This window comes from Chryseolinea serpens, from assembly GCF_900129725.1.
GTDB lineage: Bacteria > Bacteroidota > Bacteroidia > Cytophagales > Cyclobacteriaceae > Chryseolinea > Chryseolinea serpens.
The window spans coordinates 1211101-1268771 of record NZ_FQWQ01000001.1 but is presented as its reverse complement, the minus strand read 5'-3'; the positions used below and the strand labels follow the sequence as shown (position 1 = coordinate 1268771).

The following is a 57671-nucleotide window of genomic DNA, read 5'->3' as shown; positions in this document are numbered from 1 at the left end:
AACAAAGTCCTGCCGTGTTGTGCGCACTGATGAATTCGGCCGAGTCTTGCTTTTCCGGTTTTTTTATGGTCTTGAAATTTTCGATCGCTACTTTGGATTGGTCGATCGACCGGGGATAATCGTTCTCGATATAGTAAATGATGGATAGAAAATAGTTGCTGCGGAACAATCGCTTTTGGTCGCCCACGGCATGAAATAAAATAGCGGCCTCTTGTATTTTTTCCTGTGCTTCCGGGAGCAAGTTGATGGCTTTATAGAAATAACTGATGTGCAGGGCCATCCATCCACGGGTTGATTTGGAACAGGATTGCGCGAGGGCATAGGCCGCATTGAAGTTCCCGAAAGCTTCCTTTATACTGCCTTTCTCGAAGTAAAGCTGGCCCAGGGCAGATGTCGTTCTGACGACGATATCCGGTGTCCCCATTTGTTTGGCCGCCAGCAAGACGGCCTGGCCGTGCAGGATACTTTCCTCGAAGGGCAGGGCCAGGGCATGCCGGTAAAGGGAATCTAAATAGGTTTCGAGACTGTCATTCTTCAGCACGGCAAACTTTCTCTTCAAGACGTCTTCTCCCACATCTTGTGCTGCGGCCGGCGTTACCCAGGAAAAAAAAGAAAGAAAGAGCAGGATTAGGACGAGTGTTCGAAGCGGGGTCATGTACCAGAGGGATGGTGAGCGTTGTCTAACTTAGCATCTTCGCCTATCAAATCCAATTTTTTTGTGATGTAAAGACACCGCTGAAACTGCCGTTACGCAAGACGAACGGAAGATGTTTTTTTAGAAGAGTGTAATTTTTTTTCGCCAGGTAAACCAAAAACCAAAGTCAATCCATGGCAAGTCAGACTCAGGGGATGCAACCGGCGGAGGAGAACATTCAAACGAACCCGGGATGGTTTGACGACAGGGGTAGAGCTTTTCGAGGAAAGATGCTCGGTGCTAGTGAGTAAAAGGAAAGAGGCTGCGGTCACTAGCATGTAGTGAGAGCAGCCTCTTAGCATCGGGACCTTTCATCCGCTGAGTATTACCTCTTGCTTATGTTCTCCAGGTTGCGTTTGACGCCGTGATACGACGCCTTTTTTACTTCCTGGGAGTAAAAGCCCGACGACCATGAGAGGCCAACCATCGTGCCAATATGAAAAACACACGAAGGACTTCATATGGACTTAGGATGATTGTGTGCAACAGTGTGGAAGTGTTTCGTTTATTCTACCCTCAGGGGAAAAAACTCCACGCTTGTTAATGAACGCCATTGCTAATAGCGCTTCTACCGGATTGGCACGGAGGTGGGGCGCTCCACCTTGACCGTTTTTCCCGGGGACCTATCCCCATTGGTGGCACGATAGGAGATGTCTGGCACGGGTTAACTATGGCCAGAGATTGTGGACAATGTATACGTTTGTTGACATTCATCCTCACGGCGTTTTGGCAAAAGTTTTTTTAAGGCGTCCAGGCGCAGGTTATTCTCAGGCATGAATTTCGCCAGGGGTTCCCGAAAACCTGTTTCACATATGAAAAAGACAATGCCTCTTCCGCAACGGGAAACTATCTCCGACCATAATTCCAAACTTGAAAGACTTTTTGAAGACGAATTGAAGGACATTTACTGGGCCGAGAAGGCGCTTGTCAGGGCATTGCCAAAACTGTTGCGCAATGTCACCTCCGATGAGTTGTACAAGGTGCTGGAAGACAACCTCACCGAAACGGAAGACCATGTCGTGCGTCTGGAAAGTGTTTTCCGGATGCTGGGGAAAGAGCCCAAAACCAAAAAATGCGAGGCGATGGCCGGTCTTATCCGCGAAGCCGACGAGATCATGAGCCATACCGAAGTTGGACCGGTGCGCGATGCCGGCATCATCTCGGCCGTCCAGAAAGTAGAGCATTATGAAATGGCCTCGTATGGCACCCTGCGCACCTTCGCCAGCACCCTCGGATTAGATCGGGCCGTGCGTTTATTGCAGGAAAACCTCGACGAGGAACGCGCCGCCGACAACAGACTGTCGGAGCTGGCCATGTCGGCCATCAATTTCGAAGCCGCCGAACGATGATCTTTGCTTTTGTTTTATGGCCCCGCGTGGAGCATCCGTTAAATTTTTTCGGAACGCCACGGGGCATTGCATTTCGCCGGATCGTTTGCTAAAAAACAACAACCAGAAATAGTTATGAAAACGAAGGAAAAATCGACCTCCGAAAACAAAGCCGCTGGGAACAAGAACATGGCCTTGGCAAAACCGGTATCGCGCGTGGCCCCGAAAGCCCGCAAGACCGCCGCGCCGCCGCCATCACCCACACCCAAGAAGTCGTTGAAAAAGAAATGGGATCCGGCCGCTCAATATTTCTGAGTGGCGTGTCTATGGTTGTCTTTAGTCCTTTAAATAGTAGCTGTCTTTAATCTTAAACAGTGGTTGTCTTTTAATCTTTTAAATAGTGGTTGTCTTTAATCTTTTAAATAACCGTCGTCTTTGATCTTTTAAATAAATCCGTCAATCTCCCAAAAAACATTATGGCTCTTCCTCGCAAAGAAACCCGCAATAAAAATATTAATAAGAAAATCGAAAATCTTAAGCCCGATACCGAAGACGGTAAAGACGAATTTCTGACCACCAACCAAGGCGTTCGCATCAACGACAATCAAAATTCACTGAAGTCAGGCGATCGGGGTCCGTCCCTGCTGGAAGATTTTATTTTGCGCGAGAAGATCACGCATTTCGATCACGAACGCATACCGGAGCGCGTAGTGCATGCCCGTGGATCGGCCGCGCACGGCGTGTTCAAAGTGTATAAGCCGTTGGCACAGTTCACAAAAGCAAAATTTTTGAACGATACAAAAACGGAAACCCCTGTATTTGTCCGCTTCTCCACCGTGGCAGGATCGCGCGGTTCTTCTGACCTGGCGCGCGATGTGCGTGGCTTTGCCGTAAAGTTGTATACAGAGGAAGGTAACTTCGATATTGTCGGAAACAATATGCCCGTTTTCTTTATCCAGGATGCCATGAAATTTCCCGATCTCATCCATGCCGTAAAACCCGAGCCGCACAACGAAATTCCCCAAGCGGCTTCGGCGCACGACACCTTCTGGGATTTTATTTCACTCATGCCCGAAGCCATGCACATGGTCATGTGGGTCATGAGCGATCGCGCCATTCCCCGCAGTCTCCGCATGATGGAAGGCTTTGGTGTACACACGTTCCGTTTGGTGAACGACGAGGGAAAATCCTGTTTCGTCAAATTCCATTGGAAGCCGCTGCTGGGCGTACACTCGGTGGCCTGGGATGAGGCCCTCAATATATCGGGTCGCGATCCCGATTTCCACCGCCGCGATCTCTATGAAGCCATTGAAAGCGGCAACTTTCCCGAGTGGGAGCTGGGGGTGCAGATTGTTCCTGAAAAAGATGAACATGCCTTTGAGTTCGACCTGCTCGATCCGACAAAATTAATACCGGAAGAAATTGTGCCCGTGCAGCGCGTGGGAAAACTCACCCTCAACCGGAACCCCGATAACTTCTTTTCTGAAACAGAACAAGTGGCTTTCCATGTGGGCAACATTGTGCCCGGCATCGACTTCACGAACGACCCGCTTATGCAGGGTAGGCTGTTTTCCTATACCGACACGCAATTGATCCGCCTCGGCGGACCAAACTTTCACGAAATACCCATCAACCGTCCCGTGGCACCGGTGCACAATAACCAGCGCGACGGTTTCATGCGACAAACCATCAATAAAGGTCAAGTCAGCTATGAGCCTAACTCTCTTGGCGGCGGCTGTCCTTTCCAAGCCAAAATGGACCAGGGGGGATTCAGCTCCTTTGCCCAACGCATCGATGCAAAAAAAGTGCGCGAACGTAGCAGCAGCTTCATGGACCATTTTAGTCAGGCTAAACTTTTTTTCAACAGCCAGTCGGAGCCCGAAAAAAATCACATCATCGATGCCTTGCGTTTTGAGTTGGGAAAAGTAGAGACCCTCGCCATACGCCAGCGCATGCTGGGATTGCTATCCCAGGTCGACCGGGATCTTGCCCAGCAGGTCGCCACGGGTCTGGGAATGCCTGTGCCGAAGGCTCCCGAGAAACCGATGAACCACAGCGTGCCCGCCGACGGGTCGCCCAACCGTTACAAGTCGGTGGTGAAGGAGAGTGGATTGCCCGTCTCCCAAGCATTGAGCATGGCCGGCACCATCAAGAATTCCATTGCCACGCGAAAGGTCGCCTTCCTCGTAGCCGACGGCGTTGATGCTGCCACGGTGACGTCGATGAAAAAGGCGCTGGAATCTGGAGGTGCTGTAGTGGAACTGATCGCACCGCGATTAGGGGAAGTGAACGCCAGCAACAAGACAGCTTTCAACATTAAAAAATCGTTCCTCACCGGCGCCTCTGTTTTTTATGATGCCGTTTATGTTCCTGGCGGAGCGGTGAGCATCAAGACATTGGCCGGCGAGCCCGATGCCGTTCATTTTTTGAACGAAGCCTACAAACATTGCAAAGCCATAGCCGCCAGCGAAGACGCAAGGCCGTTGCTAAAGGCGACTTATTTTGGCGCGGCGTTGCCGGATGGCAAATCGAAAGACAGCGCCTCGTCCGCAGGCCTGTTCATACAGGCCGATACAGCACGGTTGGCGAAGCCATTCATAGACGCCATCGCGCAACATCGTTTTTGGGAACGGGAAAAAATACGGAAGGTACCCGCCTAGAATTTTAGCCGCCGGGCCGCAAAGGCGCAAGGGGAAGTGTATGCGAGGCAAAAGCACCGCTGCAGTTAACTTTGCGTCTTTGCAACTTTGTGGTTAATCCTCCAAACGCTACCTTGTCTCCCCAGTTGTCCCAAGAAAATCCATGAAGAGTCTCCGGCTGGTTGCGCTGTTATTTTGCGTTGCGCAAAGCGTTTCCGCGCAAAGCAACGACAGCCTCATTGCTGTTCTGAAAAAAGAGATTGCCCAAAAAGAAGTTTACGTCCAGCACAAGCTCAACGCCATTGCGAACCTTCGCCAGTCATTGGCGCATGTGAGTAGGCTGACGCTGCCCGAACAGTTCGAGCTCTATAATGGGCTCTATCACCAATACAAAGTATTCATCAACGATTCCGCTTTTAAATATGCTACCCGTCTCATCGAAACCGCCGGCAAGCTCAAGGACAAGTCGCGGCTTGGCTACGCCCGGGTGAAGCTGAGCTTCATCCTCAACTCGTCGGGCATGTTCAAGGAGACCTTCGACTCCCTCAACGTGGTGGAGCCTCGCTACCTGGACGACTCCACCAAGGCCAATTATTATTGGCTGGTGGGCAAAGCCTATTCCGACCTGAACATATACAATAAGGGCAACCTGTACGACGCCTACTACATCAACCTTTCGCAACACTATTTCGATTCGGCCCTGCAATGGTGTCCAGCCAAATCCTACCAGCATTACTATGTCACGGCCGTGAAAAACGGGCAGATCCACAACTACCAGAAGGTGATCGACACCATCGAAGAACTTTTCCGCACGCAAACCCTGACAAACCCGCAGCGGGCGGTAAACTACTATGACCTGGCGGCCGCCTACCGCGGTGTGAACCAGGAGGAAAAGAATCTCCGCTGCCTGCTGATGTCGGCCCTATGCGACGTTCGCGCCGCCACCAAAGAAACGGCCGCCACCTATACGGTGGCGCGGCTGCTCTATGACCGGGGGGATGTGGCCGATGCCTATGTGTTCATTCAACAGGCCTTGGATGACGCCGAATTCTACGGTGCGCGCCAACGCATGGTGGAAATAGGGTCCATTCTGCCGATGGTGGCCTCGGCCGCGTTGACCCAATCCGAATCGCAGCGCAGGCTCTGGTTGGGCTATGGCGTGGGGTTGTCGGTCTTGTTTGCGATGTTGGGATTGTTTGCCTACGTCAGCCTCCGCCAGCTCCGGAAACTGAAGGCCGCCGAGCTCCAGATCAAGGAAGCCAACAATACCCTGCAGGAGACCAACCGCCAACTCACTGAAGCCAATAGGATCAAGGAGGAATACATCGGCTATTCCTTCTCGGTCAACTCCGAGTACCTTGAAAAGATGGAATCGCTCAAACGGTCGGTCGACCAAAAGCTGACCCATAAAAAGTACGACGACATCAAATTCATCGTCAACAACATCAACGCCCGGCGCGACCGGGAGGAGCTCTACCACAGCTTTGACAAGGTGTTCCTGAAGCTGTTCCCCGATTTTGTAAAGACCTTCAATTCATATTTCCACAAAGAAGATCAGTTTGTCACCAAGGAGGGCCAACTGCTCAACACCGAGTTGCGAATCTTTGCGCTCATCCGCATGGGCATCACCGACACCGACGACATTGCCCGGATCATGGACTATTCGGTCAACACCATCTACGCCTACAAGACCAAAGTCCGGAACAAATCCATCCTTCCCAACGATGAATTCGACCGGAAAATCATGGAGATCCAGGCGACCGCCTAGAAAACGGCCATAAAGCATTCATATTTTTTTGTGACGGACAATCATTCAATTTATTGACAGTCATTTCTTTACTTCCGTCAGGGGGCAAGATTTTTCTATATTCTTTCCATACAAGTTGATAATGGGAAAAGGGGAGACGTCATTTGATCATACAACGCAACCACTAACCCAACCCCTAACCGTATGCCGAAAGTATTACCCAGACAAAAAGGCCGGAGGATTGAATTCATCGGCGACTTTACAAACGACTCGATTGTGATTGGAAACTACGGCGACGCATCCCTGGTAGCCCGGGGCAACTTCAACCTCTCGGGTCTTATTTATTGCGGCAGGAACACCGTTGAAATGGAAATTGCCGGCGACGGCATGATCGTTTTTAAAGGCGTTTGCAAAAAACTCATGATCAAACGCGTGGAGGGGAACTGCGTCATCGACCTCAGCGACCTCACTACCCAAAGTGTGTGGTGCGAATCTGCCCGCGGCAAATCGATCGTCACCCTGGGGCGCACCCGCACCATCGAACTGCTGAGTTTGGATGAGGATGCGCTGGTGCGGTACGAAGGCAAACCCCTGTTGCTCAACTACTCGTTGCGGGGCAATTCAAAGATTGAAAACTGGAAGACAGACACGGAATAAAAAATGCCGGACGCAACGTTGTCCCACAGCGTTTGCGCCAACACGGCATTCGTTGTAGCACATTTTTAAGCCAACCCCGCATATACCTTCAAGCCAAAACCCGCCGGGTAAAAGAAACCGGCGGGTTGGCATGAGGTTGGTTCGGAAAGAGCGACTACCGTTCCCAGAAATGCGGCGGCTCGATGCCCAGTGAACGGAGATAGACATAGCCCTGCGCGCGGTGATGGATCTCATTGTCAACAAAATAGAATGTGATCCAATGTACGGGGCCTTCCCAGGCGCCAAAAGCTTTGTCGATTTCCAGGAGTCTTTCGGACGTTACCTGGGGCCAGAACCGGTTCAGATCTTCGGTCACGGCATCCCAAAGGGCCAGCAGCTCTGCACGTGTCGTGGCCTTGTATCTTTCACTCTGCGCTTCATAGTTGTCCCATTTGCCCGAAACGATGCCTTTGATGCCGCCGCCGGTCAACTGGATCATCTCCAACGCCAGTTCCGAAAATGGGCGCATACCCCCCACAGAATAGGTAAACAGCTTGTCCTCCGGGAAAGCCAGGATGGTGCGCCGCGTAAGGGCGCGGTGGCCTTGCCAATGTTCGAGAAAAGCCGGGATGCTAATAACCGCCGATTGAGTCTGAAGGGTTGTTGTTTCCATAAGAGTTTTGTTTTGTTTCTGAAGTAAAGTAACGGAGACGGGGTGACAGCCCTATGTCAGCATGGAAACAAGATTACTGAAAAAAAGAGAAAAATTTTGTTCGATATGAAGAGTAACTCTGGCTTTTTAGAATAGCCCTACTGAAAGGCTCTTGTTTATGTAACCCAGCACTTTAGTCCGGGGTAGAGACACCTATGACGGGCTTTAGCCCTGACTTTCCCTCTGTATGTATCGCTATCTGCCCAATCATCGGCGTGGTCAGGGCTAAAGCCCGTAACTAGATGTTGCTGTGTTCCCCGGACTGAAGTCCGGGGTTATTCATATTTCTCTTGAAAGATAGGTCTTTAGACCAGGGACAACCACATCTCACTCATCCGGGCCTTAGTCCTGTCCGCAGCGCCAATTCATTTATAATTAAAGGCCAGGGCCAAGTAGTCCCTCTTGCCCGTCACAATAGCCGCGTTAAAAAAATAACGCTGGCAAATCCGAACCTTATATCGTAATATTACGATATATAGCCTATGGGATTAACGAAGACCGAAGAATTTACAAAGGCGCAGAATGAGATGGCGGTGTTGGCCAAGGCCTTGGGGCACCCGGCGCGTATTGCTATTCTTCAATTCCTGATCAAAACAAAGTCGTGTGTCTGTGGCGATATTGTGGAGGAACTTCCGCTGTCGCAATCCACCGTATCGCAACATCTCAAAGAACTGAAGAATGCAGGGCTGATCAAAGGCGACATCGAGGGGCCAAGCGTTTGCTATTGTATAGATGAAAAGACCTGGAGCAAGGCCAAGGCCCAACTCGATAAATTATTTGACAGCTATAAAGAGCCCGGTTGCTGCTGACTATTTTTTTGTCTGTATCAATCGTAATATTACGATAAACAGGATAAAACCTTAAACACCCATGCCATGAAAACATCCGAACAACAAAAGGAAATCGTAAAAGAAAAGTACGGCCAGATTGCCGAACAAAGCAAAGCGCAAAATGAATCAAGCTGTTGTGGGGCAACCTGCGGATGCTCTACCGTGGACTACGCGGTAATGGCCGACGACTATGCGGCACTGCAAGGCTATGTGGCCGAAGCGGATCTTGGATTAGGTTGCGGCTTGCCGACGGAGTTTGCCGGGATCAAGGCGGGGGATACTGTCGTTGACCTGGGATCGGGTGCGGGCAACGATGCGTTTGTAGCGCGAGCCATAGCGGGCGAGACGGGAAAAATCATCGGCATTGATTTTACAGAAAAAATGATCGGGAAGGCACGGGTCAATGCCGGAAAGCTTGGGTTCACCAACGTCGAGTTCCGGCAGGGCGATATCGAGAACATGCCGCTGGCCGCCGAGGTGGCCGACGTTGTCGTGAGCAATTGTGTCCTCAACCTCGTGCCCGATAAACAGAAAGCCTTTGCCGAAACCTTCCGTATCCTGAAAAAAGGAGGACACTTTAGCGTGTCCGATATCGTATTGACCGGCGAGCTTCCCCAGGGCCTGCAGCAAAGTGCCGAGATGTATGCCGGGTGTGTGTCGGGCGCCATTCAAAAGCACGAGTACATGAGCATCATCGAGAAGGCGGGCTTCACCAACATCACCATTCAAAAAGAAAAACGCATTGTCTTGCCCGCAGAGATCTTGAAAGATTATCTCACAGCTGAAGAGGCAACTGTATTTAATGCGTCAGACCAAGGCATCTTCAGCATCACCGTCTACGCCGAAAAACCCGCGAGCTGCTGCGCTCCCGGATGCTGCGCCTGATCCGTGAATACGTGAACGACGGGTGCCATTATTTTGCCAGATAGTAATGGATGGCGTCCTCCCAATCGTGCAAGTCATGCGCATACATTTTCTTGAGCATGGCCTCGTTGATTTCATTCCCCAAGGCATTGTGCCCGATGTACGCATAGGTGATGCTGGCAGCGGTTTGACTTTCATGGTGCGGGCTGCAAGTAACCGTGATGATCCAATGCCGATTTTCGGTATAGACGAGATATTGAATGATATACTGTTGGTTGTCATACCGCGTAACGATCCAGGTAAATTTTTTCTCGCCATGACCGTGGCCTGGGGTCACAAAGGTTGTTCCCTCGTGAATGGTCTCGGTGTCGGGATAGAGCAAAACCGGTTGCCAGCCTTCCGCCCATTTCTTTTCTTCGAAAGCGCCAAACAAAGGAAAGATTTGGTCGGGTTGGCCATCGATGATGATAGTGGCGTTTTTTGTGATCTGCTCGGAAACGAATCCCGGCTCTCTTAAGGGTTGATCGCAGGAACCCAACAGGGTGGCTGCGCTAAAAAGGGTGATCATTTTTTTCATGCCCCAAACTAGCGAGGGGATGAAAGAACCACGTATCGAAAATTGGTTTTTCTATTTCAGCAATGCCGAGGGCGCACATCCATAGGCTCTTTTGAAAAGATGGCTGAACGATGCGGGACTTTGAAATCCAACCGCATAACAGACCTCCGAAACGGAAGTGCTCCCAGTTTTCAATTGCTGGTAGGCCTGGTCCAGTCTTAGTTTTGTCAGATACTGATGGGGCGTGGTATGCCTCATTTCCTTAAAGAGTTTTAGAAAATGAAACCGGTTCAGACAGGCCGCGGCAGCCATCTGGTCGAGCGAAACGGTTTCCGAGAGATGCTCGCGCATGAATTCTTCGGCCACAATAATCCGCCGGTAAATTTCTTCGCGGGTAGAATGCTTTGCGGCTTTTAGATTTTCCAATTGGTTCCGGGTGTCACGGAGCAATGGAAAAAAGGCCAGTAAAATTTCGGCCAGTATTTCATCGTCTTGCGACGACTGTAGGAGGGAATAAAGTGAATGGCTGATGTTATCATTCATCAAAAAAGGCACCATCGGTAGGGATGGCGCAGCCGATGCTTCTTCCGGCGCAACATCCAGCAACGCATCCGCGGAACGGGTGGCCACTTGAAATGCATCCTTCACAAAGACCTCATCAAACGCGACAAGAAAGGTGTGTAAAGCATGTTTTTTTCTTAAATCGATTTCCAGTTGATCACCCGGATTCAGCATATAAAAATGATGATCCGAGGCCGTTACTTTGCGGTCGTTTAGAACATACTGTCCAGACTCGCGAAAATTGGCGATCAGCAGGTAGGGTGTTTCGTGTGCCGGGTGATGATAGTTGCCATGGATTGTTGAGAAGTACACATGATTCTTTAAGGCTTCCTGGGAAGCAACCGTGTTTATGTCTGGCGCAGGCAGGTTATGGTGAATCATAAAGACTACGAAACAAAAGTAAGGTCTTTGGATCAGAAACCACGAATCGCAATTTCAAATCAATTTATCAGAACTGGCGTCGTCCACAGAAACGATGCTGATCCTGACACGCTAACGTAGTTTAAATGGATTTGATCAAATGAATTTAAGCGTGTGCCGCGTGCGAATTATTGCGCCGCAGCATCTGCCACACACCTAAACCCAATATTCGACGACCCCGAATCGAAGGCGGTCCCTTGCCGTGCGCTGGGCCGGTAGTTAACACAATAGGTGGAGGCACACAGGAACGAGCCCCCGCGGCTCACGCGCTTCTGTGCATAGGGCTCCTGGGGATCATAACACTTCGCCGGCCCGCGTGGATTCACAGTCACCTTCGCCGACGCCAGGGTTTTGTAATAATTCACATCGTACCAGTCATTGGTCCATTCCCACACATTGCCGATGATGTCGTAGAGTCCATAAGGGTTGGGAGGGAAGCTTTTCACGGGCGACGTGCTTTCAAAGCCGTCTTCCTTGGTATTGGTCACCGGGAAGCTGCCCTGGTAGGTATTGGCCATGAACTTGCCATTGGGCGTCACCTCGGTGCCCCAACTGTAGCGCTCTTGTTGTTTGCCACCGCGCGAAGCAAACTCCCACTCAGCTTCCGTGGGCAGGCGCTTGTGTGCCCATCGGCAGTAGGCCATGGCGTCTTCGTAGGCCACGTGCACTACGGGGTGATTCCACCGTCCCTCCAGGTCGCTGCCCTTTCCCTCGGGGTGACGCCAGTCTGCGCCGGGTTGCCACTTCCACCACAGTGAATAGTCGTACTCCACAACAGGTTCAGAAGGTTTTTTAAACGTGAGTGAACCGGCAACGAGGAGGCTATCCGGGGGCTTTGATACGCCGGGCGGTACTTGCTTTTTTAGTTCCTCCCAATCGGGCTTGCGTTCGGCGACGGTCACGTATTTTGTGGCATCGGTAAAAGCTTTGAACTGTGCGTTGGTCACCTCGGTCTCGTCCATCCAAAACCCGCTCACTTGCACCGTATGTGCCGGGCGTTCCGTTTCGTAGGATTCAGGGTCGTCGGTGCCCATGATGAACTCCCCGCCGGGGATCCATACCATGCCGGGTCGTGCTTTTGCCTCGTCGGCGCTTGCACGATCTTCGGTTGACTTCCCGGAATGACATCCACAAACCAAAACTAAACTGCCGATGGCCAGGCCTGCTCTTCCCGAAAAATGTTTCATGATGATGGAGATTGCGTGTGAAGGAAAGTTACAAAAAAATCCAAGCCTGAAGTAAACATAGACCCGTGTTAGGAGTAGCCGCGCGTTACAGGGCATCCAACTTCTTTTGAATGGCTTGCTTGTCGGCCGGAGTTTTGGCTAGGTTCAGAGCCTGCTCGTAGTGGAGCCTGGCTTTGACCTGGTCGATGTCGGTGTACAATTCGCCGAGCAGCATGAAGTAAAAATGATGGCTGGTGAGCTGCAACCTTTCCGCTTCCACAATCGCTTGCCGCTTCCCGTTGGCCCGCGAAAGCGCATAGGTCCGGTTCAGCGCCGCCACGGGCGAGTATTCTATTTGAAGCAACTGGTTGTAAAGCTGCAGAATGTTTTCCCACTTCTCCTTTGTGCTGTTTTTTTGTGTATGCCAGTAGGCAATGCCCGCCTCCAGGTGATATTTAGAGAGTTTGTTGCCGCTGGCGGAGCGACTCAAAAAATAACCTCCCTTGCCGATCCACTCCGTGTTCCAACGGCTGGTATCCTGGTCTTCATAAAGGATCAACTCGCCGCTTTCCGACAATCGCGCATCAAAGCGCGACGTGTGAAAACACATGAGGGACAGCAAGGCGTTGGAAGCCGGCGTGTCGGTGACCGGGTTCTCCACCAGCATGGTGCAAAGCCGCATCGCTTCCAGGCAAAGCTCCTTGCGCAGAGTGCTGTTCTGGCTCACCGAATAATAGCCTTCGTTAAATAACAAATAGATCGTCGTCAGCACCGGGGCCATCCGCCCTTCCAACTGCGCAGCATCGGGCAACTCGATCTTTATTTTTTCCTCACGAAGTTTTTCCTTGGCCCGCAACAACCGCTTGTTGATCGTATCCTTGCTGGTGATAAACGCATCGGCGATCTCTTCAATACCAAACCCGCAAAGAATGCGCAGCGACAATCCTACCTGCGCCTCGGCGGGGATCACCGGGTGACACACGGCAAACATCATCTGCAGTTGGCTGTCGTTTATGTTTTGTGGCGACAGATCGAGCTCGATCTCCGCCGATTCCTCGGCGCTATTTTTTACAACCGGTGCAATCTTGCTGTCGTACACGTGACTGCGCTGCAAATACGTTTTGGCTTTGTTCCGCGCCACATGATACAGCCATGCGGTTGGGTTAGGAGGGACCCCACCGATGCCCCACGACTGCGTGGCGGTGAGAAAGGTGTCGCTGGCAATGTCCTCCGCCACTTCGATCTGGTCAAAACCAAAGCGTTTGCTGAGCACGGAAACAATTTTCCGGTACTCGATCCTGAACAAATGCGGTATCAATTCGCCGTGCTCCATAGAAAAATGCGCCCCGCAAAAACGGGGCGCGTCCAAAGTTATTTTTTATCGTGCACCGAAACCACCTTGCGCACCTCGACACTGTTGCCCGCGCCACCTAAAATAGGACACTCTTTTGCCATACGCAAAGCATCCTCAAAGTCAGTCGCCCGAACCGAAATAAAGCCCGCCAACGATTCCTTGATGTCGACATAAGGCCCATCGGTCACCACGCTGGGATGCTTCACCACTTTCCCTTCCGTAGAAAGTCCCGTGCCCCCCACAAACTTGTTCTGCGCAGCAATGCCCCCCACCCAATCCTGGTATTGTTTCATATAGACCTGCATTTGTTCAGGTGAAGGCTGGATTGCTTTCGTGAGGATATCGAGTCGGAATAGTAATACGTATTCTTCCATGTTGTTTGAAATTTGAAGTGTAAGATAGTTAAAATCAGGAGCCAGAATTCAGTAGCCCACCCGCGCCCTTGTTGGTGTTCTTCACCAACAAGAATTTGAAGCCGCCGTTTCAAATTGCAACGGTCCTCTCGCGCCCATTGCTTCAGGGCTATCGGCCATAAACTGAACGCGTCGTTTGATATTGATTATTGAATGGGTTGCCCGCGCAGATCATTCGTACGAGTCGGTGCCTTCATGAATAACAAAATTCGGAGCACACCTCAATATTTTGACCAGTCGCTAAGCGCACCACCACACCCTCTTGTTGGTGTCCCCACCAACAAGAATTTTGAACACACCATTCAAATATTCAACCAGCCCTCCGCGCCCATCAATCCATCCCCAGCATCACGACCCCGCCGGCCGTCCATCCCGTTTCCCCACCAACGGCACATAATTCAACAACACCACTCCACTCTTAAAATTTTTCACCGAAGTCAACGTCAGGTCCAGCATTCGTGCCATTCCCTTGAACGCAGGCGTGCCATCGCCGAGCGCCACGGGATCAAGCATGAATTGATAGGAATCGATGAGGCCCTTGTCGGCCAATTGCGTTACGATGCTGCCGCTGCCCAGGATGGTGATGTTCTTGTCGCCCTGTTTTAGTTTTTGCACGAATGCTTCAATGTTGTCGCTTACCAGTTGGCTGTTGTTCCAGGTTGCTTTTTTCAGGGTTCGGGAGAAGACGATTTTTTTTGAATTGTTCATGCCCTCGGCCACTGCTGGCACGCTTTGTTTGGCTTGCTCGGTGGGCCAGTAGCGCATCATCATTTCGTAGGTCACGCGGCCGAACATGAGCACGCTTTCTGTGCTGGCGGCATTGGAGGCAAATTCGCTTTCTTCCTGGCCGTGGCGATGCCAGCTGATGTCGTCGTTGAGGCCTTTGTAGTAGCCGTTTAGGGTGATGAAATTGAATACCGATAAGTGTCCCATGATGTGTTTGTTTAGTTTTTAATAAATGTTTATCAATCCCTTATCAAATGAGAAGGGCGGAATGGGACAACGGAGGGGAAATTTTTTGAAGAAATTTCCAAAAACCTGAAATTCAACGTGAAATGGCGGTATTGAAGAGATTGAAAGATGGCCTCAGTCACCCTTATTCATGACAAAGGGCGCGTGCGGAATGTTTATAATTCGCTTATCTTCCCTTTAAAAGCTTCTGAAAAATACACCCATGGAATCGCCACAGCAACCCCTCGTTTCCCACGCCGAACCGATCCTTCCCGTGGCCGACATCACGGCCACCGTTGACTACTGGCATGACGTGTTGGGATTTCCGGAAAAGTGGACCTGGGGTGAGCCACCCAATCACGGCGGGGTGCGCTGGCACGGTGCGCACATACAGTTCACGCTCAATCCATCGCTTGCCGCGGTTTCAGGAGCACAGGCCATTTTCATTGTTGCGCGAAACATACAGGCGCTGTATGCTTTGCATCAATCAAGAAATGTAGAGATCGTGGCCCCGCTCGAAAACAAACCGTGGGGCATGTCGGGCTACATCGTCCGCGAAAGGAACGGGTACTATATCAACTTTGGCGGGGCGTTGACCGGTGATCACGAACATCGTCACGGGCGTGCACCTGTGCCGATGCGCATCGTTCACCGCAGCCCGACCCCTGCAGAATATTCACACCTTTGCATCGCCGTGGGCTGGTCGAAGGCGGCGAACCCGGAGGGAGTGCCGGCCATCCTGGCGTCGCTTGTGCATGCCGTGGTGGCTGAACACGCGCTGACCGGGGAAGCGCTGGGTTGCGCATTGTTGATCGGCGACAACGCCAGTGTCTACTATGTCAAAGACGTGATGGTGCATCCCGACTGGCAGCACCAGGGCGTGGGCACGGCCCTGATGGAGGAACTGATCCAATGGTTCGACGCCAACGCACCACACAACGCGCTGGCCACCCTCATCACAGGCGAAAACCTGGCGCAATTTTACCAGCCCCTGGGATTTACACCCGCGTTCGGCATGATGCGCTGGTCGCGGAAACCAGGAACCGATAAAGTGTAGGGGCTTGAAAATCGGCCCGTGGAATGGGAGGGGTGTTGAAGGCAGGGTTGGGTTGGAGTCAGTGTGGAAAGGAAGCAGGGTGCCTTCAGACTTTTTGCTTCAGATATTTTCGCTTCCACACTTTATACCAGTGCTTGTTTTTCGGATAGCTGCGATGGGGCGTGGCATTGTTGCATAACAGCGCCACGAAAAAGAGGATGAGCACGCCGCTCAGCACGGGGCTGAGCACATACCAGAAACCCAGCGCCTGGATCTTCGCCGACCCGATGTTGGCGATCAGGGCGGTTGCCCCGCCGGGAGGATGAAGAGTTTTGGTGATCTGCATAAACACAATGGACAAAGCCACCGACAGGGCCGACGTGAACCAAACATCACCCGGAACGACCTTGTGCACCAGCACGCCCGTGAACGCACAAATCACATGCCCCCCGATCAGGTTCCGAGGCTGTGCCAACGGACTGTTGATGATGCCGTAGATCAACACGGAAGAGGCGCCAAAAGAACCGATCAGGAAGAGATTGTCGATTGGAGCCAGGTTGCTGTTGAGCCAGCCGATGACGGCGATGCCCAGAAATGCGCCGACAAACGTCCAAAGATGCTCCTGGAAATCGACGAGCGTCTCCTGGTAAATGATCCGGCGGGCCTTAAAAATGTGGCGTTTCACCTTTCTTTTCACGGCCGCAAAGATGCGCGAAAAAAATTGGCGTCGCGACTAGGGGTTTATACGGATATGATGACTTTGGATGGGCGCTGGACGCCGGCAAAAAGGACTTGCCATCTATAATTTTGTCCCTTGAATCATGATGGATGTTTTTATGGATTGTTCCTTCAAATGCAAGAATTTCTTTCGCTCCTCGTCGTGTTTGAAGTTTTCAAAATCTTGTTCGGAGTCAAATTCTGCGAGGTGAATTTCATAGGGTGGCTCGATTTGGTTTTCGATAAAGGTGTCCGGCGTTGGTCTGACCCGGAACAGCAGTCGCCCGTTGTATTTTGAAATGGTGGGGATGGCTACCTTTTCAAATTCGTCGAAGACTTTTTCTTGCCCTTTGATGATGTAAATAAGTTGCGTTACGAAAATCATTTCTGATGCTTTTGTGGGGAGTATTTTTTGGTGACCGGGGAAATCAAATGCAGGAAGTGATCCCGCGTGAAATGCAAATTCCCGTCTTCATAATTACCAGATTTTGACCGATAAATCAAAAGCTATCTCCGGAAAATCGACTGGGATCGCCACGTGACGTCTAGGCATTGCAGATTCGGCGCTCGCGTAAGGGCGCGATAACCCAAGCAGGGTGGTGGTTTGTCAATTAAAGGACTGCCGGAATTCCAAAGGCGAAAGGTTGGTTTTTGTTTTGAACAACTTGCTGAAAGACTGGGGATGTTCAAACCCCAGTGCATAAGCGATCTCGCTCACCGACAAATCGGTGGTGGATAGTTTTTCTTTTGCCTTTTCGATCAGCTTCTCGTGGAGGTGTTGTTGCGTACTCTGTCCCGTCAACACCTTCAGCAAGCCCGATAGATAGTTGGGAGACACATGTAATCTTTCGGCGACGTATTGAACGGTGGGCAATCCCTTGTTTATTAACGCTTCATCATTAAAATATTCCGTAAGGATCTCTTCCAGACGGTTAAGGATCTTATGGTTGGTGATCTTGCGGGTTATGAATTGACGCTGATAGAATCGCTCGGCATAGGTGAACAACACTTCCAATTGCGCGATGATGATGTTCTGACTGAATTTGTCAATGTTCGAATGGTACTCCTGCTGAATGTTTTTCACGATGCCCGCCATGGTCGCTTCTTCTTTGTCGGAAAGAAACAAGGCTTCGTGTACCGAGTAATCAAAGTACTCGTATTGTTTTATGGTTTTGGCCAACGGCGTGTTCCACAAAAAATCGGGATGGATGAGCAAGATCCATCCCGAACGTTTTGTGTCCAGATCTTTCCCCACCTCAACTCCAAAGACCTGGCCAGGCGACATAAAAAACATGACCCCTTCGTCAAAATCATATTCCTGCTGGCCGTATTTTATTTTGGCATTGAAATTTCTTTTCAGCGCGATGGAATAAAAGTCGAATACCCAGTTGATCGGATTGTTCTCAACCGAATGCTTGATGGATTCATAATCCACCAGGCTGATCAACGGATGTTCCGGTTTGGGTAATCCCCTCACCCGGTGAAATTCGCTTATCGTTTTGACCCGGTAAAGTTGCTTGGCTGGCATGCTGCGATGATAGTTACTTTTTGCTGAGATTGTCGTAGGGCGGCATATTTTTATTTGAAGACGGCAGCAAATTCCTTAGCGAAATCGGTCAGTTTTGTTTTCCCCAACGCCGGGCGGTTGCGATAATAGTCTTCGAACAACACCCCGCTATGCATACTGGCATTCATCTCCACCAAACCTGCAGCCACCCGCGGCGGCACGCCAGCGGCCTCTAAACCGTTTTGCGTCTCTTCGCTGCTCTTAATGACCCATTTCAAATCAGGCTTCCCGATGGCGGCACCTAAGATACGGGCCACTTCAATGCAGGGCAGTTCATCGCTTGCCACATAGCGTACTTTAATGCCTTCTGTGAGGGTCATGAGTTCTTTGGCAGCCACGGCAGCAATATCAAGGGGAGAAACCCAGGGCACGCGGTCGTCCGCTCCATAATTCGAAGCCATGACGCCTTGTTTTTTTATGGCGCCCACAAAGCCAAGCAAATTGTAATAGAAGGCGGTCGGTCGCAGGTGTGTAAGGGCTATGCCCGGTATTTTCTTTAGCGCCTGCTCCATATCATGATGGGCGAGAATGATTCCGGAATCCTTATCCAGGTGCGCGCCAACACTACTCAGATGAACCACCCGCTTCACGCCCGATTGTTGAATGGCTTGTGCATAGGTCTCGCCGATCGCGCGATAGTATGCTCTCGGGTCAAGGTTGCCATGGAAGTGGAAGTTTGGCGGGATCATACAATACGCCGCATCCGAACCTGTAAATGTCCTGGTAAGAAACGCAAGGTTGTCTATCGACCCGATGGCCGCCGTTGCCCCTAAAGCTTCGATGTCTTTTTGTTTTTCGGGATTACTGCTAATAACGGTGACCGAATGCCCGTTTTGTAATAGTTCTTTTGTTAGTGGTTGACTGATGTTTCCCAGTGAACCGGTTACGATGATTTTCATACTGTCTGTTTTTTATGCTTACAAAATTCAGCAGTATGAAAGGAGGGGACGTAGCCAAATCTATGGTTGTTGTAGTCAAAAAACAGGATCGGGCTGGAAGGGTATCACGGCTCATTGGCATTCCAGATATCATGCGTCGTTAGCCAGGAACCGTCGTTTTGACGTTGAAGGATGTTGATGTATTTCGCGGTGGATACAAGGGTGTCGCCGCCGCTATGCGGGACGAGCTTCACCTTTGCAAAGCCTACGCCATAGCCAATGTCGCCGGAAACCTTTACATCCTCATAGCCACTCTCCAGAAAAGTTTTGTACTGATCAAAGATGCCCTGATAATATTTGCGCACAGCCTCCCGGCCCGTGGTTGACGGTTTATCGGGAGCCATCAACATTCCACTTTCTGTAAAGGCAGCCGCTATGACCTCGGCGTTTCCCTCATTGAACGCTTTCGCGCGAGTCGCGCTGAGTGCTTTGATCTTTGAAATATCACTGGCCTCATCCTGTACTTTCCGCTTATCGCAGCAAGCTAAGCTGGTTAGTATCAGCGTGACCACAAGTAGTTTCTGCATCGAGATGATCGTTGGTTTTTGGAGGTCTGCAATTTAGTGAATGCGATTCACTGAAAATAATATAAGTTACAACATCGTAGGCCGTTCGGGATGTGTCGGCCTCCGCAGGCAGATGTGAAATCATCGCTGTAGCAAATATCAAACTCAACTCCCTATTTCTTTTAAGATAATATAAGTACATTCGATGTACGTTACAGGCATGTAAATCCTCTTCAGGATTAAAGGCCAGTGGTTGCTCTGAGGACAATGTCAGAGTTTATTTATCCATCGATAATTTGTAAGCGAGTGCCCTCCACTTGCTTCTGATGCAAACCTGAAAAAGGTTTACGCCCCGAAATCGTAAGGGCCATCGATATTCTTCTGTACCTGCCTGTTATCTGCGTCAGTTCTTCTCCGAATAATCCATTCACCATTATACCTACTTCAAGAAAGGAGGATATATGTCATTCAATTTACAACCACCGTATTTCCAGCGGCTGGGATCTTTTCTTATCATTAAGGAAGTTGGCGGCGTTGTAGTATGTAAATGGAAATTTTATGTATTCGTACTCCTGGCCTACTTCGTCACGCCCGTCAAAAGCTCGGGATCAGTGCCGGAATCGGTGCTGACCGGAAAATCCTTTACCGTCAATATGCCCGGCGATGAAGAGGATCCGGATGCTGGTGGGGGTGGTGATGATAATAAATGTGATACCGACCCGAATACACCGGGCGATCAATGTACGTTCAGAGCAGCGATCCAAAATCACAATGCGAACCGCCACCTGGACCTGAATACGATTTCCTTTAATATTGATACGAAGGCCCTGGGATTGGAGCGCGTCATCATCAAGGTAGGAAGTACCGGCCTGGGAGCTTTGCCACCCATCCTTGGTGCCGTCAATATTCAGGGCCTCAATTCAGGCAGTCCACCAGAAGCCGTAGGCCGGATTGAATTGGATGGGAGTATGGCAGGAAACAACGCCATTGGACTTCGATTGCTGGGGGGCAATTGTCATATCAGTTTCTTCGTCATCCATAGCTTTTCTTCTCATGGCATCTATATTTCCGGTACACCTCCGCCCGGAGAAGGCGGACACCGCCTGGAGTCTAACTAAATTGGAACAGATGTCACCGCCAAACAAGACAAAGGGAACGGTGGCGACGGGATTTTCATTGAAGACACTCCGGACAATGTCGTCGGGGGAGCAGGTTTACTCCGGAATATTATATCGGGGAATGAAGGGTATGGCATCCGCATTCTGGGTAGAGATCCAAATGTATCGGGGAGTAGTCGTAGCGGAGCACCAAACAACAGACTGGAAGGAAATTTAATCGGTCTTGATTTCCTGGAACAGAATGTCTTGGCGAATGCAAAGGGAGGAGTATTGATAGAAGATGGCCGGGACATTTCAGTGGGAAGTACGCAGGAGAATAGAGGCAATAAAATAGCCGGTGTCAAGAATGGCGTCACCATTCAGGGCAGCCTTTCGCAAGGGATCAAGGTGATGGGCAATTTTATTGGGAAGGACGGAACAGGATCCAAGTTTTTGGTAGGAATTCTTCACCGTGGAAAGCTGATCACCATCGAGGGTAACCTACTGGAAAACATAGACAGCGTTGGTATCGACGCCTTCCTGAACGCGGATGGCGTCTACAATATCAAGGCTAACCGATTTGAGGGCAAAATGAGGATCGGAACCAAGTTGACTTTCGGGGAGGGGCGAACCATAAATATAGAATACCTCAATAATTACCATAGCGAAAATGGCAAGGGAGTGCAATTTGAAGAGTCTCTCAAAGGCAACATCAATTGGAATGTCGTCGGAAATTTCGCTAACCTGGGAGCCACCGGTGGGAGCCTTGTCATCCGATCGAATGGCACAAAAAACTTCAGCACGAACACCTGGGAACTCCATACGGAGGCAGGATTCAGATACATTGCCGAAATCGAAAAGAATGTATTCGCGACGGTGACCGTTACCGGCGAAGTGTATGACAGAAACGGACTGGATGGCGTTGGCATCAAGGCCACGGTGAAAGGAGAGCTTGCCTACGCCTTTCTCAATACGACAAGTAAAAGCAATGGAAAAGATGGAACGCGGCTGGAACTCTTCGGTGAGCTGGGCGGCCAGTTTAGTTTGCAAGCAAACCAGTCAAGGGCCGAGTTGAACGGAGGAGCGGGGTTTAGAATTATAAATGGATCAACCCGGTTAGATCTGTTACGCGCTCACTTTGAAAAGGACCTTATTAATGGCAATCTCGACGGGGGACTTTTTCTATTCGATGGCCAACTCAAATTCAGCGTTCTTGAAAACACCATCACGAACAATGGTCCCTATGGGATCGAACTTGGTGGTGGTACTCAGGCCAATGTTAAGAGCAATACCGTTTCAGGGAATCAGGTTGGCGTGAACGTAATGGATCACGCAGAGGCTACACTGACAAACAACACCATTTCGGATAATAGCGTTGCAGGGGTATTCACACAGCAACAAGGCGTAGCTACGGTGAACAACAATACGTTTACGGCGAATGGCACAGCCCTGGCCCTGGCGGGAAACGGCACGGGTTCTATCCTGGGAAACAGCATATCTGAAAATCTTGGGCTTGGCATTGACCTCGGCAATGATGGCATCACGGCCAATGATGCGGGTGATGCCGATATGGGAACGAACAACCTGCAGAACTTTCCATTGCTGAGTCAGGTAAGTTCCAGCGGTGGCAACACCAACATCCAGGGATCGCTTAATAGTACACCCAATAACGTCTTTCGCCTGGAATTTTTTTCCAATGCGAAATGTAACGCTTCTGGATTTGGAGAAGGAGAGACCTTCCTCGGCTTCGAACAAGTCACAACGGATAACGCAGGCAACGCTGTGTTTTCGGTTGATCTCAGCAATACTACTGTTCCCGATGGCGCTTTCATTACCGCGACAGCCACCGATCCGGCCAATAATACCAGTGAATTTTCACCCTGCTTGTTCTTTGGAACCGTAGCTGATCTGGAGCTCACCCTGCAAGCCGATAAAACTAACCTGACCGTAGGAGAACAGGTGACCTTCACCATGAGTTTAACAAACAAAGGCCCTGCTGGCGCCACAGGTATAGCCGTGAAGGATGCCGCTCCGATAGGTTTGAGCTTTGACAACATTACGGCAAGTACAGGTAGCTATGATGCAACCACCGGTATCTGGACAGTAGGCGCGCTGAGCCTGGGAAATAATGCCACCCTTACCATCTTAGCCACCACGCTGCAGGCGGGCCTCGCTACCAACGTGGCAGAAATATCCGCCAGCGATCAGGGTGACCCCGATTCAACTCCCGATAACGGGGTTGAGAGTGAAGATGACCAGGGTCTCATTTCCGTAGAAGTCCAGGAGGTAACAGGTATAGAACAACAAATGGAACCTTTGGAAAATGTAGGCCTGTATCCCAATCCGTTCTTTATTTCGACAACCATTACCTTTGAGTTGGTTCATCAAAGCAACGTTCATTTGACAATTTATGATGACAAGGGAATGAAAACAGGATCCGAATTCAGCCAACTGCTACCGGCTGGAGTACACACCCTACACTGGACTCCAGAGCATTTTTTGCGTGCCGGGATATATTTTCTTTGCATACAAACGGATACATCGATTTCAACGAGTCGGATACTGTACATGAAGTGATAGTGGGTATAAGTGGACACTAATCGAAATGACTCAAGGAGGATCACGATCGAGTTTTGGGGTACAGCTTGACGGGCTACTCTTTCAAAAACTCAAAATCAAACCTTCTTTCAATCAACATCGCCGCAATTTCAGGAGAGTTATTCTTTAGGCTGATATATCCGTCGATAGATAACAGGCCTGGGACTTCAACCTCCTCGAATCGCATGAGCATTATGGTGGATGTATTTTTCTTCTTTATGAGGTCCCTGATTGCCCTCCACTCCAGTCCGCACCATTCACTTTGCTCATACTCTGGTGAAAGGAAAATCACAATCAATCTGGAATGTTTCATGTATATATCCTGCAAATACGAGTCAAGATTCGGCCTAGCTAGTTCAGCCTTAAAGTCATCATCATAAAAAATATTCAGATCGGGTTTGAGTCGCTTCAGTTCTTCACGAACACTTTTTACGTAATCCCGCCGCTTGCCTGGAAACGATAGCGCGATATCGAAGCGATAGGAGTGCAAGGACGGGGCAGACTGACTGTTTTTTGATGCTCTTAAACTTGATTTGGCCAGATCAATGTCGATATGATCCTGATGTTTCAAGCTTGAAAAGCTCGGACTGGGAATGTCAAAATTCTCAACCGCGCCCGTTGCACAGTTGCGACAAACAAGTTTCGCCGTTACTTCGACATGAGGGCCTTTTTCGGATGAGTCATAGTACTCGATGTTTTCATCCTCGACTTCAAGTTTATTGCCACAGGTCTTGCATTTGAATGTGTCGCGGATGAAGACTCGTGGCGCCTCTAACTGATGTTCAAAGGTATGCGTCTTATCACAATCCAAACACGGGAATGTCATCAATGCGAAAGCCGAATAGCGTCCCTCACTTTGCCGCCGCCATGAAATTCTTTGCACATCGACGGTAACTTTCACCGGCGGTGTGTCCATTCCGCCTTCTATTGTCACACCAGTTGCCTGATAAGGAAGAAAGGTTTCCTTAACATCATGTTTGTGGTCCTCGGAACACGAATGACATATTAATTCATTCAGGGAAATCTCTATGCTACTGACAGATTCCATACCTTTTTGTCATTAAATAAGGTGCATTTGTAATGCAGTTTTGGTTTTTCGATAATTAGGCCTTTTATGCAAAGCGCTTTCAGGTCGCGCGCGATTTGGGGGTAATCTCGTATCGTTTTCTCGGCATCGAATTCCTCAAGTTCCTCTTCAAAATCGTCCTGACCTGGATGATCAGGAGCGTGAATATTCCGTTTGCTGAGGTAAGACAATCTTAGATTGTCAACAATTTCCTGCGCCGAGCGAACCGATCGCGTAAATCTGCAGAGGTCTTCTCGAAGTACATGATGCCAGGAAGATAGGACTTCTGCACCTTGTCTAAGTCTAAATTGAAAGTGCGTGTACTCGTGCATCAACGTGACGCGGAAATCAAAATTAACGTCACGATCAAACCGAAAGCCTCTCGATTCAATGCCCTTTCTTATGACCACGCGGCCTTGAGACTCTTCACAAAAACCTTCAACTCCCAGGGGAAAATAGGGTGCTTTTGCATATTCGTGTATAAAATGAATAACGGAAGCCCTGTTAAAAGCGCTGATCGGCCCAATTTCACCCAGCACAAACCTTCCATCGGCAACCAGTTCTCCGGGAGTGTTTTCATCGAACAGGGTCTTTTTAATGTAACGTCTTAATGCATGCTGGCGAAAGCGATCGCTACTAATCATGAGAACTCGTAGCGAAGACCCAAAGCTTGCCAATAGACGATTTATTTTGCCCTCCTCCCAGCATTTTACTTTGGAGCCAAAAAGATCAAGTTGGTATTCGGCGAGAGTCGTTCTGGATATCCTGCGAATTTTCCGCAAAGCAATAGCTTGAATAAACCGGTTTCGAAATTGAATAAAAAGTGGATCGTCGAATCTTGGTTGCTTCTTTTTGTCCTCATTTGAATGAAGGTAGTGGTACCACCAAACAATGTTGTTAACTTTGTCATCGTCTTCGGCTTTGTTAAGCAGCATGTCGGCCAGCAATCCATCTGCTAAAACCTGATACTGTCTTGTCACTTCTTGCTCAAGCTTTGTGCGTATGGTGTTTATATCATCTTTTTCATCCTCACGATCCTGTAAAGGAAAGTGATCGTTCAATCCTGGCATCGCCGACAGATTGTCAGAAACCAATTTCGAATCTTGAGGTAGGCCTATAATATCCAACAATCGAATGGAATCTCTTAGCGTCGCTTCCGCCTTTATTGGCTTGCCGGCAAGGAAGTACACAACGCCAAGATCGTTTAGGATTTTTGCATATAACTCAAGCTCATTTCGCGCTCCATAATACTCGCCCACCATCTCAAGTGGCTCAATGGCTTCCATTGGTCCTCCTGATTCTGCCACCAGCACTGAATGAATATGTAGGAGCGATAGAACTTCCGGAAGATAACAGTCGCTAGGTTGGTGCGTTTCATGATCGGCACTTGGCGGTGATTCAGTTTGCCAGGGATGACATTTTTTTAGTGAATCCTGAATACACAAGCAAGCATTTGGGAAGTCCTTTGTGAGGCAGTACACTCTAGCTAGTTTTGCCAATCCGGAAATAACCCGATCCGGGCTTTTCTCGGCAAGAATCGAACGTGCCGTCCCCAGAAGATTTTTAGCTTCGTCAAAATGGCCAGCCTCGTATTTGGAGATGGAGGCCTCTAGGGTTAATTCGAATTCGATTTCGCTGGGAAGGACAGTTGTCTCCCATTTCGAAAATAAACTGTCGGTGACAGGCTCGCCTAAATAGCAAATCGCAGGGTTTATTGCTGATCGCATCACTTTTGTTTCTTGGGCTGGAGTGACTTCAGAACACCGAAGGTTCGCGCAATGGTTTGGAGATGATCCAAAATTCCGGCTGGCTGGTCGAATTCCTGTCCTTGAAAGAATCCCTTCATTCCTTGAATGAATGTATCCTTTGTGCAATCTTCAAGACTGCCTAATATCGCATATCCCTTGTCGGCTTCAAGTCTCGAAATGATAACTTCGAAATTAGATCTCCCCCTCGGCAGCTCTGCGAGATAGATTACGTTGTTTGTTTTTTTGCCAAATGCCTTATCTAAAGGACAAAGCATAAAGAAGGGCTCGGGAGCTTCGATGGGTTCCGGAAAAGAAATGAGCAGGAAAATACCTACCGTCAGATCAACCAGTTCAGCATGCAAAGATTTTGAAGTAGAAGTATTGGGGAAGGAAATCTCATGAGCACGTTTCCATTGTTGCGCAAGAAGATTGTCGAGTTGCTTTGCCTTGTTAGCGGTCAATTTTTCTCTTGCCTTGGCCAAATCTGGCTCACCCCTCGGGAATGACCCCTCAGAATTCAATAAGGCATTCAACGCCTCGGGCACTGCGACCATCGCATAGTAAATATGCGGCGTTCTGAATTCCTCCTCCTCGGTCGCATTCTTTGACGGTTTATTCTCCCTTTTCGGATTCCACAGCGACTTCATCGTTGAATTCAGACCAAGTTCAAATCGTACTCTTTCTCTCCGGTGCATTTCTTTAATCGCCGAGTGAAAGAGTTCTTTTTCGGGAGACAAATACCAATTATGATTCCGACGTCCACCGTCGGAAAACCATTCACAGAGTACACCTGCTGAGGGGCCAATCCCAACCCGACCCTCCTCACATTTTTCCAGGACCAGATACCTGTAGTATTTGTAGGGCTGCTCACACACAACGATTGCGATGAAGAAGACCTCGACAACAGCTTCCGGCGTGGGGAGCGTAATGAGCGTGTACCTTGCTCCGCCGTCAGCAATGGATTCAAAGGCGAGAGCTGTACCCGGTAATTTTGCCCCTAGGCCGCCAGCATAGACGTCGTCTCCAACTTTGGTCCACAGGCGACTCAGCCAGGACCCGAATAATGATGACTCCGTCAACTTTACAAACGCTGAAAGATCTTGAAATAAAATCTCGCGTAGTTCTCGATGGGCAAACAGATAATGATGTGCACGGGGGTTCATAGGATAGGGTCTACAATTTAAAGTGCGAAAACCAACGGACAGTAGAGCAAAAGCCATCCAACTTCTTCGAACGAAGAAGTTAGGATTGACTTGGAAACTAATATACTCTAGATTTTGTCCATTATCAATTGCCGATAAGTAAGCCCAGAACTAGTCGCTCGTGCCTATTTCGGGGTTCCACGCTTTGTAGATGATCACTAAGGAGGAATGAAGAAGTAAAACTATCCGATGGGCCAAGTGTCAGATTTGCGGATCGAGGTTGGGTTGAAGGTCATCTAGGCCGGCGACCGGTTTTTACTCCGTGCAAGACACAACTTAAGCGTCCAGAAAAAAATCGCTCCTGGAAAATGCCTGCCTTACGACCATCGATAACGATCTGGAGGCAACGGGATTTTAAAGATGTTGGGTATCGCCGGTGTAAAATTTCCGGCATGATTCGCTATAGCTAGTATAAGGTCATAAAAAAAGCCCCGTCAAGATGTGACGGGGCTTGTGTCGGGGCGGCCAGATTCGAACTGACGACCTCTTGGTCCCAAACCAAGCGCGATACCGGGCTACGCTACGCCCCGATCCCATAAGGGAGCGCAAAGATACATTTTATTCGCATACCTCCTAAGTCACCACAAAAAAACAGGCCACCCGGTGGATTTTGCGTTCCTTTTATGTTATAAATTATTGAATATTAATAAGTTGCCAATTAATCGAATGCTGGATATTTTCATACTTTAACAGGGCATTGGATCATGAGGTGGCCAGTTCGAATCTGGCCGCCCGACGAAAATCTAAAAAAAGCCCCTTTAGGTTTTTTTTAAAGCTTACCGCGATTTCATTCTTTCGTAGATGTGCAGAAAGACCAAGGCATCCTCGCCTGTTAAAGACACTCAAGCGCCCTTCAATCGGTTATGCAACAATTCACGTTTAGTTACGCCCTGGGTGGCAAATCGGAAACAATTGCAACTTTTTGTGTATGGTCTTGAGGCTCATCATTTTCGTTGATCACGTTCGTGAATACATTTTTGATATCGGCGATTAAGTCCGTCATATTGTGAGAAGATTGAGGCACGGTACCTCAAGAATGTTGATTTTCGACGGTGGATGTTTCAGCGATTTCGAATCAACCAATAATCCAATTGATCAGAAAGCCTGTGCACACTAGGCCGATGGTGTATTGGAAAATTATGAGAAGTGAATATCTCAAAGGGAAAAACTCCATATTTTTCAAGTCGATATTAAATCGAAAAAAGATAATACCTGTATAAAGCAAGATGGCAATATATCTTTTAATCGTTTGGATTGTTAAATTTCGATTCTCTGGTATATGGGATAAATCTAATTTGTCGTTCGGATAGACGGCCTGAAGTTTATCGTAGAGTCGATAGTTGAAGAATGAGAAAAATAGCACCGCCGATAATGAGTATAAAACAATTCTCCACTTTTGGTATCCATACCTCCACCAAAGATCAGCGATCCATAGCGATGAGTCAAAATGTTTTTGCCAATCGTGATATTCAATATCCAATTTTCTATAGCTATCTGTGAACCCATTTGTTTTGAGACCTGCTAATAGTCTTTCGTACGTGCTACTGACGCCGTCATAATATTTTTTGTTGTAGTGAACAGAGTCAACAAAGTACAATTGGAAATTTCGATACTGTAATTTAATTTTTGAAGCATCGGTTTCGAACAGGTTCAAGCAGCAAGTATTAATGCCCTTTCTAAGGAAGGTGGTTGTAAGATCAAGTTCTTGACCTAATTTGGAATGACTTAGATCAATGGAGTCGGGTAATGGTGTATTAAAGAATGGCGTGTTGAAGAAAGGAATCGATGTGCTGTCTATTTTGGTGTAACTCAAATCTAGCTTGCCTTTTATCGTGCAATTTTTAAATACAGGAAAGTGGTTAAGGCTTGAAAAATTAAAGTTGGCTCCCTCTCTAAACCCACAGTTCTCGAAGCTGATGTATTCTATAAAATTGTGACTAGCTAATAATTTTTTTTCAAGACCACAATATTCCCAGCTCCCGTTGTATTTACGTGTTTCAAGCGAAACAGTATCGTGGAAGTAGGCCTCCCCGACAGTCATAGTGCTTCCCGACTCAAAGGTTGTTAGTGAGACTCGGGATCCAAAGATTGACATGTCGGCTTGATAGAATGTGTTTTCGGACAAAGCGTGCTGGCGTTTAGATCGTCCGCGTAAGTTGAGCTCGATTCTAGTGGGATTTTCGATAATTAATAACGAATTTTTGCCTACAGCAACGGTCATCTGATGCAACGCAAAACGGACATCGCCCGATAAATATATCGTAAATCCACGTTTACCCCATGCCGTATTTTTTATTTTTCCTGATATTGAGTCGTGATAGTCGAAAGAATGTCCCGCTGATAGTTGCCACTCGTTAAAGAAAGCTGAGTCAAGTTGCCCATGGCAGGGTGTGCTAAACGATAAGGCGATTATGAGTATTATGCTATTTTTCACAACGGCACTTGGGATTTTCATTAATCTAAGAAAAATCCTCGTAGTTTCTCTATTTTTTTCTGTTTAGATATTTCTACTCAGAAGGGTAAACATAGTGAACTTATATCTTCGGTGGTGCATATCAAATTTTTGCATGGCCTAAGGATTCTTCCAATCCTTATAAATAAACCGTAACGCATCATAGTAGGCGAGCATCGGCTCTGTCATATGTGTCTCTTTAGGATAATAATTGTATTGATAACGCAACCCGGTCATCGCCTTCGCCGCCAGCACAGCATCAAACTTTAACAGGTTCGTGTGAAACGTGCTGGAGTCAGACACGCCTTCGCTGGCGTCGCTAAAGAAAAGGGTTTTGTTTAGCGGGGCGCCTTTTTTTAGTTTTTGATCGGTGAGCTTCAATACGTATTCCCTGTCCCACCAAAGCGAGGGACTCACCGAAATATATCCCTGGAACATGTCGGCATGTGTCAACAGGCAATAGATGGAGGCCAGGCCACCAAACGAGTGCCCCGCCAGGATGGTGTAGGGTTGGGTCTTGTAATGGCGCTCCACATAGGGCTTCAGTTCTTCCCGGATAAACTGCAGGAACCGCTCGTTGCCGCCACTCGGTTTCATCCACGAGACCTTGCTGGTGTCGGGTTGACCAAAATAGTTGATGATGCTTTCGGTAGGGGTGAGGTCGCGGGTGCGCTTGCTGTTGACGATGCCCACGATGATCATTTGGGGAATGACGTTCACATCCCACCGGCTAAGATAATCCGCGTATTGGGCGAGCATATCGAAGTGACTCTCTCCGTCCATTAAATACAACACCGGGTACGTCTTGTTCGGATTTGTAGAATCTGCCTTGGGGCAGTGGATATAGATCGTGCGCGTTTCGCCCAACACCTTCGAAGGAAGCTCGAGGAGTTTGCTGGTGGTCTGTACATACGGTGAGATCTTCTGAGCCGTGGTGTGAAGGGCGAGGAGCACGAAAAGCAACATCAGGCCTTTTGAGCAGGGCGAAACGGGGATTGTCATTTTTAATTTTAAGAATATAGAAAGGAAGCAACATCGGCTAAAACAAAATACGATAACGGAATCATTCCGCCCGCAGGCTTTTCACGGGATTCTCGTTCGCAGAGCTGATCGCCTGAAAGCAGACGGTAGCAAAGGCTATCACCACCGCCACACATCCCGCGAAAGCGAAAACCAACCAACTGATCTCTATCCGGTAGGCAAAATCGCTGAGCCACTCATTCGCCGCCGTCCATGCAATGGGAATGGCAATGACGGCCGCGACCGTCACGAGGATCAAAAGATCTTTTGCCAGGATAAAGACAATGTTACCCACGGAGCTCCCCAGAACTTTCCGTATGCCGATTTCTTTTCTTCGTCTTTCCGCGGCGAAAGTCATGAGTCCGAACAGACCCAGACACGCTATGGAGACCGCGAGGATGGTGAACGACAACATCAGGTTCGCCTGCCTGCGCTCAGCCTCGTATTGACGCCCGAAATTGTCATCCAGAAAATTGTATTCAAATGCGCCGGCAGGATTGAATTTTTTGAAAATACTTTCCGCGTGGGCAAGGGCCCCTGGCAGATCGGTCTCACTCATTCGGAGATACATGTTGTCCTTGTCCATCGCATCCCGGGGAAGTTGAAGGATCAACGGCTCAACTTTGTGCTGGAGCGAATAAATGTTAAAATCTTTCAGAACCCCCACGATGGTGAGGAGGATAGGCCGGCCGGCAGAATCGGTTCCCATTTGTATTTTCTTTCCCACGGGGTCGTCCCAGGCGGCGTCATCGGCGAGGGTTTGATTCACCAGCACAGCCTCGTTCTTGTCGGAGGGTATTGCCGCTGACAAATTTCTGCCGGCTGTCACCGCGATCTGCAGGGTGGGCACGAAGGTGTCGTCGATCGTGAAAAAGTTGGCCACGCGCGGGCGGTCTTCCATTTTGCCCTGGTGTTCGATGGTGTATTGGCGGCTGCCAATGTTGTTATTGCCAATCGGGTTGCCGGCGGTGGCCGCTTCCTCGATCAATGGATTTTGCAACAGCTGGGTTCGCAGGGCATCCGTCTGCAGGCGCATCGCCGGATTGTCGAGATGGAAGGTGATCACCTGATCTTTATTGAACCCCAGATCTTTGTGCGAAACAAAACGGAGTTGCTGATAGATCACCACCGAAGCCGCAATCATGGCAATGGTGACTACAAACTGGAAAACCACCAGCGACTGCCGGAAAAGTATGGTGCTGTTCAAATCTCCCGTGAGCCCTTTGAGCGAAGGAACCACCCGAAAGCCCGACATGAACAGGGCAGGGTATAGGCCACTCAGCAGACCGGCGAAAACGGAGAATACCAGGAGGGCCGCGATCGTGGGCACCGTCCCAAACTGCCAGATGTCGGCCGCTACCGGCGCGAACGACTGAAGCAGTGGCACAATAAATGTCATGAGCACCACAGCCATGCAGGACGCGACGATGGTGATCTGCACCGATTCAGAAAGGAACAGTCCCATCAGTTGTGTTCTTGTCGAGCCCATCGCTTTTCGCATCCCGGTTTCACGGAGTCTTAAAGAAGCCCGGGCGGTTGACAAATTCATGTAGTTGATCGAGGCGATGATCAGGATCAATGCGGCGATGGCGCTCAAAATATAAACACAACGGGCCTGGCTGTTGGTGCCGAGCTCAAAGCTAAGATTGGAATGAAGGTGTATCGCGGTCAACGGTTGCATCTCGGCGCGGTATTGCATGCCGGGGGGCATCGCGGCCGACATGTGCCGGTCAAAGAAGCCCGACAGCTTTTGCTGAACACTCGTAGCATCCTCTGCCCGATGCAGCAGGACGTAGGTGTATAAATAGGCGTTCGTCCAGGGGCCCTCCAGGTTGTTGGGCAGCGGGCGCAATCCGCTAAAAGAAAAATGACTGTTGGACGGCACATCTTCGATCACACCGCTGATGACAACCGTCTCATTTCCCGCCTGCAGTGTCTTTCCGAGTGCAGTCGATTCGTTGCCAAAGACTTTTTTTGCAAGGCCGCGCGTGATGATCATCGATTGGGGTTGATCCAGGGCTGTGGACTGGTCACCATACAGGAAGGTGCCCGAGAATACCCGGAAGAAGCTCTTGTCGACCAGGAGGACATCACCCACCTTGAATTCTTTGTTGTTGTAGGCGAACGTGCCGCCGCCTTCCGCATCGATCCGAACGAATTCCTCCACCTCTGGAAAGTCTGCCTTCAGCGCGGCGCCGTAAGGAGCGGGGGTAGTGGCACCGTTAAATTCTCCGCCATCCCATTGCGCGTGTTGCGCGATCCGGAATATGCGACTTGAACGCTCATGGTAACGATCGAAGCTTAACTCATGGCCTACGTGCAATGCAATGATCCACGTAGCCGCCAGCCCGAGCGCCAGCCCACCGATGTTGATCAACGAAAACAATTTATGACGAAGGAGATTCCGAATCGAAATGACGAAGTAGTTCAACAACATGCGAAAGGGTTTTGTGTAGGGGTCCCAATAGTTATGCCATCCATAATATAGGACAATAAGCAATAAAAATGGCCCTTTTCATACGAAATAGGGTCCGTAAATGGATTGAGTTGGTCGTTTTCGGACGTTATATTTTTTGGCTGATGGTCTGCGGCCACTCCGCGCGAATCCTTTTCTTATCGATCTTGCCCACACTGGTTTTGGGAATGGCGGCGACAAATACAAATTCCTCCGGCATGGCCCATTTGCTCAGTTGCCCTTGCTCAATGAAGGGTTGGATGTGTTCTCGCAAGTCGGCGTGCTCCACGCGGGCTTCAGCATGCAACACGATCAATGCGTGTGGCCGTTCGCCCCACTTGGCATGGGGCAGGCCCACCACCGCACATTCGGCTACACCCGGATGCAAGGCGATCAGGCTCTCCAGGCTTATCGACGAGATCCACTCGCCCCCGCTCTTGATCACATCCTTGATGCGGTCGGAGATCTTGAGTGAATGATTTCCGTCGATGGTCGCCACATCGCCCGTGTGCAGGTAGCCATTCTTCCAAAGTGCAGCTCCCTTTTCGGGGTCCTTCACATAGCCTTGTGTGAGCCACGGAGAACGGACCACGATCTCGCCGCTCTCTTTGTCATCTGGCGCCACCGGTTTTCCTGCCTCATTCCAAACCTGGAGATCGGTAAAGATCGTGGGAACGCCCGTGCGCGTCCGGGCTGTCAGTTGGGCTTCCCGATCCATGTTGGCATCGGCCACCCGCAGATAGCCGACGGCGATTACCGGGCAGGTCTCGGACATGCCAAATCCCGCATTAACATCCACCCCCCGCTCGAGGGCCAGCTTGGCCAACCCCTTTGTCAAAGCTGCGCCACCGATCAGGACCTTCCATCCACTCAGGTCAATCTCTTTTGCCTCGGGACAATGCAGGATCATCTGGAGTATCGTGGGGACGCAGTGCGAAAAGGTGGGCTTTTCCCGTTTCATCAGGTCGGCCACCATTGGCGGGGATAGTTTGCCGATATAAACCTGCTTCAACGAAAACAGGGTGGCCAGGTATGGAATGCCCCACGCATGCACATGGAACATTGGCGTCAGGGGCATATACACGTCATTACTGCGGCAACGGACGGACGCGCTGTCAACGAATCCAAACGTTGCGGCCAGGCTCAGGGTGTGGAGTACCAATTGGCGGTGCGTGAAGTAAACTCCTTTGGGATCGCCGGTGGTTCCCGTGGTGTAAAAAGTCGTGGCAACGGCATCCTCGTCGAAGTCCGGGAAATCGTAGTGCGTGTCGGCCGCGTTGAGCAGCGACTCATAGTCGGGATGGGCAGTCTGAGTAGCGGGGCCATCGGTCGTAACGATGATGTGCCTCACCGTGGGCATCTCCCCGGCGAACTTCTCGATGAGGGGCAGGAATTCCTCATGCACGATCAGCACGGCGTCCTCCGCGTGGTTGATGGTATACAGAATTTGGGCAGGCGACAATCGCCAGTTGATCGTGTGGAGCACATTTCCAGTCATGGGAATGGCGAAATAGCACTCCAGGTACCGGTGGCTGTCATAATCCATCACAGCCACAGTTTCCCCGCCTTTCAGACCCAGTCTGCCCAGCACATTGGAAAGGCGCCTGACGCGTTCATTGAAGGTGTAGTAGTTGTATCGTACCAGGTCCCTGTATACGATTTCCCGCTCAGGTTCCAGCACCAGGGAATAGGCCAGCAGACTTTTTATCAGCAGGGGGAAGGCATGGCTGTTAGCGGCCGGGGGCAGCTTTTTTATTTTCATAGCACTACAAGGTTTAGGTAGGTCGACCTTACTAAAGTTAACAAATTGTTGCTTTAGCGCTATGATGTTGTCAATCGGATTTTCCGGCCGTTACCCAACCCAAAGCTCTACTGTGTAGTTTGTGTGGTAGAAGGGGATAAACAATTTCCAGGCGTCGTTTTTTTCAATCAGACCCAATTGTAGTAGCCTGTAAATCGCGAGGAGGGGTCTGTAGATTGCTGCGTAGAACATCAGGGAAACGGCAAACCACGTAGGGCCAAAGTATTGCCCGAGTAAAAAAACACAGTAGAAAGGAATAAGGCAGAGCAGCCAAAAGGTGATTCGATTACGCCAACGATTAGTCATGTTTGTTTTAATTTGAAATCGAAGATAAGAATAACCGGAAATCTATCAAAGTTGAATTATTCAGGGTAACGGTGCCGCTGGGTATGCTTCGTGTCTCAAAAAAAAGGAGCAACAGACTCGTGAAATGGTCATTTGATAAAACGAAAATTTGTAATTTAATCAAATGATAAAAACACCCTCTTTTCCGGCAAAACCCTTCCTGCTGCTTTTTATTCTTGTGGGATGTATTCATTTTTCTTACGCACAACACAAGAAGATCAGGGTGCTTGTCGTGACCGGTGGACATGGATTTAAACACAAACCTTTTTATGACGTTTTTAACGCCATCCCGTCTATTACCTACGATACCTTGGTCCAGCCACAAGCCAATGCACTCATCGCCTCCGCGGAAGTAAACCAATATGATGTGCTCGTGTTTTATGACCTGGCTGACTCTATTTCCCTCGCGCAGCAGCAGGCCTACATCGACTTGCTGAAAAAAGGCGCATCCATGATCTTCCTCCACCATGCCTTGGTGTCGTACCAAAACTGGCCCGAGTTCGTAAAGATCGTGGGCGGACAATATCACACCCAACCTGTGGTGGTGAATGGCGATACCCTAAAAGCCAACTACGACCACGATGTGAACATCCCCGTGAAAGTGGAAGATAAAAATCATCCGGTGACCAAGGGTATCCGTGATTTTGAAGTTGTCGATGAAGTGTACAGTGACGTTGAAATATTGCCCGGTGTCAAACCCTTGCTCAGCACCACGCATCCGAAGAGCATGCGCTATCTGGCCTGGGTCAATCACTACGGAAACTCAGAGGTCATTTGCATTCAATTGGGGCATGGTCCTTCCTGCTATACGAATCCGAATTTCAGGAGACTGATCCAACAGGCGATCGAGTGGTCGGCAAAACAACCGGCCAAATAAGCCCTGTTTTATCCGTTGAGTATTTTATTGACTTTATCTAAAAACAGGCGTGGTGCTTCATGGCTTGGATCGATTCGCTGCGCTTTTTCAAATTGGCTCTTGGCGTTCGGATAGTCTTTCATTTTGAAGTAGCATTCTCCAATAGAAAATTCAGCCAGCACGCTGTCGGGATTCACTTGCAGGGAAAGATGGAAGTCTTCAATGGCCTCATTCCACCGCGCCAGATCCATTTTACAGAAAGCGCGATTATCAATCGCTTCAAAAAATTGAGGGAATAGGTCTATGGCCTTTGAATAAGCATCGATCGCGTCTTCATGTAATTTTGCGTCAGTCAGCACCAGCCCTGACTGATAATAACTATTGACCAGGGGAATATAGTCGCTGGGATCCTGGGTCTGCCTCAGATATTCGTGATAGCCGATCAGGTCGTCTGATTTAACCGGTTTGTTGGTCAGTAAAACTGGATTTGAAAATCCTTTTCTATCGATGGGAGCATGATAGATCGACACACCAAGATGATCAAGGTCGGAGAGCGTTGGCAATTTGTCCAGGGTTGTGTAGATCAGAACATGATAGGTTCCAGAATCCGGATCAGATTTTAATAATTTACAGGTGTGGTACTTTCCCTCGGAACTTGTGTAGAAAATGTCGCCTTCCGAATAGTTGGAGGAAGCAACAGGGCGTTTTTTGCTAAAGAAACCCATTTTGATCGCTGTCTAAAGATTGCCGATTCAATTTTGTCCTAGCAACGGCGTCGGTGAATCGTGTGATATAAAAAGTAAGAATAAAATAATTCTGATCAGACGCCAAGCTAAGCAAAACGGGAAATCCTTCCAAGCCAAAAATATTCAGACTGACGGATGGTCACGGTATCGAGGCAGAGATACGGAGTGCAGTAGAATAATTTATTGGCTCCGGATCCTATGCTAAAAAGGCCTTCACTTTTTCCTTTACGCCAACAATCCAGACCACGTCACCTTCTTCCAGCTTCACGGTCGAGTCGGGATTGAGAAAGCGTTCGCCGTTGCGCTCTAATCCCACAACCAGCGCCTGCGCTTTTTCACGGATGCCCGACTGACGGATGATGGTGTTGTGAAGACGAGAGCCGCTCCGGATTTTAAAATTTTGAAGGATGATCTCATCGGAATGGATCTCGGGTTCTGCATCACCCGGTGGAGTGAATTCAAAAAGTTCTTTGATCGTGGCGAGTTGATCATCGGTACCGATAATAGAAACCCGGTCACCAGGATACAGACGCTCGTAGCGATCGGGCGCGAGAATGGAGATCTTTCCGCGGTCGATGAGGGCGATGTTTACACCGTATTTTTCGCGAAGCTGGAGCTCCTGCAAAGATTTGCCGGCCTGTGGAAATTCGGGGAGCACCTCGAAGTCCGCGAGGTGGGCGTCCCAGGGTGCGATCTCCGGGCGCGGTGTTTTTTGCTGTTCACGTTCGTTCAGGTTCTGGAGAAAGCGTCCCTCTACGCGATCATAAAAGGACTGGAGCTTTTGGGAAAAGATGACGATCGCCAACGCCATGGCGAAAAGCGCGATGCCAAACGCCACGGTCAGGGAAATAAACATTTTGATCAATACGCCGACGAAAACAACCGCGATGCCAATGCGTGCGATCTCGATGGCAATGAGCGGCCCGCGGTTCAATCGCCGATTCAGCCATAGGTTGGAATATGCTTCCCGGTTTATTCTGCGTATCGCCAGTGCCCAAATCGACGGCGTCATCAGCAACAACGTGATCGCGATGGTCATGATCCGCGATGCAAAAGCATTGGGAACGATATTGACGAGTGTGGGATAGAGAAATCGCTGCGATAGAAAAATGATCGCCACCAGGATCACGGCGTGGATGACCACATTCACGGTGTAGGTCCGGATCAATTCTTTCCAATCGCTGTAGGCGGAGAGCTGCTGCGATCCACTGCTGTAGCGATTGAAACTGTTGATCCACCGTTCGGGCAATCGCCTCTCCAGGAACGCGTAGAAATCACCCGATTTTTTTATCATGAAGGGTGTGGTAAACGTGGTGACCGCAGAAGCCGCCACGGCAATAGGGTAGAGGAAGGCGCTGGTCACATTCAACGAAACCCCCAACGATGCAATGATGAACGAAAACTCACCGATCTGCGCCAGGCTCATCCCGGCCTGCACCGAGTGTTTCAGCGACTGGCCCGACAGGAAAGCGCCGAGCGTGGTGGCGATGAGCTTTCCAAAGATCGTGATGAGCGTGATCACCAGGACCGGCACGGCGTAGTCGACCAAAACCTGCAGATCGATCATCATGCCCACCGACACGAAGAAGACGGCGGCAAACAGGTCTTTAACCGATTTGACGAGGTGCTCGATACGCTCGGCTTGCGTGGTCTCGGCCAGGATGGAGCCCATCACAAAGGCCCCGAGCGCCGCGGAGAATCCCACCTTCACTGCCAGCAACACCATCGCCAGGCAAAGGGCAAGCGAGACGATGAGCATGGTTTCGTCGTTGAGCAACGTGTTGGTGCGTTTTAAAAATGTTGGAATAAAAAAGATCCCGGCCAAAAACCACAAGATCAGGAAGAACGCCAGCTTCAATATTTCCGCCAGCAATTGTCCACCACCAAACTGTTGGGTCACGGCCAGCGTGGAGAGCAACACCAGCAACAAGATCGCCACCAGGTCTTCTACGATGAGAATGCCAAAGACCAATGTGGCGTACTTTTTTGTCCGCACCCCCGCTTCACCAAAAGCCCGGATGATGATGGTGGTCGACGACATTGCCAGGATGGCGCCCAGAAAGATACTGTCCATCACCGACCAGCCCATCAGGTGGCCCGTTAGGTAGCCTGCGCCGATCATCAGCACGATCTCCACCAATGCTGTGATGGAAGCCGAGCCACCCACTTTCACGAGCTTTTTAAAACTGAATTCCAGGCCCAGGGTGAACAACAAAAAGATCACACCAATCTCCGACCAGGTCTTCACACCGCCCTCATCGGCCACCGTGGGCAAAAGCGAACTGTGCGGGCCCACGAGAAAGCCGGCGATGATATAGCCCAGGACAACCGGTTGTTTTATCTTTTTAAAGATCAGCGTGGTGATCGCCGCCACGGCAAGGATAAGCCCCAGGTCGGTTACAAAATGTGGCAAGTGCGTCATGGCAGGGGAGTGAGATGAGAAAAATCAGCGTTTCAACTAACCCATTTTTGGGCGGATAAGCAAACGCAAAAATTGAGCCGGCATGGCCGTAAGGACGCAGGTTTAGGATGGACGGCGCCTGTTAGATTACCTGTGCTTTGCACAAAGTCTGCGCGCCCTAGGTAGGTTTCCTGGGTTGATTGCCCGCGTCACGGCGAACAGAAATAACGCCAGGTGTTTAGATAAAAATTTACAGGCCTATCACAGGGATAAGGACTCCAATTTGGAAGTAACCAATTCTTTGTATCCAATAATGACCAACGGTATGGCTAACAAAATATCAACGGCGTGAGCAACACTCTCAATGCGCGGTATCCGGCTCAACGGAAAAGCGATCGCACCAAGACACAACAGGATGCCCAGCCAAAGATCAACCTTCTTCCGGCGGATCAACACAATTCCCAGCACCAACAGACTGAGCGGAAACAAAGGCCCAGGCCAGAACAGCAAAAGATTTGCACTCAGCGGATAGTGCAAGAAGGTCTCCAAATAGGTTTTATGCGGGATCTGAAACGCTTCACCAAACACCCCAACAAAGCCGAAGTTCGCACCGGAAAGACAACCATAGATGGCGATGATCAATCCCACCGTGGCATAGCGCGGCACTTCCATTTTCAGTTTATCGAAAAGCACGATGAAGGAAATGATCCAAGGTACTTGCGACAGATTGATCAGCGTTCCCCCCGTCACTCCATACTGACCCTCTTTCCAAAAGAAAGTGGAAGTGGCAAACACCAGCGGTGCCGCGATCAGGGAAAGACCGCCGGTAGTTTTTGAAATGGGAAGGGTGGATTCCATGCGCGTTGACTTTCAATTTTGACGCGACAGGAAGAAGAAACGTTACGGAAGACGCCGACAAATTTTTGACGCGCGCACATTCCGGGTTGGATTAGGCCGAGAGCTCAATGCGCCTTGAACGCTACTTTGCCATCGATCTCCACCGTTACATTGGTGAGCGGGAAACTGACCTGCGGTGTATCGATCGCATTGTTTCCACCGGGAAATTGATTGCTTCCCACGGTGAGCGTCACCAATCCCGAGGCGGCTTTTGGCCAGTAAAGACTACCATGGGTATCCATCCGCATTAACAGGGGATTGAATCCGAAGGAGATGCTGCCGATCACATCCTGAGGTCCCTGGGGCGAGGCGAACTTATTCTTCAGACACTCGCCACCGTCCTTGGCGGAGATGGACTGCAACTTGCCACCGACAAACGTAAGCGTGGCCTGATTCACGGCTTCGTAATCGCATTCCGTTTGTGAAACGACGACTTTGCCGTTGGCGGAGTTTTCAACAATGCTCACTTCAAGCATACCGGCGGGAAGCTTGTCGATCTTCTTGAAGAGGGCGCGCCCCGCCGCCTCTTCGGTGGTAACTTGTCCATCGTAGGAAAGCACGGGTCTTCCGGTGGTGGAGAACGTGAGATTGGTTCCGAGAGGAGAGGTGATCCGTATTTGTTTGGCCTTGGCAAGCATACCTTTTAGCCCGTTCACGCGGGTGGCCAAGGCGCTATCATAATGCGCATCGATGGCATACCAGCTCATTTGCTCATAGGTGTTATAGTTCAGCGATAACCCTTCGGCAAAAGCGTGGGTGGGGGTATTGATGTAGAGGATGCGGGTATGGGTGTTTATGAGCGCGTCGCGGACGGCCTGTTGGTTCACGGATGCATCGTGACGGCGCCCCAGATCTTTAAAAAGCCACGTTGGGTCCTTATCAAAAGGTGTCAGAATGATGCAGACATCGGTCGTGTTCAGCCAATTCACAAGCTTGTCGGCAGGCGAAAGTTCGCTCGCCAGGAAAGTGTTCATGCTTTCGGCCCCTTGAAATTTATCAGGGTTCAATTTTGGATAGGCGGTGGCGCCTTTTGCGGCACAAGCCTTGGACAAGGCTTCCATGAGCGACACTCCGTTTTGATCGCTATAAATGTGAACGGTTTCCCCTGTCTTGACCATCAGGTTCCGGTCCACAATTTTACGCGCCAACGAATCATCGTTGACCTGCTGAGCAAAGAGTGTTGTTGTCAATAAAAAAATAAAGAGAGAGAGGGGCGTTTTCATTCCGTTCGCAAATGCTGCGATACTAACGGCGCAGGGGGCACGGATGTTGGCGATTCAAGTCATTATTTTAACAACGGCGTATGGGCATGGCGTGACGGAAAAAAGGCTGAAAATAAAAAAGTCCCTACCGTTTGGGGCAGGGACTTTTTCCAAAAGTTAAAGGTACTGCAATATTCTACTTCTTTTTCTTCGCTACTTTTTTCGCGGCCTTCTTAGCGACTACTTTTTTAGCAACCTTCTTGACGGCCTTTTTCGGAGCTGCTTTTTTAGTAACCACCTTCTTTGCGGCTTTTTTAGGAGCAGCTTTCTTGGCTACCACTTTCTTGGCCACTTTTTTAGGTGCCGCTTTTTTGGCGGCCTTTGGAGCAGCTTTCTTGGCAGCCTTTTTAGGCGCTGCTTTTTTCGCAGCCGGCTTGGCCGCGGGTTTTGCAGCTACTTTTTTCGGAGCAGCTTTGGTAGCGCCTTTGCCCATCATGTTAAGGGCGGATCCGGCCTTGAACCATTCGATCTGTCCCTTATTGTAGGTATGGTTCACCGAGATGGATTCTTCTGTGCCGTTGCTGTGGTGCAGAACGATCGTCAAAGGTTTTTCCGGGGCGAAGGTGGTCAGGCCGGTGATGTCGATCACATCGTCTTCCAGGATCTTGTTGTAGTCGTCCTTGTTGGCAAACGTGAGGGCGAGCATCCCCTGTTTCTTCAGGTTGGTCTCGTGGATGCGGGCGAAAGATTTCACCAGGATCGCGCGAACACCCAGGTGACGGGGCTCCATCGCCGCGTGTTCACGGCTGGAACCTTCACCATAGTTTTCATCGCCCACGACAATCGAACCGATGCCTCCGGCTTTGTATGCGCGTTGCACTTTGGGTACTTCGTCAAACTGGCCGGTCAGGTTATTTTTCACGCTGTTGATCTTCTCGTTAAAGAAGTTGGTGGCGCCAATGAGCAGGTTGTTGGAGATGTTGTCGAGGTGACCACGGTATTTCAGCCACTTGCCGGCCATCGAAATGTGATCGGTCGTACATTTTCCTTTTGCCTTGATGAGCAGGCGCAGACCGCGGAGGTCGGTGCCTTCCCAGGCTTTAAAGGGTGCCAGCAACTGGAGGCGGTCCGAGGTCGGGCTCACTTTCACCTGCACTTTGCTGCCGTCTTTGGCCGGAGCAATGTAGCCGGGATCTTCAGCATCGAAACCGCGCTTTGGCAGTTCGTCGCCGGTAGGAGCATCGAGCTTCACCTTTTGGCCACTTTCGTTGGTGAGAAAATCGGTCTCAGGGTTGAAGGTCAGATCACCGGCAATGGCAATGGCCGTCACCAGTTCGGGCGATCCCACAAAGGCGTAGGTATTGGGGTTGCCATCGTTGCGCGACTGGAAGTTCCGGTTGAAGGAGTGAACGATAGTGTTCTTCTCTTTCTTGTCGGCACCCACGCGGTTCCACATACCGATGCAGGGCCCGCAGGCATTGGCAAAAACCTTTGCCCCGATCTTTTCGAACGAGTCGATAAATCCATCGCGATCGATGGTATAGCGCACCACTTCCGAACCGGGTGTGATGGTGAATTCCGCTTTGGTCTTCAAACCTTTGTCCGCTACCTGGCGGGCCAGGCTGGCGGCGCGGGAGATGTCTTCATAAGAAGAGTTGGTGCAGGAGCCGATCAATCCGACTTCGACACGGGTGGGCCATCCGTTCTTGGAGGCTTCCTCTTTCATCTTCGAGATGGGTGTGGCCAGGTCGGGGGTGAAGGGGCCGTTCAGGTGTGGCTCCAGTTCCGAGAGATTGATCTCTACTACCTGGTCGAAATATTTCTCAGGGTTGGCGTAAACTTCCGGATCGCCCGTGAGGTGTTCTTTTATTTTGTTGGCAAGCTTGGCTACTTCCGTGCGACCGGTGGCATTGAGGTAGCGCTCCATGGAGGCATCATAGCCAAACGTAGAGGTTGTCGCACCGATCTCGGCACCCATGTTACAGATGGTTCCTTTACCGGTACAGCTCATGGACGTTGCGCCTTCGCCGAAATATTCTACGATGGCACCCGTTCCACCTTTCACGGTGAGGATACCGGCCACTTTCAGGATCACATCTTTGGGAGAGGTCCAGCCGCTGAGTTTACCGGTCAGCTTCACACCGATCAGCTTGGGGAACTTCAGCTCCCAGGCCATGCCGGCCATCACGTCTACAGCGTCGGCACCGCCCACCCCGATAGCGACCATCCCAAGGCCGCCGGCGTTCACGGTGTGCGAGTCTGTTCCGATCATCATGCCTCCGGGGAAGGCATAGTTTTCCAACACCACCTGGTGGATGATGCCGGCACCCGGTCTCCAGAAACCGATGCCGTATTTATTGGACACGGAAGACAGGAAGTCAAATACTTCCTTGCTTTCGGTGTTGGCTACAGTAAGGTCTTCGGCTGCGCCGGTCTTGGCCACGATGAGGTGGTCGCAATGCACGGTGGAAGGTACAGCCACTTTGGGCTTTCCGGCCGACATGAATTGTAACAAGGCCATCTGCGCGGTAGCATCCTGCATGGCCACGCGGTCGGGAGCGAAGTCTACATACGATTTACCCCGTCCAAAGTTTTCCAGTTTTTGGTCTGCGTGGAGGTGGGAGTAGAGGATTTTTTCGGAGAGGGTTAAAGGGCGGTTAACAACTTTTCGAGCCTTGGCGATGCTGGCGGGCATTTTCGCATACAAGGCTTTGATCATGTCTAAATCGAATGCCATAGTTTTATAATTTTAGCGCTGCTAAAGTAATAATTTTTTCATCGGAATGATGACCGCGCTGCGCACCACTTATATGAGTGGTTTCTTCGAGCGTTCTTATCTTATCCAACAGCGTATTGAGCACCAGGGTTTCGGGTTCGGTGAGATTCCCCAAAAGCTGCCCCAGGGTGTCGACCTGCGGGTCCATAATGCTCAGTAATTCCAGGCCTTTTTCGGTGATGCTCACGTCGACGGAACGCTTGTCCTTCAGCCCGCTCTGGCGTTGGACTAACCCTTTGATACGCAGGCGCTCCACGATGCGGGACACATCCGACATCTTATCGAACATAGAGCGTTTGATGACGTTGACGGAGATGTTGTGGGGGTGGTGTTTCTTGAGGATTCGCAACACGTTGTATTGTTGCCGGGTGACCTCATTGTTTTTGAAGAGACTGTTCATCCTGTCAACGAGGTAATAGTAGGTATACAGGATGTTAATAAGCGCACGCTGATGTTCGCTGCGAACGTCAGCAAGCATGATATCCTTCTCAAGGGACATAGTAAAATGACTACTTAGGTTTAGGTACCACCAAAGTAGTCATTTTTACGCCTATTTGCTGTTGATGTAATTTAAAAATTCGCGTTTGATGTTCTCATCCTTGAATTTTCCGGAGAAATAAGCCGTTCCCGTCTTGCTATTGGTGTCGCCAACGCCCCGCGAGGCCACACACATGTGGTTGGCATCGATGACCACGCCCACGTTTTCCGTGTGCAAAACGCGCTCTATCTCCTTGCCAATCTGCACGGTAAGACGCTCCTGCACCTGCGGCCGCTTGGCAAAATACTGCACGATGCGGTTGATCTTGGATAGGCCGATCACCTTGCCGTTGCTGAAATAGGCTACGTGCGCCTTGCCATAAATGGGCACAAAATGGTGCTCGCAATGGGAGTAGAAGGTGATGTCCTTCTCTACCAGCATCTGGTCGTAGTTGTATTTATTCTCGAACAGACGAGCGTTAGGGCGGTTCTTGGGATTGAGGCCACTGAAAACTTCCTTCACATACATCTTGGCCACGCGCCGGGGTGTACCCTTCAGACTGTCGTCGGTCAGGTCCAGACCCAGGATGTTCATGATCTCGGTAAAGTGCTTTTCAATACGCTCGATCTTCACATCATCTTCCAGCTCGAAAGCATCGGCACGCAACGGCGTCTCGATGGAAGAGTAGGGATGTTCATCTTCGAAGTCGTCATCCTCCGGTTTAAGCGGCCGGATATTCAACGAAATTCCTTTCTGTCTCATACAAAGTAATTTTCAGTTCCAAATTCGAATCAATTTTTTGACGCAATATCCTCCAGATCATCACCGCGATGTTCTCGGCGGTAGGGTTGATATCCTTGAAATATTCAGTATCCAGGTTCAGGTTCTTGTGATCAAATTTCTTCAGCACGTTCTCTTTGATCAGATCGCTCAGCACTTTCAGATCATACACATACCCCGTGTCGGGGTTAGGCTCGCCAATAAGGCTGACAACAAGTTCGTAGTTGTGGCCGTGGTAGTTGGGGTTGTTACACTTCCCGAATACCTGTTGATTCTTCTCGGCCGTCCAGGCAGGATTGTGCAGGCGGTGTGCCGCGTTAAAATGTTCTCTTCGGGAAACTTTAACCTTCATGTGGTAAAGTTAAACAGGAATCCTTGCAAAAGGTTCAGTTTCCAGCCGCTTAAAACCGCTTTCCGTGCAAAAATGACCCGGTTTAGAAGTTTGTGACGGTGGTCTCGTGCGATTTCAGGAAAGCCAGGTTCACCCCAAAGCTAAACTCATGGGTGGTAAATCGCGTGCCGACAGACGAATTGGTGGGCACCTCAAAAGCATACCCCAACCGGTATAGATCGCCCAACCTAATCTGAGCCAGGAAACCATAGGTGTTGAAGTTGCGGGTGAACAGGGCGGCCGTATAGCGTTCGTCCAGGTTGATGGCGGCGTTGTAGTCGGTAGAGAAAGGCGCTCCCTTCACGCCCTTAAAAAGAACGGAGGGCTTGAACCGGACCCGCTCGTTGAGGTGAAACACATAGGCACCCATGAAGTAGTAATGCTGGCTGTAAAGTCGTGCTGTGACGTCCCCCGAAGTGTCCTCCGCTTTCAATAAGCGCGGAGCTGACAACCCCAGGAAAAAGCGCTCACTACTAAAAATGAGACCGGCCCCGACGCTCGGGCGGGTGATGCTCTGGTTGCTGGCAAAAGCAGGGTCGGCGGGATCATAAGGGTTCAGTTCCGAGTTCATGATCTTGTAGTTGATGAACCCACCCTGCAAACCGAACGACAAGGTCCTGCCGCCCCCGGAGATCCGGTAGGCGTAGGTGGCCAGCGCTTCGGTGTTATTCGTGTTCCCCGATTTGTCACGCACAAACACCAAACCAGCACCCATCTTGTTGTCGGCCAGTGCCGTATGCGCCGTCAGACTTCCCGTGGAGGGCGCCCCATCAAAACCGCCCCACTGCCGGCGATACGTGACGGCTGCGTTGAAGCTGCGGTTCAAGCCGGAATAGGCCGGGTTGATCACCAGCGGGTTGTTCAGGTATTGGGCATACAAAGGATCTTCTTGTGCGTGGGCCGGGAGCAGTGCTACAAAGAGCAGAAGGCCGGGTAGAAAGTGTTTCATAGTCGTGGGTGACTTATTGCTTTAAAGCGAGATAGCCGGTCATGGCCGAACGTCCGTCTGCGAATTCGATCTTATAGAAATAGGTGCCGGAAGGGAGACTCTTGCCGTCGCTGCTAAAACCCTCGAAGCGCTTGCCGGGAGTCTCGTCGTTGTAGTTCTGGGTGCCAAACACCAGGTCGCCCCAGCGGTTGAAGATGCTCACTTTATTGTCGGTCGGCAGGTTCACGATCCGCATGTAGTGATTGTCGCCAGGGCTGTTGGGTGCCACGGCGTTATGCACAATCACCTCGCCGGTTTTTGTAACGGGAGCTTCTGTCTTCACATCCACCGTCCACGATAAGGTCCTTTCGGTGCAGGCCGATAAAAAGTCACAGGCCTTCACCTTCACCTGGTCGGTGCCGCTAAAGGTGATGCCGTTGTAGTCGATGTCCAGCATATGGTCCGGGGTGAGCATGGCTTTGGCTTTGCTCAACGGCTGATCCAGGATCGCGAAAGACGAAGGATCCAGGTTGTTATCCGGGTCGGTGGTGAGCGCCAAAAGGTCGAGGGTGACCCGGGCGATCTCCACGGTAGGACTGGGTTGAGAGATCACTGGGGGTTTGTTGCAGGAAGCCTCCACGGTCAGGAAATAATTTCCGGCGGCAAGCCCGGTAAGGGAAGCCTGGTTGGAAGTAAAATTGTTGGGGCCTGTCCACGAGAGGGTGTAAGGCACTTTCGGGTCGTCAACGGAAACGCTAAGCGCACCATCAAACTTGATGCATTGCGTATTATCCTGTGCCAGGTCAAGGTTTACTTTGATGTGAGGGATCGATTCATCGGCAATGGTCAGCGCGTTCGGATCGGTGGCCGGCACGAGGGTCTGACATTTGGTTTGGCTATCGGTGATGGTGAAACTATAAACCCCACTGCTCAGGCCGGTGGGGTTTTGCTGTGTGGAAACGGTCCCGCCATTCTTCAACCAGGTCACGTCATAGGGCCCGGTGGAACCGGTAATTTCCAGGGTTGCCGCCCCATCGAAGGGGCTGCTGCATTGGGTATTAGGCTTAATATCTTTTAGTGAAAATTGAGGGTGCACGGTTTGATCCGCCACGGTGTAGTATTGATAACCCGAACAGCCCGACACCTTGTCGCTCACATACACGCTGTAGTCGGCCCCTTTTATGGCGGTCAGGTCCTCTTTATCGGAGACGACGCCATAGCTCGCCAGGTCATACCAATAGAACTGATACTGTCCCGAACCCCCTGCAACACGCACGTCCACGCCGCCATTTGGGGTTGCACAAGAGGTGTTGGGGGTGAGGGAATTTTGACTGATGGTGAGTGGGTTATTGGCCCGCACGTAGACGGAAGCAGATACTGAGCATCCCAGTTTAGCGTCGGTCGCCACTAGGAAGTACGATCCGGCTTTGAGGCCGGTCAGGTTTTTGGTGGTGACCTCGGTCCCGTCGGTCATTTTCCAGCGGTAGGTATAAATCCCGGAGCCTCCGGTAACCGTGGGCGTAATGGATCCGTTGGCAACAGCACAATTGGTCACGTCCGTATGCGCGGCGGTAAGGATCAGGTTGGAGCTGACGGTGAACCCATACACGTAGGTGCCGCAATAGGGGCTCTGAACGTCTGTGACTTCCAGGAAATAGCTACCGGGCAATACCCCGGTGAGATCTTTCGAGGACGACACGACGACACCCGCTTGGGTCTTCCATTGAAACAAGAAATCACCAGAACCGCCGGTAGTAGAGATGGAAATTGCACCATCTTTTTTGTCACAAGCGGATGAATTTGTGATTAATTGCGTTACGAAGAGGGAGCAGTTGCAATTCGAGGCGTTCTTCACCGAATACGCCTGTTCGAATTTTTTGGTCTGGGCACGCAGTACCTGGCTATAAAAGGCAAGCAGGGTGAGCAAGACCGCCAAAAGTAAGCGATATTTAGGGCTCAAGGGATAGGTTTGATTTGGTTTAAGGTAACCGAAGATAATAGTTTAAAGTAATTCTTCGGTCGCGCCAAATGGGCGATTTGATTATTAGGCAGTTAGAATGTTTTAATTAAACGACAAGTTGATGAATTTTGAAGGTATTCAGTCGAAGCTAAACGAGTATAAAGAGGCTGGGAAGACCCTTTTTACGACCTCTTCCTTCCAATCGCACAGCCTGGTGCTGCTCCATATCCTGAGCCGGATAGACCGGTCCATCCCCGTCTATTTTATAAACACCGGCTACCATTTTCCGGAGACCGTAAGCTTCCGCGACCAGATCACGGAGCAGTTCGGACTCAACACCATCGACCTCAAATCGGACGTTCCCAAGTTCATGCAACGCGACCCCGAAGGCCGCCTGCTTTTCACTTCCGACCCGGACCATTGCTGCCACCTCAACAAGACAGCACCCATGGATGCTATCCTGCTGGCCAAAGACATTTGGATCAACGGCGTGCGAGCCGACCAAAGCGCGGTGCGCGCCGCCATGAAAGTGGAGCAGCCCGCCAAACACGGCTGTCTGAGGTTTCACCCCATGCTGGACTGGAACCCGAAAATGATCTGGCAATACCAAAAGGAATATAAGCTGCCCAAACACCCGCTGGAAGAAAAGGGATTTGTCAGTATAGGTTGTGAGCCTTGTACGCGTAAATTAGACCCCGAAATGCAGGAACGCGAAGCCCGATGGTTTGGAATGAACAAGGTGGAATGCGGCCTGAACACAGATCTAGTCACTACAACAAAATAAGCGCGTAAAGAAAGAATGAAGGTTCTCGTCACGGGCGGTGCAGGCTACATGGGCACCGAGCTAATCAATTTACTGGTTGCAAACGATTCGGTTGAACAGGTGATCATCTACGATAACCTGAGCCGGTTAAACTATAATTTATTCCTGGGCCTCAAGCTCCAAAAGCACGCCAAGCTCACCTTCGTAAAAGGCGAGTTGCTCGACTCCCGGATGTTGCGCAAAGTGCTCAAAGGGGTGGATGTGGTCTATCACCTGGCCGCCAAAGTAACCACCCCCTTTGCCCACGCCGACTCCCACGCCTACGAGCAGGTGAACCACTGGGGCACGGCCGAACTGGTCTATGCCGTGGAGGAAAGCAACGTCAAGAAGTTCATCTATGCCAGCAGTTCCGGCGTTTATGGCTCATCCGAAACCGCCGTGGACGAGCAGTCGGTCACCGATCCCAAAAGTTTTTATGCCATCTCCAAACTCCGGGGCGAGGAGCATGTGCGCCGCCTCATGGACAAAATGGATACCTGGATCCTGCGCTGCGGCAACGTTTATGGCTATAGCAAAAGCATGCGGTTCGATTCCGTCATCAACAAGTTTGTATGGGAGGCCAACTTCAACAAGCTGGTCACCATCCAGGGCGACGGCAAGCAGTCGCGCTCGTTCATCCACATCGACCTGATCTCGAAAGCCCTGAACAACCTGCTCACCGCCGAACTGCCCCGCGGCACTTACAACCTGGTGGAGCGCACCATCAAAATATTCGACATCGTGGACGAGCTGAAGCAGTTGATCCCCGAGTTGGAGTTTATCTTTATCAACCAGCACCTCAAGCTGTCGGAGTTGAAAGTCAAGGAGAATACCCTGGTGAACAAGACCCTGGGCATCAACAATCCGAAACTTTTGAAAGAGGAGTTGCAGGAATTTTTAGCGCGGTTTAGCTTCTGATCACTTAAATTTAAAGTTTAGGCAAAGGCCATAGCATGGAGAACATCGCTACCATTATCATATTGCTTGCTATTGTAACGGCCCTGGCCGAGGTGACGGAGCGGGTAAAAATCCCGTATCCCATCCTGTTGGTGCTCACGGGCATCACCATCAGCATGGTCCCCGGCCTGCCGTCGATCACCCTAAACCCGGACATCGTGTTCCTGGTGTTCCTGCCACCCATTCTTTACGCCGCCGCCTGGACCATGCCCTGGCAAGAGTTCAAGGCCGCCAAACGCCCGATCACGTTGCTGGCCATCGGCTGTGTGATCTTCACCACCTGTGCCGTGGCCTGGGTAGCGCACCTGTTCATCCCCATCATGAGCTGGCCGGAGTGCTTCCTGCTCGGCGCCATCATTTCGCCTCCCGACGCCGTGGCCGCCGCTGCCGCCACCAAGGGACTGAGCATTCCCAAACGTGTCACCGTCATCCTGGAAGGGGAGAGCCTGGTGAACGACGCTACCGGTCTTATTGCCTATAAATATGCGATTGCTGCGCTGGTCACCGGCGCCTTTAGTGTATGGCATGCCGGTCTTCAATTCATCGTGGTGGCCGGTGTCGGCATCGCGCTGGGGTTGGTGGTAGGCGTCATCTTCAAATGGATCCATAAGCTCACCCCAGACAATCCCACAAACGATACTACGCTTACGTTCCTGGCACCTTTCGTCGCTTATCTCCTGGCGGAAAGCATCCATATTTCCGGGGTGCTGGCCGTAGTGGTGTGCGGCTTGTACCTGGGGCGCCAGTCGTCAAAGGTATTTTCACAGCAGGGCAGGCTGCAGGCCTATGGTGTTTGGAACACGGTGATCTTCATCCTGAACGGTCTTATTTTTATTCTGATCGGGATGCAACTCCGCAGCGTGCTGCAAGACATCGGCACGCACTCCTTCCGCACGTTGCTTTGGTATGGCGTCATCGTGAGCGTGGCCGTCATTGTGGGCCGCATCATTTGGGTATATCCCGGAACCTATCTTCCCCGCCTCAGCAAACGGGTGCGTACCGCCGAAGTCCGGCCGCCCCTCCGCCTGGTAACCATCATCGCCTGGTCGGGCATGCGCGGGGTGGTGTCGCTCGCCGCCGCATTGGCATTACCCCTGACCCTCGGCGACGGTGAGCCCTTCAAAAACCGGAACCTGATCATCTTCCTTACGTTTTGCGTGATCTTGTCCACGCTGGTTTTGCAGGGGCTAACCTTGCGCCCGCTCATTCAATGGCTGGGCATCACCGCCGGCGATGAAGAACATAAACAGGAGCAAAAAGCGCGGCTGCAAATTGCTTCGGCCGTGATCGAGCACATCGAGGAGAACTACGCCCTGGCGTTGAGCGATGAAGTACTGAATCAGATCAAGACGAAATATGAGATCCGGATTCAGCGCATCCGGAAAGATGAGTCCACCCAAAAAATGGCCGAGCAGGAGATCAACGAGTTTCATCGCATCCAAAAAGAGTTGCTGGAACGCGAACGCCAGCTCACGCTGCGCATGCGCGATGACGGCCAGATCAGCGACGAGGCCCTGCGCAAAATCGAATACGAACTCGACCTGGAGGAAACCCGTCTCATCCTGGAGCGCGGCATAGCCTGAAAAGCATAACGCATAAAAAAAGCCACCTGCGAAGGTGGCTTTGTTCTTTACTTATACTTATTCTCTTAACAAAACTCGTCAAACACTTCAACCAGGTGCTGGCCGATCATTTGGGCATTGCGGCCTTCAATGTGGTGACGTTCTACAAAGTGCACCAGCTCGCCGTCCTTGAACAGGGCAATGGCAGGTGAAGACGGCGGATAAGGGAGGGTGTATTCCCGGGCCTTTGCCACCGCGTCTTTGTCTACCCCGGCGAAAACCGTGGTCAGGTTATCGGGTCTCTTGCCAGAGTGCTGCAAGGCCCATTTCACGCCGGGGCGGGCCGCACCGGCAGCGCATCCACAAACGGAGTTGATCACCAAAAGGGTGGTTCCCTTTTGATTTTTTAGATTGCTATCCACCTCGTCGGCGGTTTTAAATTCAGTAAAGCCCGCGCTCGTCAGATCGGTACGCATCGGGGCCACTAATTGTTCGGGATACATAAGTTTACAAAGTTAATTGTATTGTTATAACAAATTATAAAAATCCAAGTTCCAGTTTCGCCGCTTCCGACATCATGTCCTGCGAATACGGCGGGTCGAAGGTAATTTCAACTTTGACATCGTTTACACCTTCGATGGCTTTTAATTTTTGCTCCACCTCGCCGGGAATCACTTCTGCCGAAGGGCAGGAGGGCGACGTCAGGGTCATCTGCACGTAAACATTGTTCACCGGGTAGATATTCATCTCGTAAATGAGCCCCAGTTCGTAAATATCCACGGGAATTTCAGGATCGTAGACCGTTTTTATAGCGGCCAACACCTTTTCCTGCAGGTCTGGGATGGCCGTTGTGGACACCACTTTTTCGGTTTGTGGGGGTATTTCAGTTTGCTCGCTCATGACTTCACTTCCAGTTTGGTTTTAAAGGCGAGGGCATACAATTTCATTTGCTTGATCATGGCCGCAAAACCATTGGACCGTTGCGTGCCGATGAACCGTTCCATACCGATCTTTTGCATAAAGTGCAGATTGGCGTTCAATATGGCTTCGGGAGATTGCCCGTTAAAGATGCGGATGAGAAGGCTGACAAGGCCCTTGGTGATGGCCGTGTTGCTATCGGCCGAGAAGTAGATCTTGTCGTCATCGAGGTTGGCGGTGAGCCACACTTTGGACTGACAGCCTTTGACGACATTTTCTTCCGTTTTCAGGGCATCGTCCATGACCGGAAGCTTTTGGCCGAGTTCCATAATATAGAACACTGTCATTTCCATATCGCTGTCCAGCAGTGAAAACTCGCTGATGATCTCTTCCTGTATGTCGTTGATGTCCATGTATTACGGAAACAGCCTTCCGGCCGTCTATTTCATGAAATTAATCACGCGTTCCAGCCCTTCCACGAGCTGGTCAATTTCCTTTTTCGTGTTGTAAACAGCAAACGATGCGCGAACGGTTCCTTCAATGCCGTACCGGTCCATGAGCGGTTGCGTGCAGTGGTGTCCTGTGCGCACAGCAATGCCGCGCGCGTCGAGCATTTGGCCAATATCAAACGGGTGAATGCCGTCTACGGTGAAGGAGAGCACGCTCACCTTTTCGGGGGCCGTGCCTACCAGGTTCACACCCTTCAGGCGAGACACGCGTTCGGTTGCGTATTGCAACAAATCGTGTTCGTGAGCCGCCATGGCCGCGCGGCCGGTTTCCGTGATGAAGTCCATGGCATAGCGGAACGCCACCACATCGGCGATGTTGGGGGTGCCGGCTTCAAACTTGTGGGGCAGGTCGTTGTAGGTGGTCTTTTTGAAGGTCACCTCTTTGATCATTTCGCCACCGCCCTGGTAGGGAGGCATTTTCTCCAGCAGTTCTTTCTTGCCATAGAGAAAACCGGCGCCGGTCGGGCCATACATTTTGTGGGCCGACACGGTGTAGAAGTCACAATCCAGGTCCTGCACGTCAATGTCCAGGTGAGCGCCAGCTTGGGCGCCATCGATGAACACTACGGCTCCAACCGCATGTGCGAGGCGGATGATTTCTTTTATGGGGTTGACGGTTCCCAGGCTGTTGGAAGCATGGTTCACCGATACGATCTTGGTTTTGGATGAGAGTAGTTTCCGGTAAGCGTCGAGATCGAGTTCGCCACGATCGGTTACGGGGATCACTTTCAGCACGGCATTTTTCTCCTCGACAACAAATTGCCAGGGAACGATGTTGGAGTGATGCTCCAATTCGGAAACGATGATCTCGTCGCCTTCCTTGATGAAGGTTCTTCCATACGAAGACGCCACGAGGTTTATGCTCTCCGTCACGCCACGGGTGAAGACGATCTCTTGTTCCGACCTGGCGTTGATATATTCCTTTGCTGTGAGGCGCGTTTGTTCAAAAGCTTTGGTCGCCTTTTCCGCCAGCGTATGAATGCCGCGGTGGATGTTGGCGTTGTAGCCTTTGTAATATTCCGCGAGGGCGTTGATCACCACCAGGGGCTTTTGTGACGTGGCGGCGTTGTCGAAATAGACGAGGTCGCGACCGTTCACAGTCTGGTGGAGGATGGGAAATTCTTTCCTGATCTTCTCGACGTCGAGGGCGGTGGACAGGGTAGAAGAGGCCGGAGAGGTCATATGTCAGAAGTTTTTGTGAAGCCGTTCACTCACTAACTGATCGAGGTACGCTTTCAGTTCCGCGTGTTTCACATTTTCCAGGATTTCGGCCGCAAAAGCGTAGAGCATCATGGCGCGTGCCGTTTCCTTGGCAATGCCGCGGGTCTGCAGGTAGAACAATGCTTCTTCGTCCAGTTGCCCCGTAGTGCAACCGTGAGAGCATTTCACATCGTCGGCCCAGATCTCCAGTTGGGGCTTGGTGTTCACCGTGGCCTTGTCGGACATCAGGATGTTCCGGTTGGCCTGAAACGCATTGGTTTTCTGCGCCTGGGGACGCACATAGATCTTGCCATTGAAAACTCCGCGGGAGTTTCCATCCATAATTCCTTTGTAAAGCTCGTTGCTAAACGAATTTGCTTTCCGGTGATCCACCACGGTGTGGTTATCGGCCAGTGTATCGCCCGTCACCAGGTACAAGCCGAACATGTGCGACTCAATTCCTTCACCGTCGATGGAAAGCTGTAAGTTATTCCGTACCAGCTTACCGGAAAGGGTAAACGTATAGGTATTGACACGGCTCGATCTTTCCTGGTGAATGTTGGTGGTGACAACCTGGTAGCGATTGCCGGCGTCGTTTTGTATGGTATAGTGATTGAAGCCCGCATTTTCGGCGACCTCCACTTCGGTAACAAGCGTGGAAAAATGATTGCCACTGCCTACTGAATCAAATTTCTCTACGATGGTGACCTCGCTGTTCAACTCGGTCACGATCAGATTGCGGCTCGCCGTGATCACCTGACCTCCACGGGTGTCATGGATATGGTAGATCACGATAGGCTTCTCCACTACTTTGCCTTTCGGCACGTGAATGAATACGCCGCTTTGCCACGTGGCGGTGTTCCAGGCGGTGAATGCATCCGCAGCCGTGTCGGCATATTTGGCCAAATGGGCAATGGCTACCGGATGTTGTCCGGCGATAGCGGTGCCCAGGTTTGTGATGGTTATTTCCGAGGACGGCGAAACGATAACCGAATGCTCCTCTGAAAAGACGCCGTTGATCACCACGATCACATTTCCTTCGACGCCGGGAATAAAGAAATCCTTAACATCAAGTTTTTGTGCTGCTGCATTGGGTTGGTCGAACACAAAGTTCTTTTGCAGCAACCGGGTGATGGGCGTGTTTTTATATTCTTCCGATTTATTTTCCGGAAGACCCAGCTTCTGAAAAGCTTCCAGGGCTTCCTTCCGGTAGGCTTGGGCCGGATATTGGGTTATGCTTTTTTGAATTTGGCTAACCATTTCCGGGGTCGTGTTTTTCTCGTTCACCGCTACGTTCATGCGCTCTGTTCCGGGTTAGGCAATGGCCACTTCGTCTTTGATCCAATCGTATCCTTTTGCTTCCAGCTCCAGGGCCAGGTCTTTCGTTCCCGACTTCACGATCTTGCCTTTGTAGAGCACATGTACATAGTCTGGCACGATATAATCCAGCAGGCGCTGATAGTGAGTCACCACGACTACGGCGTTTGATTTATTGCGCAGCTTGTTCACACCGTTTGCCACGATCTTCAAGGCATCGATGTCGAGACCCGAATCGGTTTCGTCGAGGATGGCGAGTTTGGGTTCCAGCATGGCCATTTGGAAGATCTCGTTGCGTTTCTTTTCGCCGCCGCTGAAGCCTTCATTCAAAGACCTGTTCAACAACGATTGATCGATCTCCACGAGCTTCATTTTTTCTTTCATCAGCTTCAGAAACGAGACCGCATCCAAGGGTTGCTGGCCGCGGTGTTCCAGGATCTGGTTCAGCGCCGTTTTCATAAAGTTGATCGTGCTCACACCGGGAATTTCCACGGGGTATTGAAAGGCGAGGAACAATCCTTCACGGGCGCGATCTTCCGGAGCGAGTGCCAGCAGATCTTTGCCGAGGAAGTCCACTTCACCCGCCATCACTTCATATTCCTCGCGGCCGGCCAACACGGAGGCCAAGGTGCTTTTGCCAGAGCCGTTGGGGCCCATGATGGCATGCACTTCGCCCGGTTTTACTTCCAGGTTGATACCGTTCAATATTTGCTTGTCGCCGATCTTCGCTGTCAGATTCTTTATGCTTAACATAGTTCGTAATTCCGATTGTAAAAAAATAAGATGAGATAATTACCCTACGCTGCCTTCGAGGGTAAGGGCCAAAAGTTTTTGCGCTTCCACGGCAAACTCCATGGGGAGTTGGTTCAACACTTCCTTAGCATAACCGTTCACGATCAATGCCACGGCCGATTCTTCGTCGATGCCGCGTTGCAAACAGTAGAAGATCTGGTCTTCACCGATCTTGGATGTGGTGGCTTCGTGTTCGATGCGTGCCGTGTTGTTCTCTACGTCGATGTAGGGGAAGGTGTGCGCCCCACATTTATCGCCCATCAGGAGCGAATCGCATTGTGAGAAGTTGCGCGCATTTTCGGCGCGTTTCATGATATGCACCTGGCCACGGTAGCTGTTTTGCGAGTGACCCGCGGAAATTCCTTTCGATACGATGCGCGACTTCGTGTTCTTGCCAATGTGGATCATCTTCGTGCCCGTGTCGGCTTGCTGATAATTGTTGGTGACGGCCACGGAATAGAATTCGCCCATGGAGTTGTCGCCCTTCAAAATACACGAAGGATATTTCCAGGTGATGGCCGAGCCTGTTTCCACTTGTGTCCACGAAATCTTCGAGCTGTCGCCAAAGCACAAGCCGCGTTTCGTCACGAAGTTGTAGATACCACCTTTGCCATTCTTGTCGCCGGGATACCAGTTTTGCACAGTAGAGTATTTTACTTGCGCATCTTTCATGGCATAGATCTCTACGACGGCGGCGTGAAGTTGATTTTCGTCACGCATGGGTGCCGTGCAGCCTTCGAGGTAACTCACATAAGCTCCTTCATCTGCCACGATAAGCGT

The 57671-nt window shown here is 50.6% G+C and carries 50 protein-coding genes, 1 tRNA gene and 1 pseudogene (2 of these 52 only partly in view); 14 read left to right on the top strand and 38 right to left on the bottom strand.

The features are described 5' to 3' along the window. Window positions 1-655, bottom strand: partial view of a tetratricopeptide repeat-containing sensor histidine kinase gene (locus BUB30_RS04970; RefSeq protein WP_073131618.1) — the 5' portion only. 1502 nt of this gene lie to the left of the window's left edge; only the first 655 of its 2157 coding nucleotides appear in the window; its start codon is at window positions 653-655; the stop codon falls past the left edge of the window. An 851-nt stretch (window positions 656-1506) separates the two neighbouring features. On the opposite strand from BUB30_RS04970, the gene BUB30_RS04965 reads away from it, so the two are divergent. The 5 genes from BUB30_RS04965 (at window position 1507) to BUB30_RS04945 (ending at window position 7065) form a co-directional block, all read left to right on the top strand. Then, window positions 1507-2043, top strand: coding sequence for a YciE/YciF ferroxidase family protein (locus BUB30_RS04965; protein WP_073131617.1), 537 nt, complete (start codon window positions 1507-1509; stop codon window positions 2041-2043). 114 nt (window positions 2044-2157) lie between these two features. Then, complete coding sequence (locus BUB30_RS04960; RefSeq protein ID WP_143164766.1) at window positions 2158-2337, top strand: hypothetical protein; 180 nt, start codon at window positions 2158-2160, stop codon at window positions 2335-2337. A gap of 161 nt (window positions 2338-2498) precedes the next feature. Continuing rightward, on the top strand, window positions 2499-4682 hold the full coding sequence (locus BUB30_RS04955; protein ID WP_073131613.1) for a catalase: 2184 nt from the start codon (window positions 2499-2501) through the stop codon (window positions 4680-4682). 142 nt (window positions 4683-4824) lie between these two features. Further along, window positions 4825-6429, top strand: coding sequence for a DUF6377 domain-containing protein (locus tag BUB30_RS04950; protein WP_073131612.1), 1605 nt, complete (start codon window positions 4825-4827; stop codon window positions 6427-6429). Between the two features lie 183 nt (window positions 6430-6612). Continuing rightward, window positions 6613-7065: a hypothetical protein gene (locus BUB30_RS04945; protein WP_073131610.1), complete on the top strand. Its 453-nt coding sequence runs from the start codon at window positions 6613-6615 to the stop codon at window positions 7063-7065. A gap of 154 nt (window positions 7066-7219) precedes the next feature. Here BUB30_RS04945 and BUB30_RS04940 read toward each other — a convergent pair whose 3' ends face one another. Then, on the bottom strand, window positions 7220-7717 hold the full coding sequence (locus BUB30_RS04940; RefSeq protein ID WP_073131608.1) for a DinB family protein: 498 nt from the start codon (window positions 7715-7717) through the stop codon (window positions 7220-7222). A gap of 521 nt (window positions 7718-8238) precedes the next feature. Here BUB30_RS04940 and BUB30_RS04935 point away from each other — a divergent pair. Together BUB30_RS04935 and BUB30_RS04930 are read left to right on the top strand one after the other, a co-directional pair. Continuing rightward, on the top strand, window positions 8239-8565 hold the full coding sequence (locus BUB30_RS04935; RefSeq protein WP_073131606.1) for an ArsR/SmtB family transcription factor: 327 nt from the start codon (window positions 8239-8241) through the stop codon (window positions 8563-8565). 66 nt (window positions 8566-8631) lie between these two features. Further along, window positions 8632-9471: an arsenite methyltransferase gene (locus tag BUB30_RS04930; RefSeq protein ID WP_073131604.1), complete on the top strand. Its 840-nt coding sequence runs from the start codon at window positions 8632-8634 to the stop codon at window positions 9469-9471. Between the two features lie 28 nt (window positions 9472-9499). Here BUB30_RS04930 and BUB30_RS04925 read toward each other — a convergent pair whose 3' ends face one another. The 6 genes from BUB30_RS04925 to BUB30_RS04900 form a co-directional block, all read right to left on the bottom strand. Further along, window positions 9500-10018: a hypothetical protein gene (locus BUB30_RS04925; protein WP_143164765.1), complete on the bottom strand. Its 519-nt coding sequence runs from the start codon at window positions 10016-10018 to the stop codon at window positions 9500-9502. 60 nt (window positions 10019-10078) lie between these two features. Further along, entirely contained in the window at window positions 10079-10879 is an 801-nt protein-coding gene (locus BUB30_RS04920; RefSeq protein WP_178377027.1) for an AraC family transcriptional regulator, read from the bottom strand. Window positions 10880-11115: 236 nt separating this feature from the next. Further along, the gene (locus tag BUB30_RS04915) at window positions 11116-12174 is read right to left on the bottom strand and encodes a formylglycine-generating enzyme family protein (RefSeq protein ID WP_073131598.1); all 1059 of its coding nucleotides are present in this window, start codon (window positions 12172-12174) and stop codon (window positions 11116-11118) included. An 85-nt stretch (window positions 12175-12259) separates the two neighbouring features. Then, the gene (locus BUB30_RS04910) at window positions 12260-13486 is read right to left on the bottom strand and encodes an RNA polymerase sigma factor (protein WP_073131596.1); all 1227 of its coding nucleotides are present in this window, start codon (window positions 13484-13486) and stop codon (window positions 12260-12262) included. A 38-nt stretch (window positions 13487-13524) separates the two neighbouring features. Then, on the bottom strand, window positions 13525-13881 hold the full coding sequence (locus tag BUB30_RS04905) for a YciI family protein (RefSeq protein ID WP_073131594.1): 357 nt from the start codon (window positions 13879-13881) through the stop codon (window positions 13525-13527). A 387-nt stretch (window positions 13882-14268) separates the two neighbouring features. Then, on the bottom strand, window positions 14269-14853 hold the full coding sequence (locus tag BUB30_RS04900; protein WP_073131592.1) for a dihydrofolate reductase family protein: 585 nt from the start codon (window positions 14851-14853) through the stop codon (window positions 14269-14271). A 241-nt stretch (window positions 14854-15094) separates the two neighbouring features. Here BUB30_RS04900 and BUB30_RS04895 point away from each other — a divergent pair, with 241 nt between their 5' ends. After that, window positions 15095-15928 (top strand): GNAT family N-acetyltransferase, encoded by an 834-nt coding sequence (locus BUB30_RS04895; protein WP_073131590.1) that lies wholly within the window; start codon window positions 15095-15097, stop codon window positions 15926-15928. Between the two features lie 85 nt (window positions 15929-16013). On the opposite strand, the gene BUB30_RS04890 is transcribed toward BUB30_RS04895, so the two are convergent. The 5 genes from BUB30_RS04890 to BUB30_RS04870 all read right to left on the bottom strand — a co-directional run bounded on the left by BUB30_RS04890 (window position 16014) and on the right by BUB30_RS04870 (window position 19656). Next, window positions 16014-16592 carry an HPP family protein gene (locus BUB30_RS04890; protein WP_245804032.1) on the bottom strand — a complete coding sequence of 193 codons (579 nt, stop codon included), beginning with the start codon at window positions 16590-16592 and terminating at the stop codon, window positions 16014-16016. A gap of 114 nt (window positions 16593-16706) precedes the next feature. Next, entirely contained in the window at window positions 16707-17009 is a 303-nt protein-coding gene (locus BUB30_RS04885; RefSeq protein WP_073131587.1) for a DUF1330 domain-containing protein, read from the bottom strand. Window positions 17010-17231: 222 nt separating this feature from the next. Then, the gene (locus BUB30_RS04880) at window positions 17232-18152 is read right to left on the bottom strand and encodes a helix-turn-helix domain-containing protein (protein WP_073131585.1); all 921 of its coding nucleotides are present in this window, start codon (window positions 18150-18152) and stop codon (window positions 17232-17234) included. A gap of 50 nt (window positions 18153-18202) precedes the next feature. Continuing rightward, window positions 18203-19090, bottom strand: a complete 888-nt coding sequence (locus BUB30_RS04875) for an NmrA family NAD(P)-binding protein (RefSeq protein WP_073131583.1) — start codon at window positions 19088-19090, stop codon at window positions 18203-18205. Between the two features lie 104 nt (window positions 19091-19194). Beyond that, entirely contained in the window at window positions 19195-19656 is a 462-nt protein-coding gene (locus BUB30_RS04870; RefSeq protein WP_073131581.1) for a YybH family protein, read from the bottom strand. Window positions 19657-20096: 440 nt separating this feature from the next. Here BUB30_RS04870 and BUB30_RS04865 point away from each other — a divergent pair, with 440 nt between their 5' ends. Both BUB30_RS04865 and BUB30_RS04860 read left to right on the top strand, forming a co-directional pair. Beyond that, entirely contained in the window at window positions 20097-20753 is a 657-nt protein-coding gene (locus tag BUB30_RS04865) for a hypothetical protein (protein WP_073131579.1), read from the top strand. A 246-nt stretch (window positions 20754-20999) separates the two neighbouring features. After that, window positions 21000-23309 (top strand): right-handed parallel beta-helix repeat-containing protein, encoded by a 2310-nt coding sequence (locus BUB30_RS04860; protein ID WP_073131577.1) that lies wholly within the window; start codon window positions 21000-21002, stop codon window positions 23307-23309. Window positions 23310-23385: 76 nt separating this feature from the next. Here BUB30_RS04860 and BUB30_RS34520 read toward each other — a convergent pair whose 3' ends face one another. From BUB30_RS34520 to BUB30_RS04820, 8 genes are all read right to left on the bottom strand, one after another. Then, entirely contained in the window at window positions 23386-24378 is a 993-nt protein-coding gene (locus BUB30_RS34520) for a TIR domain-containing protein (protein WP_084137906.1), read from the bottom strand. Beyond that, complete coding sequence (locus BUB30_RS04850) at window positions 24357-26123, bottom strand: hypothetical protein (RefSeq protein ID WP_073131575.1); 1767 nt, start codon at window positions 26121-26123, stop codon at window positions 24357-24359. Before BUB30_RS04850 ends, BUB30_RS34520 begins: the two co-directional genes overlap by 22 nt. Beyond that, window positions 26123-27307: a hypothetical protein gene (locus BUB30_RS04845; protein ID WP_073131573.1), complete on the bottom strand. Its 1185-nt coding sequence runs from the start codon at window positions 27305-27307 to the stop codon at window positions 26123-26125. The genes BUB30_RS04850 and BUB30_RS04845 overlap by 1 nt, the downstream gene beginning before the upstream one ends. A gap of 495 nt (window positions 27308-27802) precedes the next feature. Next, window positions 27803-27876, bottom strand: a tRNA-Pro gene (locus BUB30_RS04840). Window positions 27877-28421: 545 nt separating this feature from the next. Continuing rightward, window positions 28422-29780, bottom strand: coding sequence for a hypothetical protein (locus tag BUB30_RS04835; protein ID WP_143164764.1), 1359 nt, complete (start codon window positions 29778-29780; stop codon window positions 28422-28424). Window positions 29781-29918: 138 nt separating this feature from the next. Continuing rightward, a complete protein-coding gene (locus BUB30_RS04830; RefSeq protein ID WP_073131570.1) occupies window positions 29919-30800 on the bottom strand; it encodes an alpha/beta hydrolase in 882 nt (293 codons plus the stop codon). A gap of 61 nt (window positions 30801-30861) precedes the next feature. Next, a complete protein-coding gene (locus BUB30_RS04825; protein ID WP_073131568.1) occupies window positions 30862-33255 on the bottom strand; it encodes an ABC transporter permease in 2394 nt (797 codons plus the stop codon). A gap of 127 nt (window positions 33256-33382) precedes the next feature. Further along, the gene (locus BUB30_RS04820; RefSeq protein ID WP_073131566.1) at window positions 33383-35035 is read right to left on the bottom strand and encodes a fatty acid--CoA ligase; all 1653 of its coding nucleotides are present in this window, start codon (window positions 35033-35035) and stop codon (window positions 33383-33385) included. A gap of 508 nt (window positions 35036-35543) precedes the next feature. Between BUB30_RS04820 and BUB30_RS04815 the strand changes: the two genes are divergently transcribed. Beyond that, window positions 35544-36296, top strand: coding sequence for a ThuA domain-containing protein (locus BUB30_RS04815; protein WP_073131564.1), 753 nt, complete (start codon window positions 35544-35546; stop codon window positions 36294-36296). Window positions 36297-36304: 8 nt separating this feature from the next. Here BUB30_RS04815 and BUB30_RS04810 read toward each other — a convergent pair whose 3' ends face one another. From BUB30_RS04810 to BUB30_RS04765, 10 genes and pseudogenes are all read right to left on the bottom strand, one after another. Beyond that, window positions 36305-37000: a tetratricopeptide repeat protein gene (locus BUB30_RS04810; RefSeq protein ID WP_073131562.1), complete on the bottom strand. Its 696-nt coding sequence runs from the start codon at window positions 36998-37000 to the stop codon at window positions 36305-36307. A gap of 217 nt (window positions 37001-37217) precedes the next feature. After that, on the bottom strand, window positions 37218-39443 hold the full coding sequence (locus BUB30_RS04805; protein ID WP_073131560.1) for a cation:proton antiporter domain-containing protein: 2226 nt from the start codon (window positions 39441-39443) through the stop codon (window positions 37218-37220). A 240-nt stretch (window positions 39444-39683) separates the two neighbouring features. After that, window positions 39684-40280, bottom strand: a complete 597-nt coding sequence (locus tag BUB30_RS04800; RefSeq protein ID WP_073131558.1) for a hypothetical protein — start codon at window positions 40278-40280, stop codon at window positions 39684-39686. A 104-nt stretch (window positions 40281-40384) separates the two neighbouring features. Next, window positions 40385-41542, bottom strand: coding sequence for a 2,5-dihydroxypyridine 5,6-dioxygenase NicX family protein (locus BUB30_RS04795; protein WP_073131556.1), 1158 nt, complete (start codon window positions 41540-41542; stop codon window positions 40385-40387). 175 nt (window positions 41543-41717) lie between these two features. Further along, window positions 41718-44258 carry an aconitate hydratase gene (locus BUB30_RS04790; protein ID WP_245804031.1) on the bottom strand — a complete coding sequence of 847 codons (2541 nt, stop codon included), beginning with the start codon at window positions 44256-44258 and terminating at the stop codon, window positions 41718-41720. Window positions 44259-44262: 4 nt separating this feature from the next. Then, on the bottom strand, window positions 44263-44796 hold the full coding sequence (locus BUB30_RS04785) for a MarR family winged helix-turn-helix transcriptional regulator (RefSeq protein ID WP_073131554.1): 534 nt from the start codon (window positions 44794-44796) through the stop codon (window positions 44263-44265). A 117-nt stretch (window positions 44797-44913) separates the two neighbouring features. Further along, window positions 44914-45537: pseudogene (folE, locus tag BUB30_RS04780) on the bottom strand (GTP cyclohydrolase I FolE); the annotation flags it as partial. Next, complete coding sequence (locus BUB30_RS04775) at window positions 45497-45907, bottom strand: 6-pyruvoyl trahydropterin synthase family protein (RefSeq protein WP_073131550.1); 411 nt, start codon at window positions 45905-45907, stop codon at window positions 45497-45499. The pseudogene folE and the gene BUB30_RS04775, both read right to left, overlap by 41 nt. 82 nt (window positions 45908-45989) lie before the next feature. Next, window positions 45990-46895 (bottom strand): PorP/SprF family type IX secretion system membrane protein, encoded by a 906-nt coding sequence (locus BUB30_RS04770; RefSeq protein WP_073131548.1) that lies wholly within the window; start codon window positions 46893-46895, stop codon window positions 45990-45992. 13 nt (window positions 46896-46908) lie between these two features. Continuing rightward, on the bottom strand, window positions 46909-48834 hold the full coding sequence (locus BUB30_RS04765; RefSeq protein ID WP_084137905.1) for a T9SS type B sorting domain-containing protein: 1926 nt from the start codon (window positions 48832-48834) through the stop codon (window positions 46909-46911). A 121-nt stretch (window positions 48835-48955) separates the two neighbouring features. Here BUB30_RS04765 and BUB30_RS04760 point away from each other — a divergent pair, with 121 nt between their 5' ends. From BUB30_RS04760 to BUB30_RS04750, 3 genes are read left to right on the top strand one after another with little or no spacing between them, the layout of a single operon-like run. Next, entirely contained in the window at window positions 48956-49618 is a 663-nt protein-coding gene (locus BUB30_RS04760; RefSeq protein WP_073131544.1) for a phosphoadenylyl-sulfate reductase, read from the top strand. Between the two features lie 15 nt (window positions 49619-49633). Then, the gene (locus BUB30_RS04755; protein WP_073131543.1) at window positions 49634-50554 is read left to right on the top strand and encodes an NAD-dependent epimerase/dehydratase family protein; all 921 of its coding nucleotides are present in this window, start codon (window positions 49634-49636) and stop codon (window positions 50552-50554) included. 35 nt (window positions 50555-50589) lie between these two features. After that, complete coding sequence (locus BUB30_RS04750; RefSeq protein ID WP_073131541.1) at window positions 50590-52176, top strand: Na+/H+ antiporter; 1587 nt, start codon at window positions 50590-50592, stop codon at window positions 52174-52176. Window positions 52177-52241: 65 nt separating this feature from the next. On the opposite strand, the gene BUB30_RS04745 is transcribed toward BUB30_RS04750, so the two are convergent. The 7 genes in view from BUB30_RS04745 to sufB are tightly spaced (at most 39 nt apart) and all read right to left on the bottom strand, a layout consistent with a single transcriptional unit that may run on beyond the window. After that, on the bottom strand, window positions 52242-52658 hold the full coding sequence (locus tag BUB30_RS04745; protein WP_073131539.1) for a BrxA/BrxB family bacilliredoxin: 417 nt from the start codon (window positions 52656-52658) through the stop codon (window positions 52242-52244). 34 nt (window positions 52659-52692) lie between these two features. Further along, entirely contained in the window at window positions 52693-53055 is a 363-nt protein-coding gene (locus BUB30_RS04740; RefSeq protein WP_073131537.1) for an SUF system Fe-S cluster assembly protein, read from the bottom strand. Then, window positions 53052-53486, bottom strand: a complete 435-nt coding sequence (locus tag BUB30_RS04735) for a SufE family protein (protein ID WP_073131536.1) — start codon at window positions 53484-53486, stop codon at window positions 53052-53054. Before BUB30_RS04735 ends, BUB30_RS04740 begins: the two co-directional genes overlap by 4 nt. Before the next feature lie 27 nt (window positions 53487-53513). Then, window positions 53514-54764, bottom strand: coding sequence for an aminotransferase class V-fold PLP-dependent enzyme (locus tag BUB30_RS04730; protein ID WP_073131534.1), 1251 nt, complete (start codon window positions 54762-54764; stop codon window positions 53514-53516). A 3-nt stretch (window positions 54765-54767) separates the two neighbouring features. Continuing rightward, window positions 54768-56081 (bottom strand): Fe-S cluster assembly protein SufD, encoded by a 1314-nt coding sequence (sufD, locus tag BUB30_RS04725; protein ID WP_073131532.1) that lies wholly within the window; start codon window positions 56079-56081, stop codon window positions 54768-54770. A gap of 15 nt (window positions 56082-56096) precedes the next feature. Continuing rightward, entirely contained in the window at window positions 56097-56852 is a 756-nt protein-coding gene (gene sufC, locus BUB30_RS04720) for a Fe-S cluster assembly ATPase SufC (RefSeq protein WP_073131530.1), read from the bottom strand. 39 nt (window positions 56853-56891) lie between these two features. Continuing rightward, a protein-coding gene (sufB, locus tag BUB30_RS04715; RefSeq protein WP_073131528.1) for a Fe-S cluster assembly protein SufB crosses the window boundary here: on the bottom strand, window positions 56892-57671 show its 3' portion. It continues 666 nt past the right edge of the window; 780 of the gene's 1446 nt are visible here — the last part of the coding sequence; the start codon falls outside the window, past its right edge — the gene reads right to left on this strand; it ends in the stop codon at window positions 56892-56894.

Bases quoted from the DNA above. Each gene is read 5' to 3' on its own strand.
- BUB30_RS04950 (WP_073131612.1), top strand. From the start codon at position 4,825: ATGAAGAGTCTCCGGCTGGTTGCGCTGTTATTTTGCGTTGCGCAAAGC.
- BUB30_RS04885 (WP_073131587.1), bottom strand. From the start codon at position 17,009: ATGATTTTCGTAACGCAACTTATTTACATCATCAAAGGGCAAGAAAAA.
- BUB30_RS04905 (WP_073131594.1), bottom strand. From the start codon at position 13,881: ATGGAAGAATACGTATTACTATTCCGACTCGATATCCTCACGAAAGCA.
- BUB30_RS04945 (WP_073131610.1), top strand. From the start codon at position 6,613: ATGCCGAAAGTATTACCCAGACAAAAAGGCCGGAGGATTGAATTCATC.
- BUB30_RS04865 (WP_073131579.1), top strand. From the start codon at position 20,097: ATGTCATTCAATTTACAACCACCGTATTTCCAGCGGCTGGGATCTTTT.
- BUB30_RS04825 (WP_073131568.1), bottom strand. From the start codon at position 33,255: ATGTTGTTGAACTACTTCGTCATTTCGATTCGGAATCTCCTTCGTCAT.
- BUB30_RS04815 (WP_073131564.1), top strand. From the start codon at position 35,544: ATGATAAAAACACCCTCTTTTCCGGCAAAACCCTTCCTGCTGCTTTTT.
- BUB30_RS04805 (WP_073131560.1), bottom strand. From the start codon at position 39,443: ATGACGCACTTGCCACATTTTGTAACCGACCTGGGGCTTATCCTTGCC.
- BUB30_RS04740 (WP_073131537.1), bottom strand. From the start codon at position 53,055: ATGAGCGAGCAAACTGAAATACCCCCACAAACCGAAAAAGTGGTGTCC.
- BUB30_RS04795 (WP_073131556.1), bottom strand. From the start codon at position 41,542: ATGAAAACGCCCCTCTCTCTCTTTATTTTTTTATTGACAACAACACTC.
- BUB30_RS04785 (WP_073131554.1), bottom strand. From the start codon at position 44,796: ATGTCCCTTGAGAAGGATATCATGCTTGCTGACGTTCGCAGCGAACAT.
- BUB30_RS04735 (WP_073131536.1), bottom strand. From the start codon at position 53,486: ATGGACATCAACGACATACAGGAAGAGATCATCAGCGAGTTTTCACTG.
- BUB30_RS04925 (WP_143164765.1), bottom strand. From the start codon at position 10,018: ATGATCACCCTTTTTAGCGCAGCCACCCTGTTGGGTTCCTGCGATCAA.
- BUB30_RS04870 (WP_073131581.1), bottom strand. From the start codon at position 19,656: ATGCAGAAACTACTTGTGGTCACGCTGATACTAACCAGCTTAGCTTGC.
- BUB30_RS04880 (WP_073131585.1), bottom strand. From the start codon at position 18,152: ATGCCAGCCAAGCAACTTTACCGGGTCAAAACGATAAGCGAATTTCAC.
- BUB30_RS34520 (WP_084137906.1), bottom strand. From the start codon at position 24,378: ATGGAATCTGTCAGTAGCATAGAGATTTCCCTGAATGAATTAATATGT.
- BUB30_RS04935 (WP_073131606.1), top strand. From the start codon at position 8,239: ATGGGATTAACGAAGACCGAAGAATTTACAAAGGCGCAGAATGAGATG.
- BUB30_RS04745 (WP_073131539.1), bottom strand. From the start codon at position 52,658: ATGTATCCCGAACAATTAGTGGCCCCGATGCGTACCGATCTGACGAGC.
- BUB30_RS04965 (WP_073131617.1), top strand. From the start codon at position 1,507: ATGAAAAAGACAATGCCTCTTCCGCAACGGGAAACTATCTCCGACCAT.
- BUB30_RS04800 (WP_073131558.1), bottom strand. From the start codon at position 40,280: ATGGAATCCACCCTTCCCATTTCAAAAACTACCGGCGGTCTTTCCCTG.
- sufC (WP_073131530.1), bottom strand. From the start codon at position 56,852: ATGTTAAGCATAAAGAATCTGACAGCGAAGATCGGCGACAAGCAAATA.
- BUB30_RS04875 (WP_073131583.1), bottom strand. From the start codon at position 19,090: ATGAAAATCATCGTAACCGGTTCACTGGGAAACATCAGTCAACCACTA.
- BUB30_RS04845 (WP_073131573.1), bottom strand. From the start codon at position 27,307: ATGAACCCCCGTGCACATCATTATCTGTTTGCCCATCGAGAACTACGC.
- BUB30_RS04900 (WP_073131592.1), bottom strand. From the start codon at position 14,853: ATGGGACACTTATCGGTATTCAATTTCATCACCCTAAACGGCTACTAC.
- BUB30_RS04850 (WP_073131575.1), bottom strand. From the start codon at position 26,123: ATGCGATCAGCAATAAACCCTGCGATTTGCTATTTAGGCGAGCCTGTC.
- BUB30_RS04915 (WP_073131598.1), bottom strand. From the start codon at position 12,174: ATGAAACATTTTTCGGGAAGAGCAGGCCTGGCCATCGGCAGTTTAGTT.
- BUB30_RS04930 (WP_073131604.1), top strand. From the start codon at position 8,632: ATGAAAACATCCGAACAACAAAAGGAAATCGTAAAAGAAAAGTACGGC.
- BUB30_RS04790 (WP_245804031.1), bottom strand. From the start codon at position 44,258: ATGGCATTCGATTTAGACATGATCAAAGCCTTGTATGCGAAAATGCCC.
- BUB30_RS04770 (WP_073131548.1), bottom strand. From the start codon at position 46,895: ATGAAACACTTTCTACCCGGCCTTCTGCTCTTTGTAGCACTGCTCCCG.
- BUB30_RS04810 (WP_073131562.1), bottom strand. From the start codon at position 37,000: ATGGGTTTCTTTAGCAAAAAACGCCCTGTTGCTTCCTCCAACTATTCG.
- BUB30_RS04960 (WP_143164766.1), top strand. From the start codon at position 2,158: ATGAAAACGAAGGAAAAATCGACCTCCGAAAACAAAGCCGCTGGGAAC.
- BUB30_RS04830 (WP_073131570.1), bottom strand. From the start codon at position 30,800: ATGACAATCCCCGTTTCGCCCTGCTCAAAAGGCCTGATGTTGCTTTTC.
- BUB30_RS04910 (WP_073131596.1), bottom strand. From the start codon at position 13,486: ATGGAGCACGGCGAATTGATACCGCATTTGTTCAGGATCGAGTACCGG.
- BUB30_RS04750 (WP_073131541.1), top strand. From the start codon at position 50,590: ATGGAGAACATCGCTACCATTATCATATTGCTTGCTATTGTAACGGCC.
- BUB30_RS04895 (WP_073131590.1), top strand. From the start codon at position 15,095: ATGGAATCGCCACAGCAACCCCTCGTTTCCCACGCCGAACCGATCCTT.
- BUB30_RS04755 (WP_073131543.1), top strand. From the start codon at position 49,634: ATGAAGGTTCTCGTCACGGGCGGTGCAGGCTACATGGGCACCGAGCTA.
- BUB30_RS04955 (WP_073131613.1), top strand. From the start codon at position 2,499: ATGGCTCTTCCTCGCAAAGAAACCCGCAATAAAAATATTAATAAGAAA.
- BUB30_RS04775 (WP_073131550.1), bottom strand. From the start codon at position 45,907: ATGAAGGTTAAAGTTTCCCGAAGAGAACATTTTAACGCGGCACACCGC.
- sufD (WP_073131532.1), bottom strand. From the start codon at position 56,081: ATGAACGTAGCGGTGAACGAGAAAAACACGACCCCGGAAATGGTTAGC.
- BUB30_RS04940 (WP_073131608.1), bottom strand. From the start codon at position 7,717: ATGGAAACAACAACCCTTCAGACTCAATCGGCGGTTATTAGCATCCCG.
- BUB30_RS04730 (WP_073131534.1), bottom strand. From the start codon at position 54,764: ATGACCTCTCCGGCCTCTTCTACCCTGTCCACCGCCCTCGACGTCGAG.
- BUB30_RS04760 (WP_073131544.1), top strand. From the start codon at position 48,956: ATGAATTTTGAAGGTATTCAGTCGAAGCTAAACGAGTATAAAGAGGCT.
- BUB30_RS04820 (WP_073131566.1), bottom strand. From the start codon at position 35,035: ATGAAAATAAAAAAGCTGCCCCCGGCCGCTAACAGCCATGCCTTCCCC.